This window comes from Spectribacter hydrogenoxidans (genome assembly GCF_031846275.1).
GTDB lineage: Bacteria > Pseudomonadota > Gammaproteobacteria > Nevskiales > Salinisphaeraceae > Spectribacter > Spectribacter hydrogenoxidans.
Genome location: NZ_JAVRIB010000014.1, coordinates 1 through 56,832 on the forward strand (window position 1 = coordinate 1; position 56,832 = coordinate 56,832).

Below are 56,832 nucleotides of genomic sequence, written 5' to 3' on the forward strand. Positions count from 1 at the left end.
TTCTATTATTTCCGCGTGGACTTTCAGGACACCGGTCGCGGTACCGGGGATGCACGGATTGACTGGGGCGTGCTGGGCATCCAGAACCTGCCGTTCGTCCAGAACCTGCTGATCGGTCTGCAGCAACCGGTATATGGCCTGGACCTCTGGGCCGCCTATCCCCGGCACCGTCTGATGCTGGAGCCGTCGCTGGTCAATGCCTTTTATCGCGGGCCGCTGCTGGGCATCACTGCTTTCGATATCGACATGGATCGCCGGATTAGCTGGGCGCTGGGCATTGCCCGCGATACCACCGAGGAGCGGGTTGCCGGCTTCCAGGCCATCGATGTCGATCGCGGCGAGGGCGACGGGCTGATCCACGGCCGGCTTTCCTGGTTTCCCCGCTACCGCGAGCGCGGGCGGCACATGCTGCACTTCGGCCTCTCCGGCGCCTATTTGAAGCCTGATGACGACGTCATCACCTTCGGCTTCTACCCCGAGATCTTCACCGATAATCCCGAACTCTTTCCGCTCATCACCGTCGATGACGTGAGCAAATCGGTGCTCGGAGTGCTCGAGTTCCGGTTCGCGGAAGGGCCTTTCTGGATGCAGTCCGACTACGTCTACAACCAGACCAGTCGTGATCAGGCCCCGGACCTGTCCTTCGACAGCTTCTATGTGGAGGCGGGTTATTTTCTGACCGGGGAACAGTCGGTGTTCTCGCCGTTGGCGCTTAACGGGCCGGTGACGCCGGAACCACGGGTCGATCCCGGCGAGGGCGAATACGGGGCCTTCGAGATCCAGGCGCGCTACTCGCGGCTGGACCTGACGGACGAGGAGTTCCAGGGTGGCGCATTCCCCGGGCTAAACACCCGGGGCGCCGAGGTCACCAATTACACCCTGGGGTTCAACTGGTACCTGAATGCGCACATCAAACTGGGCATCAATTACGTGCATTCGGTCCGCGAGGATCTGGACGACGCCCGCTACGATGCCGTCCAGACTCGCCTAGCCTGGCATCTGTAGCTAATGGTACAAACCCCGGGCCGGGCGGCGCCCCGGAGCCAGGGCAAGGGCTTCCGGGGCACCAGCCCGTCCGGGTGGGCCGTTGGGCGATCCAGTGGCGGCCTCAGTCAGCGGCCTCTCTACCGGCACCCCGCTGCTGTTCCTGTTGGTCAATTACCCCGTCGTCGTCCGCATCCCAGCTGCCATGGATACCGGCCATGACTTCCTTTTCGTTCAGTGAGTCGCTGGAGTCAGCATCCCAGCGCTGGAAGACGGTTTTGGTCTCCAGGCGGCGGGCAAACTCGTCACGGTTGATTCGCTCGTCACCGTCGATATCCCAGTGGCTGAAGCCAACGGGGTAGTCGTCTTCCAGCCAGAAACGGCCGCTGGATTCCCACTCATTGCGTGTGATGACGCCGTCGCGGTCGAGATCGATCAGCGAAAAATGGGCGGTAACGTATTCGTCTTCCTCGATGCGCCCGTTGTCATTGCGATCCCAGTCGTCGAAGAAGCGCTGGGCATCGAAACCCATCTTGAATTCACCGAAATCAATCTTGGTGTCATTGTCGGTGTCCAGTACCGTCATCGGCTGTTGGACGTAGGCCGCATCGCCACCAACGCCAACGTTCTGGGCCGGCGCGGCGACACCCACGGCCAAGCCACAGCCGGCTGCGAGTTTCGCCAGATTGCGTAACATGATGATCCTGTATTCAAGTGTCTATTCACGACACTGGTCGCGGGACGTCCATTTTCAACCGTCAGGAGAACCGGGCGGCGGGCATCGGGTCCTGGTTCGCCGGGCCCAAGACGGCACTGTCGGCGCGGTCCGCGGCAGAAGCCGGCCGCGAGCCCGATGCGCCCGACGGTCGGTGTCACTCTCAAGCCTTTTTGATGGCATCACACTTGGAATACCGTTTCCTCGGACGTTTGCTTCTGGCAATGGCGATCTGCTCGTCCATGGCGGTTGGTTGCGCTTCGGTGCCCGAGGTTCATATTCAGGACCATGCGGTTGAATACACGGCCTATGTGGTCAACCACGGTCGGCACACGGGGCTGGCCGTCACTCGGTCTGCCGTTGTTGATGCGATGCCGCAGCTGGCCGCGAACTTGCCGACCGGCGAGTATCTCGAATTTGGTTGGGGCGATGCGCAATACCAGCAGGTCCGGGGCCCGGGATCCGCATTGGCGCTGCGCGCCGTGCTCTGGCCGACCGACAGCGCCTTGCATCTGATTGCCTTGCCGGAATCACCGTCCAAGTATTACCAGATCAACGAGGTGGTGACGGTAACTTTGAGTGAGACGGGCTACCACGCGCTGCTCGACTTCATGGCCGACAGCTTTGAACGCTCTGTCAATGGAAGGCCGCGGCTTCTGACGCTGCCCGAGTATTCATCGTCAGCCCTGTACGCCGGTCAGGGCAGATTCCACTTGTTTAATACATGCAATACGTGGGTTGCGCGGGGCCTGGAGCGCGCGGGCTACCCGGTATCGTCTCGGTGGGTTGTAACGGCCGACGATCTGATGTCCCAACTCCGCAAGCAGCGATGATGCAGGCAGTAAGCTGAATCGGGGTCGACAAGGAAACCAGTGCCCGCGCCGTCCTCATTCGCCCGGGGCCGTCACCTTAAAAAGAGCGTAACGCTCCAACGGCTTCACGCGAGCGAAGCGAGCCCGAAGGGTGAGCCCCATGGATTGGCCGAACAGCCAACGACCACGGTCGTTGGTGAGACGCAGGGCCGAATTCATTCGGCCTGTCTGATTGCAACGCACCAGCCGAAGGGATCGACCTGGCGGGTTGAAACCCGCCCTACACCGGATTCGGGTTGGCAGGCCCTATTGAATTCGGCTGTTCTGCCTGGAATAAGCGGCGCTCGCGGAGCGAGTCCGGAGGATCCGAACACGAATTTGTTCGGAACAAATTCGGACGTGCTGAAAAGCACGGCCCGCAGGGCGGCTTGCAGGAAAGCAGGCCGCAACCCCGACGCAGTCGGCGGTGAGAGCCGATCGACAGCAACCTTCTGGGGGTGTCTCGAAGCCGGGGGAAGGCTTCGGGAAATAAGGATGGCTCCCCGGGACGGGCTCGACGAATTTGTCCGGAACAAATTCGCGCGAGCGCAGCGAGTCCGGAGGACGCGGCTCAGGAAGAGCCGCGCAACCTCGACGCAGTCGGCGGTGAGAGCCGATCGACAGCGAATTTCTGGGGGTATCTCGAAGCCGGAAGAAAGCTTCGAAAGTAAGGATGGCTCCCCGGGACGGGCTCGAACCGCCGACCTAGTGATTAACAGTCACCCGCTCTACCAACTGAGCTACCGGGGAACACGTTGCCGGGCTGGCCAACAACGGCGCGCATAGTAATTTAACCCCCGGGGGCGTGCAAGCCGCGACCGGCGTGATGGCCGGGGGTGCTCTCGGCGGATTCACCGGTGATCGCGCGCCGGATATGGGCCAGCGGGGCGTCGTCGTCGAGGTCGGTGCGAATCAGACCGCGCTGAATTCCGAGCTGGGTCCACAGCGCGTCGAGGTCCACGGTCACGGGCTGGTCGGCCATGCGATCGTACAGATCGGTCAGAATCGATTCGCCGATGGCCTCGTCGCCAATCCGGAGCGTTTTGCGCAGCGACCAGCGCCGGTCCAGGGTGCCGCCGGCCTCGACAATGGCGCGCAGGGCATCCTGCAGGCCGAAGCGGTTGTTGGTGTGCTGGCGAATGCGTACGTCGGCGACGAAGAAGTAGAGCGCACCGCCCCAGTAGACGCGGCCCCAGGTCGGGGTGTGGTCCAGTCCACGATCGCCACGGCGGGGCTGGCCCTGCGGCAGTTGCTGCGCCAGTTCCGCCCAGACTTCTCGGGCGGCGAGGTCACCGACCCGCGCACGCGCGATCGGCTCGACGTAGGTCGCCAGCCCCTCCTTGAACCACTTGTGCTGGTCGCCCACCTGGGGATGCCCCATATGCAGCATCTCGTGGACCAGCACCCAGTCGTCGGCCAGATCTTCGATGCTGGCGTTGCCGCCCAGGCGGATGTCGATGCCGCGCCGCCAGCCGTAGGCGGTGCCGCCGATGTCACCGCCGATTACGGGTCGAATGCGCAGATCCAGCCGGGAGACCGGAAATCCGCCGTAGTAGGCGCTGGCGGTGTGCGCCGCGCCGCGGACCCATGACAACACCTCGTTTCGGCCGACGGCCAGCCGCCCATCGTCGAACGTCACGCGGATTTCACCGCCGCCCACGCGGACGGTGGTGTCCTGTTCGGCCGTGGAAGCGGTTGCCGTCGTCAGCAGAAGAATGCCGGCAAGGGCGGCAGCGAATTGGCGGGAAGTCGGTCGCATGGTGACGACTGCTTGAGACCGTCGTCACCGGTCGGCGTTCCCGCCGTCGACGTCGTCGGTCTATTTCAGAATGTCGCGAATACGGCTGAGTGCGTTCTCCAGATTCTTCATGCTGGTGGCGAACGACAGCCGCAGATAGCCCGGAGCACCGAAGGCGGACCCGGGCACCAGCGCCACGCCGGCCTTTTCGATCAGCATTTCGGAGAAGGCGAGATCGTCATCCGCGCCGTTGCGGGCGATGGCCTCGGAGAAGTCCGGGAAGCTGTAGAAGGTGCCGTCCGACTCGAGGCAGCGCACGCCGGGCAGGTCGTTGAGCGCGGCGACCACGAAGTCGTGCCGTTCCTTGAAGGCCCTGACCATATCGGCCACGCAGCCCTGATCGCCGTCGAGAGCCACCTGCGCCGCTTCCTGCGACACCGTGGTGGCCCCCGAGGTGGACTGCGACTGGATCTTGCTCATCGCCTTGATCAGATCGGTGGGGCCGCCGGCGTAACCGATGCGCCAGCCGGTCATCGAATAGGCCTTGGACACGCCGTTCATCACGATGGCGTGGTCGAACAGGGCCGGGGTGGCATTGACGATGTTCACGAACGGCGCCTCGGTCCAGAGGATGTGCTCGTACATGTCGTCCGTGGCGACGATTACATCCGGGTGCCGGGCCAGCACCTCGCCCAGTGCGGCCAGTTCGGCGCGGGTATAGGCCTTGCCGGTGGGGTTGGACGGGCTGTTGATCACCACGCAGCGGGTGCGGTCGGTGATGGCCGCGTCGAGCTGATCCGGCGTCATCTTGAAACCGGTGTCGATATCGGTCTTCACGATCACCGGTTCGCCGCCGGCAAGCTGCACCATGTCCGGGTAAGACACCCAGTACGGCGCCGGAATAACCACTTCGTCGCCGTCGTCGATGGTGGCCTGGAACAGGTTGTAGAAGCTCTGCTTGCCGCCGACCGAGACCAGAATCTGATCGGTGCTGTAGGTCAGCTCGTTGTCGCGCGCGAACTTGGCGACGATGGCCTTCTTCAGGCCGGGCGTGCCGGGAACGGGGGCGTACTTGGTGGCCCCGCGGTCCAGTGCTGCCTTGGCGGCATCCTTGATGTGATCGGGCGTGTCGAAGTCCGGCTCGCCGGCGCCAAGTCCGATGATGTCCTGCCCCTGGGCCTTCAGCGCGGCGGCGCGTGCGGTCACCGCGAGAGTGGGGGAGGGCTTGATGCGCTGGACGCGCTGGGAAAGCTTGGTCGCCACGGGGAAATCCTTGTGAGTAGGGCCGGAAAACGCGGTCGAATGATAAGCAATGGCCGTTGCCTTTACCAATGATCGGCCCCAGGATGAGCGCATGCACCAGGATTTTGCACTCAAGGCCGACTGGCCACCGGCCGGAGATCAGCCGGCCGCCATTGACGGCCTGGTGGAAGGCCTCGCCGACGGTCTGGCCCATCAGGTTCTGCTGGGCGTCACCGGTTCCGGCAAGACGTACACCATGGCCAATGTGGCCATGCGCGCGGGCCGGCCCATGCTGGTGATGGCGCCCAACAAGACGCTGGCGGCGCAGCTCTACGGCGAGTTCCGCGAGTTCTTCCCGGACAACGCGGTGGAATACTTCGTTTCCTACTACGACTACTACCAGCCCGAGGCCTACGTGCCTTCGTCGGATACCTTCATCGAGAAGGATTCGTCGATCAACGACCACATCGAGCAGATGCGCCTGTCGGCCACCAAGGCCCTGATGGAGCGTCGCGACACCATCATCGTGGCCTCGGTCTCCGCCATCTACGGTCTGGGCGATCCCAAGGCCTACTTCTCCATGGTCCTGCACCTGGACGAGGGCGACCGCATCGGCCAGCGCGACATCGTCAAGCGGCTGGCCGAGCTGCAGTACACCCGCAACGACATGGCGCTGGAGCGTGGCACCTATCGGGTGCGCGGCGAGGTGATCGACATCTTCCCGGCCGAAGCCGATGAGGAAGCCGTCCGGGTGGAGCTGTTCGACGATGAGGTCGAGCGTCTGTCGTATTTCGACCCGCTCACCGGCACCGTCAACCGCAAGGTACCGCGGCTGACGATCTACCCGAAAACGCATTACGTCACCCCGCGCGAGCGCATGCTTTCCGCGATGGGCGAGATCAAGGAAGAGTTGAAGGTCCGCAAGAAGGAATTCGAGCAGGCCGGCAAGCTGATCGAGGCCCAGCGCATCGAGCAACGCACCCTGTTCGATCTGGAGATGATCCAGGAAATCGGCTTCTGCTCGGGGATCGAGAACTACTCCCGCTACCTTTCCGGTCGTGCCCCCGGCGAGCCGCCGCCCTGTCTGCTGGACTACCTGCCGGACGACGCCATCCTGGTGCTGGACGAATCCCATGTCACCGTTCCCCAGATCGGCGGCATGTACAAGGGCGACCGCGCCCGCAAGGAAACCCTGGTGGAATATGGCTTCCGCCTGCCCTCGGCGCTGGACAACCGCCCGCTGCGTTTCGACGAGTTCGAGCGGATTGCGCCGCAGCGCATCTACGTGTCGGCCACGCCCGGGCCCTACGAACTCGAGCACGGCGACAACACCGTGGAGCAGGTGGTGCGGCCCACCGGCCTGGTGGACCCGGCGGTGGAAATCCGGCCCGCGGAAAACCAGGTGGATGATCTGCTGGGTGAGGTACACGACATCGTCGCCCGCAACGAGCGGGTTCTGGTGACCACGCTCACCAAACGCATGGCCGAGGACCTCACCGAATATCTGCACGAGAACGGCGTGCGGGTGCGTTACCTGCACTCGGATATCGACACCGTCGAGCGCAGCGAGATCATCCGCGACCTGCGCCTGGGTGAATTCGATGTGCTGGTCGGCATCAACCTGCTGCGCGAAGGGCTGGATATCCCCGAGGTCTCGCTGGTTGCCATCCTCGATGCTGACAAGGAAGGCTTCCTGCGCGCCGAACGGTCACTGATTCAGACGATTGGCCGCGCCGCCCGCAACGTCAACGGCCGGGCCATTCTCTACGCCGACGTGCGCACCGGCTCAATGAGCCGGGCAATCGAGGAAACCGAGCGGCGCCGCGCCAAGCAGGTGGCGCACAACGAGGAACACGGCATTACGCCCCAGACCATCCGCAAGGCCGTGGCCGACGTCATGCGCTACGGCTATGAGGAATACGACGACGGCCAGAAGCAGCGCCAGGTGGCGGAGAAGGGCGGCAGTTACGCTCGCATGTCGCCCGCCAAGCTGGCCAAGGAAATCGAGGCGCTGGAAAAGCAGATGTTCAAGGCCGCCGAGAATCTGGAATTCGAGGAAGCCGCCCGCCTGCGCGACCAGATCCACAAGATCCGCAACAGCGCGTTCGAGTTGCCGGCCAAGGTGGGTTAACGAAAGTAATAACGTTCGTTATAATTCGGCAATATTCAGTCAGCCGTGTGAGCAGGATATGGAACTCAAACTACGCAAGACGGGAAATTCGCTGAGCACCATCTGGCCGCGCGAAGTGCTGAACCGCTTGCGGGTTGGTGAAGGCGAGTCGCTTTATCTGACCGAGACGCCCGGCGGCGTCATGGTGACGGCTGCCGATCCGAAGTTCGCGCAGACGATGCAGAGCACCGACGAGGTGATCCGGCGCTACCGCAACGCGTACCGGGAACTGGCGGATAAATGAACAAGGAGCCAATCTGGCTCGAGACCCGCGAGGTCGAATTCATCAATCACCAGCTGGTGTCGGCGTTCGGCGGCCTGGCGGGCGGAGTCCGTGATCACACGCTACTGGAAGCGGCGATTGCGCGTCCGCTCAATCAGTGGGCGTATGACGAGCCCCCTCCGAACCTGTTTGATCTCGCAGCAGCTTATTGTTTCGGGGTCTGCAAGGGCCATGCGTTTCATGACGGCAACAAGCGAACGGCCCATGCTGCCGCCACCGTGTTCCTTTTGAACAATGGGTTTCGGCACGAGACAGAGGAGTCGGATGTTGTGTCGATGGTCGTCGCGCTTGCCGAAGACCAGGTATCCGAATCCGACATGGCGGAATGGTTTCGCCGGACCAGCGTTTCGATATGACCGGTGGGTAGAACCTCCCCGCTTGAGCGGGGCAAGCGCTTGCGGTATTGTCCGCCACCGATAGGCGCGTAGCTCAGTTGGTTAGAGCGCTACCTTGACATGGTAGAGGTCGTTGGTTCGAATCCAATCGCGCCTACCAAATCCGTCTCCCGAGCGGGTTGGCATGACCTACACTGGTTGCTTCCGCTTGACTTCTCACCAACGACCTTGGTCGTTGGTTGCGCGGCTCATCCCTGAGCCGCGTCCTCCGGACTCGCTTTGCTCGCGCCGCTTTGTTCCGGACAAAGCGGTCGAATCCAATCGCGCCTACCAGTTCGAACCTGATGTAGGGCGGGTTTCAACCTGCCGGGTTGATTCCTTCGGCTGGTCCGTTGCAATCAGACAGGCCGAATGAATTCGGGCCTACGCGATATCGGTGTGGGGCGGGTTTCAACCCGCCGGCCCGATAACGGCTAGCTCCGGCCGGGCTTCTCCTCTATCATGCGCGCCGCCGCGCACAACGCGGCTCCACACATTTTTTAAACACGCGGCCCTTCGTATCGGTCGCCACTGACTGGAGGCTTCATGCCCACGATTACCCTGCCTGACGGTTCCACCAAATCCTTCGATCATCCCGTTACCGTCATGCAGGTGGCGGAATCCATCGGCCCCGGGCTGGCAAAGGCGACGCTGGCGGGCCGTGTGGACGGCGAACTGGTCGATGCCTGCGTGGCAATCGATCACGACGCGTCGCTGGAAATCGTTACTCCCCACGATGACGACGGCGTGGATATCATCCGCCACTCCTGTGCCCATCTGCTGGGGCAGGCGCTCAAGACGCTGTATCCGGACGTGAAGATGGCCATCGGTCCCGTGATCGAGGACGGCTTCTACTACGATGTCGCGCTCGATCGCACGCTCACGCCGGAGGATCTGGCGGCCATCGAGGCCCGGATGCTGGAACTGGCGGAACGCGATCACGAGGTGATTCGCGAAGTGGTCAGCCGCGAGCAGGCGCTGGCCGCGTTCGAGCGGCGCAACGAGCCCTACAAGCAGGCCATCGTGCGCGAGATTCCGGACGGCGAGACCATTGCGCTGTACCACCACGAAGACTACACGGACATGTGCAAGGGTCCGCACGTGCCCAATTCCCGGCATCTGCGCGCCTTCAAGCTGACCAGCCTGGCCGGGGCCTACTGGCGGGGTGACTCGAACAACGAGATGCTCACGCGCATCTACGGCACCGCCTGGGCCAACAAGAAGGATCTGAAGGCTTACCTCGAACGCATCGAGGAGGCCAAAAAGCGCGATCACCGCGCCATCGGCCGCCGGCTGGACTACTTCCACCTGCAGGAAGAGGCGCCGGGCATGGTCTTCTGGCACGACCGCGGCTGGAAGATCTACCTGACCATTACTGATTACATTCGTCGCAAGCTGGATGCCCGCGGCTACCGCGAAGTGCATACGCCGAGCATCATCGACCTGTCGCTGTGGAAGAAGTCCGGCCATGCCGACAAGTTCGCGGACGACATGTTTCTGACCGGCTCGGAAGACCGCCAGTACGCGGTCAAGCCGATGAATTGCCCGGCCCACGTGCAGATATTCAACCGCGGGCTGACCAGCTATCGCGACCTGCCCATCCGGCTGGCGGAGTTCGGCTCCTGCCACCGCAACGAGGCCTCCGGCACGCTGCACGGGCTGATGCGGGTGCGCGGCTTCGTCCAGGACGACGCCCATATCTTCTGCACCGAGGAACAGATTGCCGACGAGGTTTCCGCCTTTATCGATCTGGTCTACGAGGTCTACGCCGACTTCGGCTTCGAGGACGTCTCGGTCAAGCTCTCGACCCGGCCGGAACAGCGGGTGGGATCGGACGAGGTCTGGGACAAGGCCGAAGCCGCGCTGGAGGCAAGCCTCAACGTCAAGAAGCTGGACTGGCAGTTGCAACCGGGCGAGGGCGCCTTCTACGGCCCCAAGATCGAATTCGCCCTGCGCGACTGCCTCAACCGTGTCTGGCAGCTGGGCACCGTGCAGCTGGATTTCGCCATGCCCGAGCGCCTTGGCGCCGAATACGTGGACGAACACAGCGAGCGGCGCACCCCGGTGATGATCCACCGCGCCATCCTCGGGTCGCTGGAGCGCTTCATCGGTATTCTCATCGAACACCACGCCGGTTCGTTGCCGCTGTGGCTGGCGCCGGTGCAGGCGGTGGTGCTCAATATCACCGATCGGCAGTTCGATTACGCCGCCGAAGTGGCCGAAACCCTGACCGCCGCGGGATTGCGTGTTGAAAATGACTTGAGAAACGAGAAGATCGGTTATAAAATCCGCGAGCAAACGCTTCAGCGCATTCCCTACCTCCTGGTCCTTGGCGACCGGGAAGTCGAAACCCGTACCGTTGCGGTACGCACCAGGGAAGGCGAGGATCTCGGCGCCATCGAGTTGAATGAACTCACCGATCGGCTGGTTCGGGAAGTCGCCGAGCGCGGGTAGCGACAGGAACCGGCAGCCCGGCACACCGAGCAGCCGGCTTTTTCGTTATTGGAGGATGCGAATATCGCTTCTGGACAAAAGGATCGGCGCAACGAGGACATAACCGCGCCCGAAGTACGGGTGATCGCGCCGGATGGGGAACAGGTCGGCGTACTGAGCCGCGAAGATGCCCTGGCCAAGGCGGCCGAGTACGAACTGGATCTGGTCGAAGTCTCCCCGAACGCGCTGCCACCGGTCGCGCGGATCATGGATTACGGCAAGCACGTCTTCCACAAGAGCAAATCGCAGCAGACCGCGCGCAAGAAGACCAAGCAGACCCAGCTCAAGGAGATGAAGTTCCGCCCCGGCACCGACGTGGGCGACTACAACATCAAGCTGCGCAAGCTGCGCGAATTCCTTGAGGAAGGCGACAAGATCAAGGTGACCCTGCGGTTTCGCGGGCGGGAAATGGCCCACCAGGAACTCGGGCTCGAACTGCTGGACAGGGTTCGGGATGACCTCGAGGACATGGCCTCCGTCGAGCAGAAGCCGGAAATGCAGGGCCGATTGATGACCATGGTGATGGCGCCGCTCAAGACAGCGAAAGGCGCCAGGGCCAAAGCCACCAGCGAATAAGGCGAATAGATAATGCCCAAACTCAAGACCAACCGCGGTGCCGCCAAGCGTTTCAAGCGCGCCGGCAGCGGCAAGTGGCGTCGGCATCATGCCAACGCCAACCACATTCTCACCAAGAAGGCGGCGAAGCGTAAGCGTCGTCTGGCGACGGATGCAGTGGTAGCCGATTCCGATCAGCGGTCGCTCGACCGGCTGATGCCCTACCAGTAACGCTCGCGTTTTTACAGGAATTCGATCATGGCAAGAGTCAGTCGCGGCGTCACCGCCAAGGCGCGCCACAAGAAGGTTCTCAAGCAGGCCAAGGGTTACTACGGCGCCCGTAGCCGCAGCTACCGCGTTGCCCGGCAGGCGGTCTTCAAGTCCGGCCAGTACGCGTACCGTGACCGCCGCCAGCGCAAGCGGCAGTTCCGGGCGCTGTGGATTACCCGCATCAATGCGGCCGCCAAGGAAGCGGGGCTGTCCTACAGCCGTCTGATCCACGGGCTCGACCAGGCCGGTATCGAGCTGGATCGCAAGGTGCTGGCCGACATGGCTGTCCAGGACAAGGCCGCGTTTACCGCGGTGGTGGAAAAGGCCCGGGCCGCGCTGGCCTGACGCGTCCCGGCTGCGCGCTGATTGCGCGGCCGCCGGTTATCGTGCAGGGGAAAGGCCATACGGGTCTTTCCCCTGTTTGTTTTGGTAGACGGAAAATACCCGATGGCTGATCTGGAAGGCCTGCTGCAACAGGCACGATCCGAGGTAGCGGATGCCGCCGATCTGGCGGCGCTGGACAGCGTTCGGGTGGCCTATCTGGGCAAGAAGGGCAGCGTCACCCAGCAGCTCAAGACGCTCGGGGATCTGCCCGCGGATCAGCGCCGCGAGGCCGGGCAGCGCATCAACGAGGTCAAACAGGCGGTAGCCGAGGCCATCGACAGCCGCAAGGCCGACCTGGAAGCGGCCGAGCGCGACCGCCAGCTTGCCGCCGAGGCGGTGGACGTCACCCTGCCGGGCCGCGGCGAACGTCCCGGGGCGTTGCATCCGATTACCCGCACCATGTCCCGCATCGAGGCCATTCTCGGCCGCGCCGGCTTCGCCATTGCCGAAGGCCCGGAGATCGAGGACGACTACCACAACTTCGAAGCCCTCAACGTGCCGCCCGAGCATCCTGCCCGGGCCATGCAGGACACCTTCTACCTTGACGGCGGCTCGCGCCTGCTGCGCACCCACACCTCGCCGGTGCAGATCCGCGTGATGGAGCACCAGCCGCCGCCCATCCGCATCATTGCTCCAGGCCGCGTCTACCGCTGCGATTCCGATCGCACCCACAGCCCCATGTTCCACCAGGTGGAAGGGTTGTACGTGGCCGAGAACGTCTGCTTCGCCGAACTGCGCGCCGACCTGCAGGCGTTTCTCGAAGCCTTCTTCGAGACCGAACTGACCCTGCGTTTCCGGCCTTCCTATTTCCCGTTCACCGAGCCCTCGGCCGAGGTCGACATCGACCGCGCCGGCTTGAATCTCGGCACCGGCTGGATGGAGGTTCTGGGCTGCGGCATGGTCCATCCCAACGTGCTGGCCTCGGTGGGCATCGACGCCGAACGCTATACCGGCTACGCCTTCGGCATGGGGGTCGAGCGCCTGGCCATGCTGCGTTACGGCGTGGACGACCTGCGGCTGTTCTACGACAACGATCTGCGCTTCCTGCGCCAGTTCGCATAGCTGGGGGCTACGTGAAATTCAACGAACAGTGGCTGCGGTCCTGGGTTAACCCGGCAGTAGACACGGAAGAACTCTGCCAGCAGCTCACCATGGCCGGCCTGGAAGTCGATGAAACCGCCCCGGCCGGACCGGCGTTGAACGACGTGGTGGTCGGCCGGATTCAGGCCGTCAGCCCGCACCCCGATGCCGACAAGCTCAGCATCTGCCAGGTCGAGACCGGCGCGGCGGAACCCGCGAGCATCGTCTGCGGCGCGCCCAACGCCGCGGCCGGGCTGGTTGTGCCGGTGGCGTTGCCGGGGGCAACGCTGCCCAACGGCCTGGCGGTCGAAGCCGCGGCAATCCGGGGCGTTGCCTCGGCGGGCATGCTCTGTTCGGCGGCCGAACTGGGATTGAGCGACGATGCCGCGGGCCTGATGGCGCTGGATGCCGATGCCGTCATCGGAACACCGCTGGCCGATCATCTGGCGCTGAACGACACGGTCATCGATATCGACCTGACCCCCAACCGCGGCGATTGCCTCAGCCTGCGCGGCATCGCCCGCGAGGTCGGCGTCTGGAACCGCCTGTCGGTGATTGAACCGGATATCGCCGACGTCGGGGTGGGCACGGACGACACCCGCCCGGTAATCATCGAGGCGGAAGCGGACTGCCGTATCTACGCCGGGCGGGTGATCAAGGGCATCGATGTGGCCGCCCGCACCCCCGACTGGATGCGCGAGCGCCTGCGCCGGGCCGGTATCCGCCCGATCTTCCCGGTGGTGGATGTCACCAACTACGTGCTGCTGGAACTCGGCCAGCCGATGCACGCGTTCGATCAGCACAGGTTGCAGGGCGAGGTCCGGGTTCGCCGGGCGACAAACGGTGAAACGCTGACCCTGCTGGATGATCAGGCAATCACCCTGGATGAGCACACGCTGGTGATTGCCGACACGGACGGACCGGTTGCCATGGCCGGCGTCATGGGCGGCGCCCAAACCGCGGTGGGCGAGGACACGGTCGATGTGTTCCTCGAGAGCGCCTGTTTCACCCCGAGCGCCGTGGCTGGCACCGGCCGGCGCTACAAGCTTCATACCGACTCGCTGCACCGGTTCGAGCGTGGCGTCGATCCGATGCTGGCGCCACAGGCCCTGCAGCGCGCCACCGCGCTGATCCAACAGATCGCCGGCGGCCGGGCTGGTCCGGTCACGCTGGCCGGCGAAGCCCGTTCGAATCCCGCCAGCGTGACGCTGCGTGCCGATCGCCTGGCCCGGCTGCTGGGCACCACCGTACCCGATGCCGAGATCACGGACATCCTGGAACGCCTGGGCATGCGGATCGAGGCCGGCGGCGAGCCGGGCGTCTGGCAGGTCACGCCGCCCAGTCACCGCTACGATATCGCGCTCGAGGCCGATCTGATCGAGGAAGTGGCCCGCATCCATGGCTACGATCACCTGCCGGCCGAACCGCGCCCGGTGCACGCGCCGATCACCACCCAGCCCGAATCCCGGCGGTCGATCAGCCGCATCCGCGATGTGCTGTGTCAGCGTGGCTACGACGAGGCCATTAGCTACAGCTTCGTCGACCGGCAGCTGCAGGGCGCACTGGGCGCCGGGCAGGGCGCCATCGACCTGGACAACCCCATCGCCGCCCAGCATGCCCAGATGCGTACCACTCTCTGGAGCAGTCTGTTGCCCTGCTGGCAGCACAACCGCCGCCGGCAGCAGCACCGCGTACGGCTGTTCGAGATCGGACTGCGCTTCGAGCGCGGCGACGGCGACGACATCCGCCAGACGTCCACGTTGGCCGGCCTGGTCGATGGCCCGGCCACGCCCGAGCACTGGGACGGCGGCACCCGGGCGATCGACTTCTTCGACGCCAAGGGCGACATCGAAGCCCTATTCGGCGGACGGGCCGAACAGCTCGAGTGGACCGCCGATCAGCCCGCCGGCCTGCACCCGGGCCGGAGCGCCACGATCCGGCTGGATGGCAAGCCGGTCGGCCGTCTGGGCCAGTTGCATCCGAGTCTGTCAAAAGATCTTGAAAGCAAGCACTTGCCCTATGTTTTTGAACTGAATTACGAAGCTATCCAGCAGACACGGGTGCCGCGCTTCGAAAGCGTCAGCGAGTACCCGGAAGTCCGGCGAGACCTTGCCCTGACGGTGCCCGATCAACAGGCGGTTGGCGGCCTTCTGGCGACGATCCGGCAACTGGATCAGCCCTGGCTGACCGCTATTCGCGTATTTGATGTCTTCCGAGGCGGCGACCTTGAGACGGGTTTCAAGAGCGTCGCTTTGGGCTTGATTTTTCAGGATAAAACGAGCACATTGAGCCACGAAAGCGTGGACGAAGCGGTGAACCGCATTACCGAAGCGCTCAATCACGACTGCGGTGCGCAGGTCAGGGGGCATTCGTAACGTGGCACTAACAAAAGCAGAACTCGCCGAAGCATTGTTCGAGGAACTCGGGTTCAACAAGCGCGAAGCCAAGGATTTCGTCGACTCGTTCTTCGAGGAAATCCGCACCACGCTGGAAGGCGGGGAATACGTCAAGCTCTCCGGCTTCGGCAATTTTGAATTGCGCGACAAGAACCAGCGCCCCGGACGCAATCCCAAGACTGGCGAAGAGATCCCGATCTCCGCACGCCGCGTCGTGACCTTCCGGCCGGGTCAGAAGTTGCGGGCGCGAGTGGAAACCAGTGTCAGCACTGACAGCTAGAGAGCTTCCCCCCATCCCGGAGAAGCGCTACTTCACCATCGGTGAGGTCAGCGAACTCTGCCTGGTCAAACCCCACGTCCTGCGTTACTGGGAGCAGGAATTCCCCCAGTTGCGCCCGTCCAAGCGCCGCGGCAATCGCCGCTACTACAAGCAGCAGGACATCATGGTGGTCCGCGACATCCGCGAACTGCTCTACGAACAGGGCTTCACCATCAACGGCGCCCGCGCCCAGCTGCGCGAGAAGAACAAGGCCGTGTCCGTGGCCCCGCCCGGCAGCGCCAGCGACTCGCTCGCCAAGATCCGCGCTGAACTGGAAGCCATTATCGCGGGATTGGAGAAGGAGTGACTGCTTCGACGGGCGGAATGAATTCGGTCTTACGGCCAATCGGGCGGGGCCTTTCATCGGCGCCGGACCTGATCTTGGTTGCATCTTTTTACCGCAGACTGCTTCCGGTATCATGCGACTCGTGTCGGGGTATAGCGCAGCCTGGTAGCGCGTCTGCATGGGGTGCAGAAGGTCGTAGGTTCAAATCCTGCTACCCCGACCATTTCCATTTCCTTCCGTTGCCGATTGGCTGCTAAGCCAATGCTGCAACAGACCCCTCGTGTCATATCCGGCAACGCTGGGTAATACTCCGCCTGCGTCGGCCCCATCCGTCATACTGAGGCGCGAAGCGCCGCGGGCTATCTCATTTGGGTAGGCGCATTGTTTGAGCATGACCGGGGCAGGAGGTCGCCGCATCACTCCTACTGACGCCAGACTTCCTCGCCGCAGCGACGGAGAAGTGTGATGTATCGCCTCTGACACGAGCCCCGTTCATGCGAGCGGCCTGAGCGTCATCCACACCGCCCCCGGTTCGCGCTCTACTTCCATCCGGCCGTCGCCCGGATGGAAGCGGTAGGTGAGATGGCAGTAATCCCTGGGGTTGCGTAGGTAATTCGGGCTGAAGATGTCGATATTCATGCCACCTGCACGACGCGCCGAGGGCGCCACTAGGCCAGGGTGGTGGCCTTCGTGAATCGCGCGGCCGACCTGGTGTGTGAAGTCATAGCTGTCGCTGGCTACCAGCGCCGGGAAGTCCCGTTCCTTGTCGCACAGGTCGAACACCAGCGCATCCACATGGGCCGTCTTCACGCAGCGTTCGCGGATGATCGGCCGGTCGTGCCGGTCCTGGCCGCGGCCGGCCAGCTCGCGGGCAAAGTGGTAGGTCGTTTCGGCCACCGTCGTTTCCACGCTCCGTGAGCCGTACCAGACGCCGAAACTGCCGTTGGTATAACGGCTTTGCGCCCAGTTGCGATGATCGAACGGAAAGCCGACCACCCCGTACCAGGGCTCGAACGGGCGATTGATCAGCGGCTGATCCTTGCGACCGCGGGTGCGCATCTCGGCCTTCATCGCGGCCGCCGAATCCTCGTCATTGTCGACAAGCCGGTGAAAGAGATCGCGACTGCGCCGCAGGCTGACGAAGTTGCGGAACGCGTCCTCCCGGATGTGGATCGGATTGTCGAACAGCGCATCCGGCAGGCCTGCTGCCATCATTGTCCCCGCAGATAATCCAGATAGGCCCGCAGATCCCGCAACCCGGCCAGCCCCTCACGCGCCACCACCTGATAGGGCGTCAGACCCTCCAACGCCTGATCGGGCGTGCTCGCCCAGGCTTCGATGAGCTCCGGATTTTCCGGGAACAGAATCTCCAGCGACTTGATGATGCCCATCAGATGCCCGGCGCGATCAAGGATGTCGCGCTGCTCCGGCAGGGGTGTCCCGTTGGCGTAGTTGCGCAGTGTGCTGCGCGTGCGCGGTGACAACCCTAGCATCACCGCCTGCTGGCGCCGATCTAGACCCCACAGATCGAGCAGACGCACGCACATCCTGGCCAGGCTGGCGCGTTCCTTTCGGCTGATGCTATCGGGAGCTTCGTTTGTGGTGGACAGTGCTTCCATGCCACCCTTTTTGTGAGTCATAAATTGTACTTATGAATACATAATAAAAAAATTTCCGTACACTCGCAAGATATCTGGCAAATGATAGGCAGCCAGCGATGCTGACGCCCCGGCGCCACGGTCGCTTCGAAAGACGTTGGGCGTTGCCCCGGTTATTGACCATAAAATTTGTCCAAAAAGTCGCGTTGGTGGGCAGGTACGCGCTATCTTCGCGCCCTGTTTTCTACAGAGCCGGCTTTGGAGGTGGAGGGCCGCGCCCGATCACTGGCGCGCCGGTCCAAGGCGATTGGAGCGTTCGATAATGGCCCCATGGATGCGCTCATGACCAAACGCGCGTTGATTACCGGCGTCACCGGCCAGGACGGCGCCTATCTGTCGGAACTGCTGCTGGGCAAGGGCTACGAGGTCCACGGCATCAAGCGGCGGGCGTCGCTGTTCAATACCGAGCGGGTGGATCATCTTTATCAGGACCCGCACGAGTCGGAGCAACGGTTCGTGCTGCATTACGGGGATCTCACCGACGCCACCAACCTGATCCGCATCGTGCAGGAAGTGCAGCCGGACGAAATCTACAATCTGGCGGCGCAGAGCCACGTGCAGGTGTCGTTCGAAACCGCCGAGTACACCGCCAACAGCGATGCCCTGGGCACACTGCGGCTGCTGGAAGCGCTACGGATTCTGGGTCTGGAGCAACGTACCCGTTTCTACCAGGCTTCCACCTCCGAGCTGTACGGCAAGGTGCAGGCCGTACCACAGGACGAGACCACACCGTTCTACCCGCGCTCGCCCTATGCGGCGGCCAAGCTGTACGCCTACTGGATGACCGTGAACTATCGCGAGGCCTACGGCATGCACGTCTCGAACGGCATCCTGTTCAATCACGAATCGCCGTTGCGTGGGGAAACCTTCGTCACCCGCAAGATCACGCGGGCGCTGGCGCGCATCAAGCTGGGGTTTCAGCAGCGCCTGTACCTGGGCAACCTGGACGCATTGCGGGACTGGGGTCATGCCCGGGACTACGTGGCCGCGATGCACCTGATGCTGCAGCAGGATTCACCGGACGACTTCGTGATTGCCACCGGCGAACAGCACAGCGTGCGCGAGTTCGTGCAGCTGGCCGCCGACCGGCTGGAACTGCCGCTGAGCTGGTCCGGGCAGGGGCGGGACGAGCAGGCACGGCGTGACGATACCGGTGAAGTGGTGGTCAGCGTGGACCCGCGCTACTTCCGGCCCACGGAGGTGGACAGCCTGCTGGGTAATCCGGCCAAGGCGCAGCGTGAGCTGGGGTGGCAGCCGCAGGTAGCCTTTGCCGAACTGGTGGCCGAGATGGCGGACGCCGATCTCGACGCGGCCCAGCGCGAGGCGACGCTGCGGGCAAGCGGCTACGCCGTGACCGCGCCGCAGGAATAGTGGTTTTCGCGACCAGGGTCGATTGATGGAACGGGATGCCAGGATCTACATTGCCGGTCACCGCGGACTGGTGGGCTCGGCTTTGGTGCGGCGGCTGGAACGGGCGGGTTATACGAACCTGATCACCCGTGGCCGGGACGAGGTCGACCTGACCCATCGCGAGGCGGTCAACGCGTTCTTTGCCGAGACCCGCCCGGATTACGTGTTTCTGGCCGCGGCCAGGGTGGGGGGCATTCAGGCCAACAATGCCCAGCCGGTGGATTTCCTGCGTGACAACCTGCTGATCCAGACCCACGTGATCGATGCCGCCGCCGCGCATAATGTTCGCAAGCTGCTGTTCCTGGGCTCGTCCTGCATTTATCCGAAGTTCGCCCCGCAGCCCATGCCGGAGGACTGCCTGCTCACCGGCGAACTGGAACCCACCAACGAGTGGTATGCCATCGCCAAGATTGCCGGCATCAAGCTGTGCCAGGCCTACCGCCGGCAAGCCGGATTCAATGCGGTGAGCGTGATGCCCACCAACCTGTACGGCCCGGGTGATAACTTTGATCTGGAAACCTCGCACGTGCTGCCGGCGCTGATCCGCAAGTTCCACGAAGCCCGGCGTGACGGGCAGGACAGCGTGGTGCTGTGGGGCAGTGGTACGCCGCGCCGCGAGTTCCTGCACGTGGACGACCTGGCGGACGCCTGCGTGTTCGTGATGGAACACTACGAGGACGAGATGCCACTGAACATCGGCGTGGGCGAGGACATCAGCATCCGGGAGCTGGCCGGCCTGATTGCCGAGGTGGTCGGTTTTGAAGGCGAGCTGGAACTGGACCGGACCCGCCCGGACGGAACGCCGCGCAAGCTGCTGGATGTGTCGCGCCTGCATGCGCTGGGCTGGCAGGCGCACACCGGCCTGCGCGACGGCATTGCGGCAACCTACGCCTGGTATCGCGAGCACGGCCCTGTTGCCTGACGCCAAACGCTAAAATGAGAGGAATGCTTTGCCTAGTCTGGCCTACGTCGGCTATCTCATACGGGTAGCACAGCGCCACGAAGGGAACTCGGGCCCGAGATCGCCGCGGTAGTCCCACTGGCGCGGGCCTTCCCCGCGATTGTCTGTTCCCTGTGAGGTATAACAGGGGTGTTCCGAGTGGATCGGAATGCTGGGCCCGGGGCGGCCGCTCCGGGCCCAGCGCGGGCGATGCGACCGTCTCGCGATTGGTTGGACAACCGTCGTCATCCAGGTCCTTCGGCCGCTGTCCCAGTCGCTTGATGAGTTGAATGGGCTGGCGCCCCTCGGGGCGCCACGCCCGCAGACAATCCCAAGCACTGAGGAGCTTACGCCGCCATGGAATCCATCACCAGTCCCCGCGTGTTCGGCTGTGATGTCGGCCAGGACACCCTCGTCGTCTTCGACAGTCAGACCGGCCAGCACACCGAGTTGGCCAATCAGCCAGCGGCGCTGGCCGCCTTCGTCACTACCCTCGGCCCGGACAGTCTGGTCGTGTGTGAAGCCACCGGCGGCCATGAGGCCGCGCTGCTGGCGGCCACGGTCGAGGCGGGCGTGCCCGCCCACCGGGCCGATGCCCGCAAGGTCAAGGCCTTCATCCGCTCGCTCGGGCGCCTGGCCAAGACCGATCGCATCGATGCCCAGGGGCTGGCCCGTTACGGCCGGGAACGCGCCGATCAGTTGGTGCGCTGGCAGCCGCCGGATGCCGATCGGCAGGCCCTGCAGTCGCTGGTGCGGCTGCGCCGGGAACTGGTGGCCCAGCGTACCGCCCATCAGCAGCGCCTCAAGGCGCCGGCCTTGCGCCAACGCTACGACATCATCCAGGCCATTCCCGGTTGTGGGCCGGTGGCGGCCACCGCCCTGGTGGCCCTGCTTCCCGAACTCGGACAGGCCAATCGCCGCGGCATCGCCGCCCTGGCCCCGCATCCGCGCCAGAGCGGCAAGACCAATGGCTATCGCCGCGTGCGCGGCGGGCGCCCCGAGGTCCGCCAGGCGCTGTTCATGGTCGCTCTGGCGGCCAGCCGGCACCACCCGACACTCCAGGCCTTCTACAACCGCCTCGTGGCCAACGGCAAAAAGAAAATCGTCGCCATCACCGCCGTCATGCGAAAACTCATCACCATCATCAATGCCCGGATACGCGACGCCGAACACGCTCGCCTCGACACTGTTGGGGTACTGAGTTGATGACGGCGGGTTAGTAAGGGGAGCGGCGAATCCGACAGGTCGAATGAATTCGGCCCTACCGGCAGCTGGATCAGCCTATCCACCGGCCCATATGGCGCGGTGTCCTGCGCGTGGATGGATTCCGGGCAGACACAACAAAAAAGCCCCGGCGGTGCCGGGGCTTTGAAGCATCTTGCATCCGCTGATGCGAGCGGTTATTCGTCTTCGACGTGCAATTCAACGCGTCGGTTTTCTGCACGGCCATCAGGATTGTCGGAACCATCGGGGTTTGTGTTGGGCGCAACCGGGCGCGTTTCCCCGAACCCGCGGGTGGTCAGGCGATTCGCGTCGATGCCGTATTCGACCAGATAGGCCTTCACGGAATCCGCACGCTCCTGCGAGAGCTCGAGGTTGTATTCGGCACCGCCCACGCTATCAGTATGGCCTTCCACTCGAACGTCGATCTGGTCGGCAGCCTGCAGCGCGTTGACCACGTTATCGAGGCGATTCTCGGCTTGGTCGGTCAGCGTTGCGGAGTTGAACTCGAACGTCACGCCACGCAGGACGATCGGCTCGTCCTTCTCGATCGGGCAGCCGGTGCCGTCGACTTCGGTGCCGGGCGGGGTGCTCGGGCACTCGTCTTTGGCGTCGATCACGCCGTCACCATCGCTGTCCGAGGGGCCGGTTTGCACAGGCGCCGGTGCAGGTGTGGGTTCAGGACGTGGTTCCGGCTTGTTGGGGTTGGGGCCCAGCGGGATCTGAAGGCCGAGCTGCACGATGTGGCCCTCGAACTCGACGTTCCCCGGCACGTCATCCACATCCGACTGGCGGTAGCGATACTCGCCGCGAATGGAGAAGCCGTAATTATCGGGAATGCCCAGCGCGTTGAGCGGCAGAATGAAGCCGAGGCCCAGGTCGAAGAAGTCCCCGTCCTGGTCGCCGTCGAGGGCCGGGTTGCCGGTGAATTCGAACTCGTAATCACCGATGCCTACGCTCGCCAGACCGTAGACGGGTGCGTCGTCAGGGATTGGGAAGTAGAGGCCGCTCAGGCCGTACTCCAGCATTTCGACATCGCCGGTGAACACGTTCGGGCCCTCGAAATCGACATCGCCGAAATAAGAGCCAAACAGTTCGACCGAGAAATATTTATTAATCGGCTTGCCGAAGCTCAGATGAACGCCGCCGGCGTTGTCCGGGTCGAGCTGCTGGTTACCGTCGTCGTCGAGGAACGCCCAGCTCGCCATCGGGGCGAGGTAGAAGCGGTCATCGAAGACTTTCTCGTCTTCTTGAGCCAGGGCTGCGCCGGTCCATGCGCTGGAGATTGCCAGCGCGCCAGCCAGCGCGATGCTGTGTTTGCGATTCATCTTAATCACTCCCCGAGTAGGCAGTTTGTTGGCCTTTCGAGCTTGCTTACCCGCAGCATTAAAAGGCTAACCCCAAGTAATTTTTACCACTGTTCCCGCCTTGCGCGCAATCGCAGGAACGCGACCCCGCAAATATAACACCCCCGGCCGACGTGGGCTCGACCGGGGGTGAAAAAGCTGCGCCGTATTGGGCGATCTAATCGGCTACATGTAGCTCAACACGGCGATTCTCGGCACGCCCGGCGTCGGTCTCGTTCGACGCGACCGGCTTGCTCTCACCGAAGCCTTCCGTGGTCAGACGGCCCGGCTCGATGCCGTGCTCGACCAGGTAGCGCTTCACGGAATCGGCGCGGTCCTGCGACAGGTTCTGGTTGTAGGCTTCGTCGCCGATGCTGTCGGTATGGCCTTCAACGCGAACGTCGATGTCCTCGGCGCCCATCAGCGCGTTGACCACGTTGTCGAGACGGTTCTCGGCGTCGGCGGTGAGACGATCCGAGTTGAACTCGAAGGTCACGCCCTTGAGCACGATGGGCTCGTCCTTCTCGATCGGGCAGCCAGTGGCATCGACTTCAGTGCCCACCGGCGTGCCGGGGCATTCGTCGTTGTCATCATTGACGCCGTCGTCGTCGCTGTCAGCCGGGGGCGGGGGCGGCGGAGCCGGCGTGGGGGCTGGTTCCGGCTCGGGCTCTGCCGGCGGCGCGCCCAGCGGGATGGATAGGCCGACCGAGGCGATCTTGTCGGTGAACGACAGATCGTCGGTGCCGCTGATTTCCACATCAATACTGCGAACGCGGTACTCGGCGCGCAGCGACACGCCATAGCCGAAGTCGAGCAGATCCGGAACCGGCAGAAGGACACCGCCACCGAACTCGTAGAAGTTGCCATCACCGTCATCGGCCGCCATCCCGCCGACCATGCCACCGAACTCGTAATCGCCGGTGCCGGCGCCGCCAAGCAGGAAGAACGGGAAGAAATCCCGGTAGGGGAAGATCAGACCGCTGACACCGTAGGCATCGATGTCCGCTTCGCCGTTGCTGTTGAGGTCTTCCACACCGCTGAAGCCGGAGGCGAATACTTCCAGCGCGAACATCTTGCTCAGCGTCTTGCCGATGGCGATGGTGTAGCCGTCGGTCTCGTCGAAGTCCACCTCGTTGCCATTGTTGAATGAGGCATCGTCGAAGTCGCCGAAGCTGTACATCGGGGCGATATAGAAGCGCTTGTCAACTGTATTGTCTTCGTTCTGGGCGCCTGCGGTGGCGGACACACCGAAAGCCAGCGCCGCCAGCAATGCTGGCCCTGTCGCAAATGTTAGTCGCATCGTCGTTCTCTCCCTGCAAAAGCGGTGGCGGGCTTGTTTGGCCCCCTGACGGATCGCTGCGGCTCGTGCCGTGCGTCGCACCCCGTCGCATTATGGGCCGCTTCCGGAGCGGGGGCAATGGATGGAGTCCGTGTGCGACCACTGAGAGCGGCCGTCAGAACGAATCCCCGGGTTCGCGATGTTGTCGCGCTGCGACGAAACTGCAATCATCTCGCGCCCGCCGCGCCGGGAACCCGGCGTCCGGATTGATACGGCAAGGAAAATTCGTGGAATCAATCGAACCCGCACACCTGGAATCACGCATGGATGCCCTGCGGTCGCGCGTCAGCGACCTGCGGGGCTATCTTTGACTACGCTGAACGCAAGGAACGTCTCGAGGAAATCGAAGGTGAACTGGCGCGCGGGGAAATCTGGGTAGAGGACCCGGATCGCGCGCAGAGCCTGGGCAAGGAAAAGGCCCGGGTCGAGGAGATCATCTGTCCGCTGGAACAGGCCGATCGCAGCCTGACCGAATCCGCCGAACTGCTGGTACTGGCCGCCGACGAGGACGACGCCAGCGTGCTGGCTGACATCGGTCGCGAGCTGGAGAAGGTGGAGGCGTTGGTCAAGCAGCTGGAATTCGCCCGGATGTTTTCCGGCGAAGCCGACGAGCGCAACGCGTTCTTGGACATCCAGGCGGGGTCCGGCGGTACCGAAGCCCAGGACTGGGCAGACATGCTGCTGCGCATGTACCTGCGCTGGTGCGAACGGCGTGGGTTCACCACCGAAATTCTGGAGGCCTCGGCCGGCGATGTGGCGGGGCTCAAGAGTGCCTCCGTGCGGGTTGAAGGCCCGCATGCCTACGGCTGGTTGCGCACCGAAACCGGCGTGCACCGGCTGGTGCGCAAATCGCCGTTCGATTCCGGCGCGAGGCGGCATACCTCGTTTGCCGCGGTATTCGTGTCGCCGGAGATCGACGACGACATCGACATCCAGATTGATCCATCGGACTTGCGGGTGGACGTCTACCGGGCCAGCGGCGCGGGCGGCCAGCACGTCAACCGGACGGAATCGGCGGTGCGCATTACCCATCTGCCCACCAACATTGTGGTGCAGTGCCAGAACAGCCGTTCCCAGCATGCCAACCGGGCCACGGCGATGGCCCAGTTGCAGTCCAAGCTGTACGAGCGCGAACTGGCCGAACGCAAGGAGGTGGCCGAGGCCACCGAGGCCGGCAAGGCCGACATCGGCTGGGGCAGCCAGATCCGCTCCTACGTGCTGGACCAGTCTCGCATCAAGGATCTGCGTACCGGCTACGAGGTGGGTAATACCCAGGCGGTGCTCGACGGTGACCTGGACGGTTTCATCGAGGAAAGCCTGAAGCAGGGCATCTGACACGGTTGACAAGGCAGGAGCATGAGCAGCGATAACGCGAATAATCAGGATCCGGCCGAATCCGGTGACGAACACCGGCTGATTGCGGCCCGGCGGGACAAGCTCACGGCCTGGCGCGAAACCGGCGGGGCATTTCCCAACGATTTCCGGCCCGCGAATCAGGCCGGGCCGCTGGCGGAAGCCTTCGGCGAGGCCGACGACGAGGCGCTGGAAGCCGCCGAACCGGTCACCGTGGCCGGGCGTCTGATGGCCAAACGGGTGATGGGCAAGGCCAGCTTTGCGCAGTTGCAGGATGGCAGCGGCCGGATTCAGTTATTCGTGCAGCGGGATGCCATCGGCGAAGAGGCCTATCGCGCGTTCAAGGCCATGGATGTGGGCGACATCCTGGGCGCGTCCGGTCAGTTGATGCGCACCCGCACCGGCGAGCTGTCGATCCGCGTGGACGAACTGCGGCTGCTGACCAAGTCGCTGCGGCCCCTGCCCGAAAAGTGGCACGGCCTGTCCGATACCGAAGCGCGCTATCGCCAGCGGTATCTGGATCTGATCATGCATCCGGAATCGCGGGCGGTATTCACGCTGCGCAGCCGGCTGATGCGTCAGGTCCGCCGCTACTTCGACGACGCGGGCTTCGCCGAGGTGGAAACGCCCATGTTGCAGGCGATCCCCGGCGGTGCCGCCGCGCGGCCGTTCGTGACGCACTACAACGCCCTGGATCACGATTTCTATCTGCGCATCGCCCCGGAGCTGTTTCTCAAGCGGCTGGTGGTGGGCGGTATGGACCGCGTCTACGAACTCAACCGCAATTTCCGCAACGAGGGGGTGTCCACGCGGCACAATCCCGAGTTCACCATGCTCGAGTTTTACCAGGCCTATGCCGATCACGAGGATCTGATGCGCCTGATCGAGGGGCTGATCGAGCGCCTGGCCGTCGAACTGCTGGGCGGCGCACAGATCGAGTATCAGGGCGAGGCGATCAATCTGGCCGGTCCGTACCGGCGGTTGCCGCTGGCCGAGGCCATTGTCGAGTTCAATCCGGACATTCAGCGCGCGGACCTGGACGACGACGGCCGCCTTGATCATCTGTGCCGTGACCACGGCATTACCCCGGAATCCGGCTGGGGTCGCGGCAAGCGCCAGACCGAGCTGTTCGAGAAGACCGTCGAGCACCGCCTGCACGAGCCCACCTTCATCACCGATTACCCGGCCGAGGTGTCCCCGCTGGCCCGCCGGCGCGACGACGCCCCCGAGCTGACCGAGCGCTTCGAACTGTTCATCGGCGGCCGGGAAGTGGCGAACGGATTTTCCGAGCTCAATGATCCGGAAGATCAGGCCGAACGGCTGCGCGCCCAGGCCGGGGCCAAGGACGCCGGCGATGACGAGGCGATGTATTACGACGCCGATTACGTGGAGGCGCTGGAATACGGCCTGCCACCCACCGCCGGCGCCGGCATCGGCATCGACCGCCTGGTCATGTTCTTGGCCGACCGCGCCGCCATCCGGGACGTGTTGTTATTTCCCCAGTTGCGGCCGCGTCAGTCGACGTAGGTTCCGTCTGGATGGCGCCGCATTGGCCCGACCTGTCACAGCGAGGCGCGTCAGCGCCGCGGCTATCTCATCGCGCTTGGCACCAGAACCGGCCAATGCCATCGAAACCCGACAGGCCGAATGAATTCGCCCCTACGGTGGGTCGGTGGAGTAGGGGAGCTCGTGCAACACCATCGCTTCGCCATTTACCCGCAATGGCTGCTCGGTGACGGAAAGCTTGAGCACTGCCAGCACTTCGTTGCTGCCACCGCCATCGGGCGCGCCGTCGAGGACGGTGCCGGCACTGCCGTCGTCGGCATCGGCGACGGGGTCACCGGGCTCACAGGTTGCGGTGGTGGTACCACGGAACAGCCGACGCTTAAGCTTGCCGCGAAACTGCAATCGCGCGACGACCTCCTGGCCGGGGTAGCAGCCCTTGTCGAAGTCGAGCCCGTTCAGCCAGTGCAGGTTGAGCATTTGCGGCACGAACAGGGCGCGGGTGGCGGTGTGGATCACGGGCAACCCGGCCCGGATGCCGGCCAGCCGCCAGGCGGCCAGATGCTGGGGGTCTTCAACGCCCGTTGGTTCGGTCGCAGCATCGCGGCGGGCGGCCAGCAGACATCGCGCCGGGTCGCCGGGCAGGCGTATAGCCAGCCAGTCGTCGTTGTGGGCGACGGCGTTATCTTTCTCCAGCGCGGGAAGCCCCGCATCGCCCAGTGCCCGGGTCGCGCTTTCGAGCGGAAAACCGCGCCGGTCCCAGTTGTCGGGCAGGGCGGCAAGCGTGACCCGGGCGCGCAGCACGAACATCTGCAGGCGCTTGAGGGTTTCCGCCATCAGATCGGCGGGACATAGCAGCAGGAAGCGGGTGGGCTCGAGCCGTATTACCTGGAACACGATCAGCGCCCGGCCCTGGGCGTCGCACCAGGCGGCCGGACGGCTGCGGCCGGGTTCGATGCGGTCGGTGTCGACCGTGAGCTGCGCGTTCAGGAATGTGTCGGCGTCGTCGCCGGCGACCTCGATGGCGCCGAGATGCGACAGCCGGATCCCGTCATCGGGCCAGTTTTCGGTGCCGGAAGTTGCATCCGCACCGGGGTTCATCTGTTCTCGAATCATGCCCGTATATTGCCATGCAACATCCCGACCGTTTAAGCTCCCGGCGATGACTGAACCGCGCAAGCCGACTCCACCGCCCGCTGATCGCGAGCCCGAAACCATACGGCCCCGCGAACTTGGCGGCCGCAAGGGCCCGGAACCGACTCGCTACGGTGATTGGGAAAAGAACGGGCGCTGCATCGACTTCTAACGCGTTTTTCGGGGACCGACACTCATGGCGAATGCCTCCCAGCGGCCGCTGTCGCCGCATCTTCAGATATACCGGCCACAGCTTACGTCCATCCTGTCCATCAGCCATCGGCTGACGGGCGTGGCACTGGCCGCGGGCACGGCGGTGCTGGCGCTGTGGCTGATCGCCGCGGCCGCCGGGGCCGACTCGTTCGCCCTGATCAACAACCATCTGGCCGCCTGGTACGGGCAGGTGCTGATGGTGTTCTGGAGCTTTGCCCTGTTCTACCACCTGTGCAACGGCATCCGGCACCTCGCCTGGGATGCCGGCTGGGGCCTGGATATCCGCACGGCATACATGACCGGCTACGCGACGGTCGCTGCCGCTGTTTTGCTCACTGCCGGCGCCTGGCTGCTAGCGTGAGCCGCCCGCGGGCCGTGGAGGCGGCCCGCAGGCATCGGAAGACATGACCCGGCGCGTGGGGGCACTGCCGGGCCGCCATCATCGGAGAGGACGCACGAATGGAACAGATTCGCTCACCGCTGGCGCGCGCCCGCGGGCTGGGGTCGGCCAAACACGGGGTCGGCCACTGGCGGGTGCAACGGCTGTCGGCCGTCGCGCTGGTGCCCCTGACCTTCTGGTTCGTGGCCTCGCTGGCCACGCATACCGGTAGCGGCTACGACGCCGCCATCGCCTGGATTGGGTCGCCGCTGGTGGCGGTGCTGTTGAGTCTGTATCTGGCAGTGGCTTTCTATCACTCGCAGCTCGGTCTGCAGGTGATCGTCGAGGATTATGTGCACGGCGAGGGCCTCAAGACGGTCATGCTCACGTTGCTGCAGTTCCTCCATATAGGGCTGGCCGTGGGGTCGATCTTCGCCGTGCTCTGGATTGCCCTGGGAGCCGCCGCATGAGTCAAACCTACGAAGTGATCGAACACCGGCACGATGTGGTGGTGGTCGGCGCCGGCGGCGCCGGTCTGCGCGCCACCCGCGGTTTGGCGCAGGCGGGATTATCCACCGCCTGTGTGACCAAGGTGTTTCCCACCCGCAGCCACACCGTGGCGGCCCAGGGCGGGGTGTCCGCCGCGCTCGGCAACATGGGCGACGACGACTGGCGCTGGCATGCCTACGACACCATCAAGGGGTCGGACTGGCTGGGCGATCAGGATGCCATCGAATACATGTGCCGCGAGGCCATCCCGTCGGTGATCGAGCTGGAGCACGACGGCGTGCCGTTCTCCCGCACCGAGGAAGGCAAGATCTACCAGCGGCCGTTCGGCGGCATGACCACCCATTACGGCGAGGGCACGGCCCAGCGCACCTGCGCGGCCGCCGACCGTACCGGTCACGCCATGCTGCATGCGCTCTACCAGCAGGCGCTGAAGTACAAGGCCGACTTCTTCATCGAGTACTTCGCCATCGACCTGATCATGGACGACGAGGGCGTATGCCGCGGCGTCTGGGCCTGGGATCTGTCCGAGGGCACGCTGCACCGCTTCCGCGCCCATCAGGTGATTCTGGCCACCGGCGGCTACGGCCGGACCTATTTCTCCTGCACCTCGGCGCATACCTGCACCGGTGACGGCGGCGGCATGGTGCTGCGCGCCGGGCTGCCGCTGCAGGACATGGAATTCGTCCAGTTCCATCCCACCGGTATCTACGGCGCCGGCTGCCTGATTACCGAGGGCGTGCGCGGCGAGGGCGGTTATCTGACCAACTCGGAAGGCGAGCGCTTCATGGAGCGTTACGCCCCCAACGCCAAGGATCTGGCCAGCCGCGACGTGGTGTCGCGGTCGATGACCATCGAGATCCGTGAAGGCCGCGGCGTGGGGCCCAAGGCCGATCATATCCATCTGCATCTGGAGCACCTCGGTGCCGAGGTGATCAATGAGCGGCTGCCGGGCATCGCCGAAACCGCCCGCATCTTCTCCGGCGTGGACGTGACCCGCGAGCCGATTCCGGTGCTGCCCACCGTCCACTACAACATGGGTGGTATTCCGGCTAATTATCACGGCGAAGTGCTGACCCTGCGCGACGGCGATCCGGATGCCGTGGTGCCCGGTCTGATGGCGGTGGGCGAGGCGGCCTGCGTGTCGGTGCACGGCGCCAACCGCCTGGGCTCGAATTCGCTGCTCGATCTGGTCGTGTTCGGCCGCGCGGTGGCGCACCGCTGTGTCGAGACGATCAAGCCGGGGGCCTCGCACAAGAGCCTGCCCGCGGACGTGGACGACAAGATGCTGTCGCGCTTCGATGCCCTTAGAAATGCCAGCGGCAGCCGGCCGACCGCCGGTATCCGCGACGACATGCAGCACACCATGCAGAATTTCGCGGCGGTGTTCCGTACCGGCGACACGCTCCAGGAAGGTCTGGACAAGATCAAGGACGTGGTGGGGTCGTTCGACGAGGTCGACGTGTCCGACCGCTCGCTGGTGTGGAACTCCGATCTGGTGGAAACGCTGGAGCTGGACAACATGCTCGGCCAGGCGCTGGTGACCATGCGCTCGGCGCACAATCGCCAGGAAAGCCGCGGCGCCCATGCCCGCGAGGATTTCGCGGACCGCGACGACGAGAACTGGATGAAGCACACCCTGGCCTGGCGTGACGGGCAGGATGTGACCATCGATTACCGGCCGGTCCACATGACCACCATGACCGATGACATGGAAGTGATTCCGCCCAAAAAGCGGACGTACTAGATGCGTCAGGCGCAGGTATGAGGTGTGCAGCGCGATCGTCGCGTTACTGAAACCGCCTCACACCCTGCGCCTCACGCCGCACGGAGAATCCAATGGCTCAATTCCGTCTTCCCAAGAACTCCCGCATCGGCAAGGGCAAGCATTTCCCGGCGCCGGACGGTGCGACCAATGTCCGGACGTTCAAGATCTACCGATGGGATCCGGACGCCGGTGAAACGCCGCGTATGGATACTTACGATCTGGACTTGGATGATTGTGGCCCGATGGTTCTGGATGCCCTGATCAAGATCAAGAACGAGGTGGACCCCACGCTGACCTTCCGGCGTTCCTGCCGCGAGGGCATCTGCGGTTCCTGTGCGTTCAACATCGACGGCACCAACACGCTGGCCTGTATCAAGGGCATCGACGAAGTGAAGGGGGCGGTCAAGATCTATCCGCTGCCGCACATGCCGGTAGTGAAGGATCTGGTGCCGGACCTGACCCATTTCTACGCCCAGTACGCCTCCATCGAGCCCTGGATCAAGACCGACACCCCGGCGCCCACCCGCGAGCGACTGCAGACGCCGGAAGACCGCAAGGAACTGGATGGCCTCTACGAATGCATCCTGTGTGCCTGCTGTTCCACCTCCTGCCCCAGCTACTGGTGGAACCCGGATCGCTACCTGGGTCCGGCCGTATTGCTGCAGGCCTATCGCTGGCTCGCCGATTCGCGTGACGAGGGCATGGGCGAACGCCTCGACCAGCTGGAGGACCCGTTCAAGCTGTATCGCTGCCATACCATCATGAACTGCACCAATACCTGTCCCAAGGGCCTGAATCCGGCCAAGGCCATTGCCGAAACCAAGAAGCTGCTGCTGGAACGCCAGGGATAGCGCCGTTCGTCACCGCATGAATCGGAAAGTGCCAGCGTGAGTGAAACCGGCCGTATCCGCTGGCTCTGCCGTCGTGGCATGAAGGAACTGGATGTCCTGCTCGAGCGGTTCTATCGCGCCGAGTTCGAGGGGCTGAGCCCGGACGAGATCAGCGCGTTCCGCGGCCTGCTGGAGTACGAGGACCCGGACCTCTACGCGCTGCTGCTCGGCAGCCAGCCGCCGACCGATCCGGTATCGGCCGGTCTGGCCGAACGCATCCGGGAATACCGCCGGGTGGTGTGACTCGTCAGCCGGCGCCGCTGGATATCCCCATCCGGCCATCCCGTCGGCTTCGCACCCTGTGTGTGATCGCCCACGTCGCCGCGGCGCTGCTTGTCGTCTGGCTGGCGCTGCGCTGGCCGCTGACCCTGTTGTTGCTGCCGTTGATGGCGTTTTCGTTGCGTCATGAATGGCGGCGGTTGTCGCTGCGGCGGACCGATGCCGTCGTGCATCTGCGTGGCCCTCTCGAAGCGGCTGGGTGGCAGTTGACCCACCAGGACGGCACGGTCACCGAGGCGCCGCTGGCCCCCACCTCCGTGTGTCTGCCCTGGCTGGTAATACTGCATTTCCGGCATCGGCGATGGCGCTTTCCCGTCGCTGTGCCGCTGGCTTCGGATAGCGTCGACGGGGAGATGTTTCGCCGGTTGCGGGTAGTGTTGCGGACGCGGGGTTAGCCCGTGGTTACCGGCCCGGTGTTGGCCGAATGCATTCGGCCCTACACAACGGATGAAACTCTGCCTGGATTCGTCTTACGTAGGGTGCTATTCATGGCGCCTGCCCAATCGGGCTGCAGGCTGAGATAGGCGAAGCGTTCTCGGCGATTCAACAATCTTTAGGACTCGAGGTAACAAGAAGATTCCGCCCCACTATAGCTGGCCGGGTAACTTTCTTGTGCGACAAGAAAGTCACCAAAGAAACGCTTCCGGCGGGCGAGTCCTGCCTCGAACAGGGTTCGAGGCAGGATGCCTTGTGCGCTTCGGTCGGCGAGGGGGTCTTTCGACGGCACATCCTTGTGCCGACGAAAACCGCGCGCCCGTCCTGGGCGCGCCCCTTCGGGCCGGGAACCTCGCCGCCCTGCAGTGCTCAGCTCGTCCCGACGGGAATCAAGAGTTGCCATGGCCGGGTGGGGTCGCCTCTTCCCTCCCGTTAGCGCTTGCCGACCGGCTGGTGGACCATGCGGCCTTGCGCGGCCCAACGGTTGTCGACCGCCTTCTCTGCGGCTCTTAACGCGCCGCCGCCTGCACCGGGTCGGGTCGCGGCGGCGGCACCAGCACGGTGGGCGCGGCCTGGGGCAGTCGGTTGGGATAATCCAGATTGGCGTGCAGCCCGCGACTCTCACGGCGCTGCTGGGCGGACTGCACGATCAGGTCTGCCACCAGCGCAAGGTTGCGCAATTCGATCAGGTCCGCAGTGATGCGGAAACTGCCGTAGTACTCGTGAATCTCGGCTCGCAGCAGTTCTACCCGGTGGCGGGCGCGTTCCAGGCGCTTGTTGGTGCGCACGATGCCGACGTAATCCCACATGAAGCGGCGCAGTTCATGCCAGTTGTGGGCGACCACTACCTCTTCATCGGAATCCGTGACCCGCGATTCATCCCAGGCGGGCAGGGCCTGCGGAGTGATCGTTTCGCCGGGCTCGGCAAGCATGTGATCGGCCGCGGCGGTGGCGAACACGATGCATTCCAGCAGCGAGTTGGAGGCCAGCCGGTTGGCGCCATGCAGCCCGGTGCAGGCGGTCTCGCCGATGGCGTAAAGGCCGGGCAGGTCGGTGCGGCCGGCGAGGTCGGTGACCACGCCGCCGCAGGTGTAATGCGCGGCAGGCACCACCGGCAGCGGCTCGCGCGTCATGTCCAGTCCGAGTTCGAGGCAGCGGCCGTGTATCGCGGGAAAATGGCTGCGGATGAAATCGGCGTCGCGGTGGCTGATATCCAGCCAGACGTGATCGACGCCCAGCCGCTTCATCTCCGCGTCGATCGCCCGGGCCACGATGTCGCGCGGGGCCAGTTCGGCCAGCTCGTGGTGATCGGCCATGAAGGCGTGCCCGTCCGGGCGCAGCAGCCGGGCACCTTCGCCGCGCAGGGCCTCGCTGATCAGGAATGACCTTGCCTGTGGATGGAACAGGCAGGTGGGATGGAACTGCATGAATTCCATGTTCGCTACCCGGCACCCGGCGCGCCAGGCCATGGCGATGCCGTCGCCGCTGGCGGCATGCGGATTGCTGGAGTACAGGTAGGCCAGGTTGGCGCCGCCACAGGCCAGTACGGTATCCCGCGCGGCCAGGGTGCGAACGTGGCCGGTGGCCGTGTCCAGCACGTGAGCGCCCAGGCAGCGGACTCCGCGGCTGTCGCGGATCAGTTCCACCGCCACGTGATGCTCGAATACGGTGATGGCGTCCGATTGCCGGGCCAGCGCCTCCAGCGTGGTTTCCACCGCCCGGCCGGTGGCATCGTCGGCATGGATGATGCGCCGGTGGCTGTGGCCGCCTTCGCGGGCCAGATGATAAGCGTAGCCGGCGTCGTCCTCGGCCCGGGTAAAGCCCACGCCCAGCGCGATCAGCCATTCAATCGACTGGCGGCCGCGTTCCACCGTGAAGCGTACCGCCTGCTCGTCGCACAGACCCGCGCCGGCGGTCAGGGTGTCGGCAACGTGGGATTCCACCGAGTCGCGGTCGTCCAGCACCGCGGAAATGCCGCCCTGGGCGTACAGGGTGCTGCCCTCCGACAAGCGCGATTTCGACAGCACGGCCACGCGGCGACCGGCCTCGGCCAGGCGCAGGGCGAGGGTCAGACCGGCAGCACCGCTACCGATCACCAGGCAATCGAAGAACGCATTGGAATCGTTTGGCATGACGGGAGGACTTGTCGACGCTAAACTGTGCTGCCGGGTTACCGCCGGGATGCCGTTGTCGGCACGGGGTGCAACGCGGGCACGGCAGTCGTCGATGGAATCACCGCGACGGCATCGACATGCACTATACACAGTATCGCGGCGAACTTATCCGGACGGGACTGGTCTACAACTTTGCTGGCGCCTCGTGGCGCGGGATCGGCAAAGCGACGGGCCGCAGCAGCCCGACGGGCCGCCGCAATCCGGTCTTCACACGGGGATTCAGGCCCAGATGGGCGAACAGGCGACTGACGAGCAACTGGTCGAGCAAGCGCGTGCCGGTGACAACCGGGCATTCGATCTGCTGGTGCGAAAGTACCAGCACAAGGTCGTCAAGCTGGTGTCGCGCTATGTGAACCCGGCCGATGCCTCCGACGTGGCCCAGGAAGCCTTCATCAAGGCCTATCGGGCGCTGGCGGGTTTCAAGGGCAACAGTGCGTTCTACACATGGCTTTATCGCATCTCCATCAATACCGCGAAGAATTACCTGGTGGCCCGGTCCCGACGACCGGCGGCCCAGGACATCGACGTGGCGGATGCGGAAGCCTATGGTCATACCGACCGGTTCTCCGAGCAGGACACGCCGGACGCGCTGCTGGAGAGCGAGGAAATTCGCGATACAGTGGTCGCGGCCATTCGGGCCCTGCCGGACGACCTGCGTACCGCGATCATGCTGCGCGAGCTGGACGGCATGTCGTATGAAGAGATCGCCGAGACCATGGCGTGCCCGGTGGGCACGGTGCGGTCACGAATATTCAGGGCCAGGGCAGCAATCGACGAACAGTTGCGGCAGCTGGACGAGGGATAGGACATGATCAACGAAAAAGTGTCGGCATATCTGGACGGCGAGTGCGACGACCGCGAGTCCGCGGAAGTTGCCGACGCGCTGATGCGCGACCCCGAGCAGCGAGCGGCCTGGCAGCGACAGCTGTGGCTGCGTAGTGCGCTGCGTGGCGAAGGGGACGTGCCGCCGCTGGACGCCGGCTTTGCGGATCGGGTGACTGCCGCGATCCAGGACGATGCAGCCGCGCCGGCCGGGAAGGTCGTGTCGCTGCGCTCGCGCCGTCGCCGAACCTGGCGATCGGCCGCGGGGCTGGCCGCCGCGGCATCCGTGGCCGCGGTGGCGGTACTGATAAGCCAGCCCGTGACCAACGTGGATGTGCCCAACGTCGCCGCACCAGTGATGAGTGCCGACGTGACCGAGTCGAATCCCGTTGCCGATATCATGCAGGTGGCGGCGAATCAGCCCCAAGACGATCGCCGTGAGCGTGATGCCGATCACTGGTCGGTGTCCGATCCGGCGGTGGCCGATCAGTTGCACGGTTATCTGATCGAACATAACGGCGTCTCGCGCGGCTATGGGCTGTCCAGCGCTACGCCCAGCTTCCTGCGCGTGGCCACCTACGGGCAGAGCGAGGGCCGGTGACGCGACTTTTCCCGCTGGTACTGCTGCTGGTCGCGGGCGTTGTTTACGCGGACAGCAACTGGCTGAGCCGAGCATCCAAGGCGGTCCGGACCACCGACTACCGGGGGACGCTCGTCTATCTGCGCGACGGCAAGATGGACACCCTGCGGGTGGTCCATCGCTATCGTGAGGGCAGCGAGCGCGAACGGCTGATCTCCCTGACCGGGGAGCCGCGCGAGATCATTCGCCACAACGGCGAGGTCAACTGCATCCTGCCCGAGAAGCAGGTGGTGCTGGTCGCCAAGCATGCGATGCAGAGCCTGCTGTCGAATGTCGCCGACATGTCGGCGGAAACCCTCCAGGACAACTACACCGTGCGTGACCTCGGCGAGCGCCGCCTGGCCGATCGCCAGTGCCGGGCAATCGCGATCGAGCCGCGTGATGAGTACCGCTATGGCTACCGGCTGTTGATCGACGCGAAAACCGATCTGCCGCTCAAGCTCGATCTGTTGCAGGGCGACGAAGTGCTCGAGCAGTTGATGTTCACCGACATCGATTTTGCCGCCGACATCGCCGATTCCGAGCTGCAGCCCACCTTCGATACCGAGGGCTTCCGCTGGGTGCGGCATCAACCCATGCACAGCGCCAAACCCGGCGACAATGATGATGATGCCGAGCTCCCGCCGGCCTGGCGCATCGATGACCTGCCGCCGGGCTTCAGCCTGGCCGAGAGCGGCGTCCGCCAGGTTGATAACAACCTGATGGCGCGCCAGATGCTGTTTACCGACGGCGTGGCTACCGTGTCCGCCTTCATCGCGCCGCTGGCCGAACGCAAGGCATTTTCCGGCGAGACCACGATGGGCGCGGTCAACGCCTTCGGCCGGGAAGTGGACGGTTTCCAGATCACCGTGGTGGGCGAGGTGCCTCATATCACCGCGGAAATGATCGGCAACAATATCCGCCGGGATACCGGCGCTGCCGCGTCCGAGTGATCACGGCATCCGTCGGCGCCCGGCCGGCGTAAGCGACTCAGGCTATGTCACCATCCTGATCCATTGGCCGCCGCCCGGCGGCTTGCGCTAAGGTCGGGATCGTTTTTCACGCAACCCGTCTGGCGATTTATGCGACAACTGCATCGAGGTTTGTGTCTGGCGACCGTGGTTGTCGCGCTCGCCGGCTGTGGCCGGGACGCTTCCGGCCTGCCGGATTTCACCGGCCTGGCGCGGGAGGCGGCCCCGTCGGTGGTCAATATCAGCACCGCGCCGGAGACCCGTCCCGCGCGTCAGGATGACGGCGAGAGTGATGGCGAGGGCAGTGGCCCGGTACCGGAATGGTTTGACCGCTTCTTCGGCAACGGCCCGCCGCAGCGCCAGCCCGACCGCCCGGCGCTGGGCTCCGGCTTCATCATTTCCGAGGACGGCTACATTCTCACCAACCGCCATGTGGTGGATTCGCGCGGCAGCATCCTGGTCAAGCTCACCGATCGGCGGCAGATGGTCGCTCGCGTGGTGGGCAGCGACGAGTACAGCGATATCGCCCTGCTCAAGGTCGATGCCGAGGATCTGCCGGCCGTGACCGTCGGCGAGGTCGAGGACCTCCAGGTGGGCAGTTGGGTGGCGGCCATCGGCTCGCCGTTCGGCTTCGAGACCTCGGTGACCGCGGGCATCGTCTCGGCCAAGCAGCGCAGTCTGGTCGACGATCAGTACGTACCGTTCATCCAGAGCGATGTGGCCATCAACCCGGGCAATTCCGGCGGGCCGCTGTTCAATCTGGCGGGCGAGGTGGTGGGCATCAACGCCCAGATCTACAGCCGCAACGGTGGTTTCCAGGGGGTATCCTTCGCCATTCCCATCGACGTGGCCATGGACGTGGCCGATCAGCTGCGCGAGCACGGCAAGGTGCGCCGCGGCTGGCTGGGGGTGCAGATTCAGGAAGTCGATCTGGCGCTGGCCGAATCCTTCGGCATGACCCGGCCGGAAGGGGCGCTGATCTCGCAGATACTGCCCGGTTCGCCCGCCGAGAAGGCCGGGTTCGAGGCCGGGGATGTGGTGCTGGAATTCGATGGCAAGCCCGTGAGCACTGCCGCTCGCCTGCCGCCGCTGGTCGGGCTGGTGCCGCCGGGCCGCGAGGTCACCGCTACCATCCTCCGTGAAGGCGAGCAGCAGACGCTGGATGTCACCGTCGGCGAGCTGAACGATCAGGCCATGGCCGGAGCCGATGATTCGTCCGCCGAAGAGGCCGTGCCCGAGGAACTGGGCCTGACGCTGCGCAATCTGCGCGATGCGGAAATCGCCGAACTCGGTGTGAGCGGCGGCGTGCGCGTGGAAGAGGTCACCGGCAACGGACCGGGCAAGCGGGCCGGCCTGCAGGCCGGGGACGTGATCGTGGCAGTGGGCGCGCGGCGAATCGCCAGCGTGTCGGATCTGCGCCAGCGCCTGGCCGATACCGACGGCCCGGTGGCGCTGCGTGTGATGCGTGGCGGCGCGGCGCTCTACCTGCCGCTGGCGCCCGAGTAGCGCGAACGCAAATTTCTGCCGCGTCGCGGAGCCGGCCGGGCGGCCGGTCGCGTATACTGCGCGCCTTTGATTCCCGCGGTTTCAACAGGGGGCCTGCGCCCACCCGATGCAATCCCGTATACGCAATTTCTCGATCATCGCCCACATCGATCACGGCAAGTCCACGCTGGCGGACCGCTTCATCCGCGCCTGCGAGGGGCTGACCGAGCGCGAGATGGCCGAGCAGGTACTCGATTCCATGGACCTGGAGCGCGAGCGCGGCATCACTATCAAGGCCCAGGCGGTGACGCTCGACTACCACGCGGCCGACGGCCATACCTACAAGCTGAATTTCATCGACACCCCGGGGCACGTCGATTTCTCCTACGAGGTGTCGCGATCGCTGGCCGCCTGCGAGGGCGCGCTGCTGGTGGTGGATGCCTCCCAGGGGGTGGAAGCCCAGAGCGTGGCCAACACCTACACCGCGATCGAGCAGGATCTGGAAGTGGTCCCGGTGCTCAACAAGATCGATCTGCCGGCAGCCGATCCGGACCGGGTGGCCCAGGAGATCGAGGATGTGATCGGCCTGGAGGCCACCGACCGGCTGCTGGTCTCCGCCAAGTCCGGCGTCGGTGTCACCGAGGTGCTGGAGGCGATCATCCGCCGCATCCCGCCGCCGGGCGGATCGCCGGATGCGCCGCTGCAGGCGCTGATCGTCGATTCCTGGTTCGACAACTACCTGGGCGTGGTGTCGCTGGTCCGCATCGTCAACGGCCGGCTACAGACCAAGGACCGCATCAAGATTCTGGCCACCGCCCGCGAATACGAGGTGGACGAGGTCGGCATCTTCACCCCCCGCAAGACCCCGCGCAAATCGCTGGAGGTGGGAGAGGTCGGCTATGTGATCGCCGGCATCAAGGATATAGACGGTGCGCCGGTGGGGGACACGCTCACCCATGCTCACGCCCCCTGCGACAAACGTCTGCCGGGGTTTCGCCAGATCCAGCCGCGGGTGTTCGCCGGGGTCTACACGGTATCGACCGACGACTACGAGGACTTCCGCGACGCCCTGGCCAAGCTGCGCCTGAACGACTCCTCGCTCAACTACGAGCCGGAGACCTCGGCGGCGCTGGGCTTCGGTTTCCGTATCGGGTTCCTGGGCATGCTGCACATGGAGATCGTGCAGGAACGGCTGGAGCGCGAATACGGACTGGAGCTGATCACCACGGCGCCCACCGTGATCTACGAGGTGTTCACCAATGCCGGTGAAACGCTGTCGGTCAGCAACCCCACGTCGCTGCCGGACGTGGGCAAGATTGCGGAGATCCGCGAGCCGATCATTCGCGCCAACATCCTGATGCCGCAGGAGTTCATCGGACCAGTGCTGCAGTTGTGCATGGAAAAGCGCGGGGTGCAGAAGGACATGCAGTACCTGGGCAAGTCGGTATCGATGAATTTCGAACTGCCGCTGTCCGAGGTGGTGCTGGATTTCTTCGACCGGCTGAAATCGGTATCGCGGGGTTTTGCCTCGTTCGAGTACGACTTTGCCCGCTTCCAGGCCGCCGATCTGGTGCGGCTGGACGTGATGATCAACGGCGAGGCGGTGGATGCACTCGCCCACATCGTCCATCGCGACCGCAGCTACGAGCGCGGCAAGGCGCTGGTGGACAAGCTCAAGGGCATCGTGCCCCGGCAGATGTTCGATGTGGCCATCCAGGCCACCATCGGCACGCGCATCATCGCGCGGTCGACGGTCAAGGCCATGCGCAAGAACGTGACCGCCAAGTGCTACGGCGGCGACATCACCCGCAAGCGCAAGCTGCTGGAAAAGCAGAAGGCGGGCAAGAAACGCATGAAACAGCTCGGCAGCGTGGAGATTCCGCAGGAGGCCTTCCTGGCGGTGCTTTCCACCGGCGATCGGGACTAGGGCAACTCCGCACGGGAGCGGTAGGGAACCTCTGATTCATGCCTGCACGGTCACGCCGGTGTCTTTGCGCGTTCCTGGCAAGGAATGAGGAGAGAGGTTTGCTGATTGCAAATGAACGACGAATGACGCCGTCCAGGGGCGCGCAAAGGCCCGGCCCCGAAGGGGTTTGGCCCAAAAGCGCCGACTGCGGCGTTGCCCGGCTTGACCGTGCCGTACGAGGCGAGGAGCAGGGTTCCCGGCGAAGCCGTGGGATGCGACCGCCGGCGTGCGGCAAAAGACCCGAGGACGGAGCTCGTACGGTCCGACCCGCCGCGGGTCGCATCCCACGGCTTCGCCGCGGGAATCCCTGCTCCGCCGCTCGGGTCGTCCCTACCACGGCGCGGCGCCGGGCGCCTTGCATTCGAAGCTTTTGGGACACAAACGTGATCCGCGCATGCATGAATCAGAGGTTCCTCGATGAACGACCTGCATTTTGATTTCGAGGTGGGCCTGTTGCTGGCCACCGTGGTGACCGGGATCATCTGGGCGCTGGATCGCTGGTGGCTGGCCCGGCGCCGGGCCGAGAACGCCGGCACCGGCATGGTCGTGGAGTTCTCGCGCTCCTTCTTCCCGGTGATCCTCGCGGTGCTGATTCTGCGGTCGTTCGTGGTGGAACCGTTCCGGATTCCCTCGTCGTCCATGGTGCCGACGCTGCTGGAAGGCGACTTCATCGTGGTGAACAAGTTCGGCTACGGGCTGCGGCTGCCGGGCCTGCATACCGAGTTCGTCGATTTCGGCGAACCCGAGCGGGGCGATGTCATCGTGTTCCGCTGGCCCGAGGATCCGAGCAAGGACTTCATCAAGCGCGTGGTAGGGCTGCCCGGGGACCGGGTCGTCTACCGCAACAAGCAGCTCACCATCAACGGTGACCCGGTGCCGATGGAACGGCTGGGCGAGTACGCGGGGCCGGGCATCTCACCGCTGCAGTCCGCTGTGGAGTTCCGCGAAACCCTGGGTGAGCATACCCATGGTCTGCTCAACACCCGCGGCCGCGAACTGCCCGCGTTGCGCTACGAGGTGCCGGCGGGCCATTATTTTGTGATGGGCGACAACCGCGATCACAGTTCGGATTCCCGTGTGTGGGGCTTCGTGCCCGAGCGCATGCTGGTCGGGCGGGCGTTCATGATCTGGATGAGCGTGTCGTTCGACCCCTTCCGCGTGCGCTTCGACCGGCTGGGGAACCTGATCCATTGAAGAACCCTCCGATTCATTCCGCGCGAACGCGCCAGACCGGCATGACCATCTGGGGCTGGCTCTACGTGCTGGGCACCCTGGGGATGATCGCCCTGGTGGGCATCAAGTGCGTGCCCATCTACGTGAACAACTACGAGATCCGCTCCACCCTGGCCTGGGCCGCCGGCCAACCGGAGTTGCGCGACGCGTCGGCCTATGAAATCCAGAACCGTATCCAGCGCCGTTTCGACTCCGGCTATATCGACAACATCAAGGGCAGCGACGTGCGGGTGAAGCGCGTCGAGAACGGTCGCGAACTGACCGTGATCTACGAGCGCGAGGAGCCGCTGTTCGGCGATGTCTCGCTGCTGTTCGATTTCCGGGAGACGGTGTTCCTGCCGGCACCCGGATCTTGAGCGAACAGGCCGACCATCAGCGTGCGGCCCTGAGCCGGCGTCTGGGCCACGAGTTCACCAACGTCGAGCTGCTGAAGGTCGCCCTGACCCATCGCAGCGCCGGCGGTGGCGACAACGAACGGCTGGAATTCCTCGGGGACTCGGTGCTCAACATGGTGATTGCCCACGCATTGTTCGAGGCCCGGCCGCATGCCCCGGAGGGTGATCTGTCGCGGCTGCGGGCCAGCCTGGTGCGCGAGCGTACGCTGGCCGAGGTGGCTACCGAACTCGAGCTCGGCCCCTGTCTGCAGATGGGGCAGGGCGAACGCCGCTCGGGTGGCGCCCGGCGGGCTTCGGTCCAGGCCGATGCGCTGGAGGCGGTGATCGGTGCGGTGTTCCAGGACGCCGGCTTCGAGGCGGCCGCGGCACTGGTCCGGCGCCTGTTCGCCGACCGCCTGAACGACCTGCCCTCGGCCGACAGCCTCAAGGATGCCAAGACCCGGCTGCAGGAATACCTGCAGGGCCGCGGCCGGGAGCTGCCCCGCTACGAGATCGTGTCGACGTCCGGCGTCGACCACGAACGTCACTTCGTCGCCCGCTGCAGCCTGGCGGATGCGCCGCAGACCGCGGACGGCGAGGGCAGCGGCCGCCGCCGGGCGGAGCAGGCTGCCGCCCGCGCGATGCTGACGCAACTGGAGTCCGGCCATGAGTGACAATCCCCGCCATAGCGGACTGGCCGTGATCCTGGGTCGGCCCAATGTGGGCAAATCCACCCTGATCAATGCACTGGTCGGCGAGAAGGTCAGCATCGTTACCCACAAGGCCCAGACCACCCGGCACCGGATTGTCGGGCTGCTCACCCGCGGCAACACCCAGATCGGCCTGGTGGATACCCCCGGGCTGCACCGGGGCGGCGGGCATGCACTCAATCGGGTGATGAACGAAACCGCGACGGGCAGTGTGGACGGTGTGGACCTGGCGCTGCTGGTGGTGGAGGCCGGCCGCTGGCGCGACGAGGATGCGCAGGCGCTGTCGGTGGCGGCCAGCGGCGGGGTGCCGGTGGGGCTGATCGTCAACAAGGTGGACCGCGTGACCCCGCGCGAGGCGCTGCTGCCGTTCATAGAATCGGTCGGCCGCGAGCATGATTTCGCCTTCGTGGTGCCGCTGTCGGCGCGGCGCGAGGACAACCTCGAACCGCTGGTCGAGGAGATCACACGTTTCATGCCGGCCGGTGAGTTCCTGTTCGATGATGATCAGCTCAGCGATCGCGACCTGCGGTTCATGGTGGCCGAGACGGTGCGCGAAAAGCTCACCCTGTTGCTGCACCAGGAGCTGCCGTATTCGCTGGCGGTGAACGTGGATGCCTGGGAGGAAGTGGACGGCCTGCTGCGCATCGGTGCCGTCATCTGGGTGGCGCGCGACAGCCAGAAGGCGATCGTGATCGGCAGCGGTGGGGCCACGCTCAAGGAAGTGGGGCGGCGGGCGCGGCTGGAACTGGCCCGGCGGCTGGATCGGCGTCTGCATCTGTCGCTGTGGGTGAAGGTGCGCGAACACTGGCCGGATGACGAGGCGGCCGTGCGCGGCTTCGGCCATTGACCGTGTCCCGGTCCCATGCGCGTTGACCTGGAACCGGCCTTCATCCTGCACCGGCGCCCCTATCGGGACACCTCCCTGCTGATCGACGCCTTTACCCGGGGCTACGGCCGTATCGGTCTGGTGGCCCGGGGCGCCCGTTCGCCGCGGGCCCGGAGCCGCGGACTGCTCGAGCCGATGCAGCCGCTACGCCTGTCCTGGCGCGGCCGCGGCGAACTGCATACGCTGGCCGGCACCGAGGCCGGCGGCCGTTTCACCTGGCAGGGCGACGGCTTGTACGCGGGATTCTATGCCTGCGAACTGGTACTCCGGGTGCTGGCGCGGGACGACCCCCATGCCGATCTGTTCGACCGTTTTGCCGTGCTGCTCGAAGCGCTGTCCGGGACAGCCGATCCGGGGCCGGCCCTGCGGCTGTTCGAGCGTGATCTGCTGGCTGATCTTGGCTACGCCCTGCCTCTGACCGCGGAATCGGCCACGGGTGAGGCGGTTTTTCCGGCCGGGTCGTACCTGTTCAATCCGCGCGCGGGTCTGCGGGCCAACCAGGGCGACAAACAGCCCGATGACGTAGCCGTGGGTGGTGCCGAACTGCTGGCGCTGGACCGTGGCGAGGTCGACGATCCCGCCGTCGCGCCCGCGCTGCGACGCCTACTCGCGGCTGCCCTGACGCCGCATCTGGGTGGTCGGCCGCTGCAGTCGTCGCGAACGCTTCAGTCACTGCGCCGCTTTCAATCCGAGGAGTCCTGATTTCGCCATGAGTATCCGTCTGGGTGTGAACATCGACCATGTGGCCACGCTGCGTCAGGCGCGGGGCACGCCGTATCCCGATATCGTCCGCGCCGCGAAGGCGGCGCTGGCCGGCGGGGCGCAGGGCATCACCGTGCATCTGCGCGAGGATCGCCGGCACATCCAGGATGCCGACGTCGAGGCGCTGGTGAACTTGCCGGGCGTGGTGCTGAACCTGGAGATGGCGGTGACCGACGCGATGCTGACCATTGCCGAACGCCTGCGCCCGCCTCATGCCTGCCTGGTGCCGGAAAAGCGCGAGGAGCTGACCACGGAGGGCGGCCTCGACGTCGCTGGCCAGCCGGTGGCAGTGGCCGCGGCCTGCCGCCGGCTGGCCGCCGCGGGCATCCGGGTGTCGCTGTTCATTGACCCGGATCGCGCCCAGATCGAGGCCGCCGTGGCGGCCGGCGCCCCGGCGGTGGAACTGCATACCGGCGCCTATGCCGATGCCGGCGATGCCAGCGCCCGCGAGGCCGAACTGGCGCGATTGCGGGAGGCCGCCACCGCGGCGGCCGCGGCCGGTCTGGAAGTGCACGGCGGTCACGGGCTGAATCTCGATAATGTGGCGCCGATTGCCGCCATCCCGGAACTGGTGGAGCTCAACATCGGCCATGCCATTGTTGCCGACGCGGTCTTCATGGGCCTGGAACAGGCCGTGGCCGCGATGGGCCGGGCGATGCAGGCGGCGCGTTAGCCGAACTTAGGGCCGAATTAATCCGGCCGGTTCAATTTGATGTCAATGGCTGGGTGGGCGCCAGGCGCAATGAATTGCGCCCTGCGGTCTGGTGCCGAGGATGGGAACGTCTGCCCACATGGTGGGGCTGGATTCATCCGGCCGGGTAATGCCCGCGCCACGGCTGGCGATGGCGCAGGCGGGATGCATCCCGCGCTACGGGCTGGTTTCGTTCAGTTGATCCATGGCCTCACGAGTGGATTCGATCAGGGCCATGCGTGCCTCGGTGGTGACCGGATCACCGGACTGTAGCGCCCGCTCCACAACATCGGCCGCGGCCTGCAGCGACGTCAAGGCATAGAACGCCGCGGTGCCGTGCAGGGTGTGGATATCGCGGCATGCGGCTTCGTATTCGCCGGCATCCAGGGCCTGTCCCACCGCGGACAACTGGCGGGGAAGTTCCTCGCCGAGTAACCGCGCCAGGGCCGGATCCCGTGCCAGGGCGGGTGCCGCCCGGTTGGCCGGCCGGGGCGCTTCCTCGCCGATCAGGTCGGTTGTGGCCATTGCCCGCTGCAGGGTCGCGGCGTCGAAGGGCTTGACCAGGCAGACGTCCGCGCCGGCCTCGGTCAGGTGCCGGGCGCCGGTGCCGCTGCTGTCCGCGGTCATGCCGACGATGCGGGGCGGATTGGCGGGGTCTGCCAGTGTCCGGATCTGGCGAATCGCGTCACGTCCGTCCTGATCCGGCATCTGATCGTCCATAAGGATCAGCGGAAACCCGCCCTTGCGCCAGGCGCTGACGGCCTCGCGGCCGTTGCCGGCGAGGGCGACGCTGGCGCCGAGTTCCCGCAGTGTCGCCGCCAGCAGCTGTCGGGTGGCTTCGCTGTCGTCGGCCACCAGCACCTGCAGGTTCCGCCAACCGGGGTCCTCATCCGGCGTCCGCCCGAGCAACTCCCGCAGTTCGCGATGCAGGGACAGGCGGGGCAGGGACTTGGCCAGACTCCGGTCCGCGCCCAGGGCCCGGGCGGCGTCGTGATCGGCTTCGTCGATGGAAGTGAGCAGAACGAGACTGGTCGCGCCGGCTGCCCGCGACGCCCGCAGCAGATCGGCGGGTGCGGCTTCCCGCAGATCGGCCCGCCGCAGACCGAATACCAGCAGTGTCGGCGGACCGGGACCCGCCATTGCATCCCGTGCGGCCTGGATGGATTCGGCGCGGCGGACCTGCATGCCCCAGGCCTCGAAACAATGGCTCAGTGCCAGCCCGGCGGTGGTGCCGGTATCGATCAGCAGCACGTCGACGTCTTCCAGTCCGGCCGGGGCGGCGGCGGGCTGGTCGCCGCCGGTTGCCCGCGCCAGGGTCAGGTAGACGTGGAAGGTGGCGCCCTTGCCTGCCTCGCTCTCTACCGTGATCTCGCCGCCCATCATGTCGAGCAGACGCTTGCTGATGGCCAGCCCCAGCCCGGACCCGCCCGGCTGCTGGGGCTGCAGCTGGCTGTACATCCGGAACAGCCGGGTCTGCTGATCCGGGGGGATGCCGGGGCCGGTATCGGTCACACTGAGATGCAGCGCCAGGCCCTGTTCATTCTCGTCCTCGCCCATTACCCGGACCACGATTTCCCCGCGGTCGGTGAACTTGATCGCGTTGGAAACGAGATTGGTCAGAATCTGCTGCAGCCGCAGCGGATCGCCGCGAACCTGATGCGGCACGTCGCTGAACACCAGATGGACCAGGTCCAGGTCCTTCTCGAAGGCCAGGGGTGCGAGCAGGTTGAGGGTTTCCTCGACAATGTCGCGCAGGTTGAAACCGACCTCGTTGAGCGTGGTGCGCCCGGATTCCAGGCCGCTCCACTGGATGACGTCGTCGATCAGGGCGAGCAGGTTGTGGGCCGACTGGCGAACGGTGTGAACATGCTCGCGTTGGCCGCGATCCAGCCTGCCGCGGTCCAGCAGGTCGGCATGCCCGAGGATGGCGGTCAGCGGCGCCCGCAGCTCGTGGCTCATGCCGGCCACCAGGTCCGCCCGCAGGCGGGTGGCGTCACGTTCCTGCCGGCGGGCGCGCTCGAGTTCGCGTTCCCGGGTTTTCAGGGTTTCGGTGGCGGCGCGGGCCTGGTCTTCGCTGCGGCTCAGGCGTTCGCCCAGGGTATCCAGACTGCGCTCGATATCGTCGTCCGCATCCCCGGCCAGTTCCCGCAGCCGGCGCCGCAACCGGGAGACTGGCCGGGCGGTGGTCCAGGCCACCGCCAGCCCGGCGGCCAGCAGCAGGCCGAAGGCAACCAGCCCCTGCAGCGCTGCCCGCTGCAGGGAGGTGGCCAGATAGTGCTGCCAGGCGCGATCGGACAGCGTGAGGTATGCCCGCCCGATATCCGCCCGGGGCGTGCCGAAGGGATCCAGCGCGCTGCCTTCGCCGGCGGGCGGAATGTCGGAGGCGAATTCGGTGGTCAGCGAGGGTTGTGCCACCAGCCGCGCCCAGGCCGCCAGGCGTCGTGTCCCGGAGTCTAGCGTCGGATGGTCGGCGGCCAGGTCAATGCGATTGTTGCCGGGCGTGTCGGCGATGCGGATCCGGCCGAGAAAATCGTTGGCCTCGAACAGGGTCCGGGCGATCTGGCGCAGTTCCGGATCGTCCCCGGCCACCAGCGCGAGGTGGCCGGCCCGCGCCAGCTGGCGGATCTGGCTGGTGGCAAGACGCTGCTGGGTGACGGCGGTATCACGCACCTCGCTGTGCAACAGCCAGGCCGCGGTGGCGGTTGCCACCAGCAAGGCGGTTGCGATCACCGCCATCGTGGCGGCCATGCCGAGGGGCCAGCGCATCATTGATGCAGTTTACGGGGCTGCGCCTCGGGCAGTTAACCCCCGGGCACCCCTGCTAGAATTCGGCTCATGAACTATCCGACTCTGGAACAGTGCGTGGGCAACACGCCGCTGGTGCGGTTGCAGCGCCTGGTCGATGACGAGCGCGGCAATACCGTGCTGGCCAAGCTGGAAGGCGATAACCCCGCCGGTTCGGTCAAGGATCGACCCGCCTACAGCATGATCCGTTACGCCGCCGAGCGCGGGGATATTCGTCCCGGCGACACTCTGATCGAGGCCACCAGTGGCAACACCGGCATCGCGCTGGCGATGGTCGCGGCCATGCAGGGGTTTCGCCTGCGCCTGATCATGCCGGAGAACATGAGCGAGGAACGCCGCGCGGTGATGCGGGCGTTCGGCGCGGAAATCGTGTCGGTATCCGAATCCGAGGGCATGGAAGGCGCCCGCGATCTGGCCGATGCCATGGCCGAGCGGGGTGAGGGCATGGTGCTCAACCAGTTTGCCAACCCCGACAATCCGCGGGCCCATTACGAGGGCACCGGTCCCGAGATCTGGCGCGATACCGATGGCGCGATCACCCATTTCGTCGCCTCGATGGGCACCACCGGCACCATCATGGGCGTGTCGCGCTTTCTCAAGGAAAAGAATTCGGGCGTGCGCATCGTCGGCGTGCAGCCGGCCGGGGAATCGCGTATCCCCGGCATCCGCCGCTGGCCGCAGGAATATCTGCCGCGCATCTTCGAGCCCGAGCGGGTGGATGAGGTGATCGACGTCGAGGCCACGGATGCGGAGAACACCATGCGCGATCTGGCCGCGCGGGAGGGCATCTTCGCCGGGCCGTCGTCGGGCGGGGCGGTCTGGGCCGCGCTGCAGCTGGCGCGGCAGACCGAGAACGCCGTGATTGCCGTCATCGTCTGCGATCGTGGCGATCGTTACCTGTCCACCGGGGTCTACGCTTGACCCAGGGGGCGGTGGTTGCCCTGGCTCTGGCCACCACCCTCGATGCCGATGCGGCAAGGCGCCTGCATGATTTCGACGGCCTCGACGAGGCCGGGATCGAACGGGCGGTTACCACCCTGTGGCAGCAGCGCCAAGGCAACCGCGAATTGCCCTGGCATCTGCAACGGCTCGATGCCGCGGCCTGGGTCACCATTGCACCTGATCGGGCACGGATCCATGCCCTTGCGGCCGCGGACGAGCAAGAGGAAGCCGAGCTTCTGGATCGGCTGCATTCGGTGCTGAGTGACGCCGCCCTTGTTGCAGCCTGGGATGGCGATCGGACCTGGCCGCTCCTGCGTGCCCGCGCCGCCCGGCATGGACGTGCCTTGCCCTGGCTCTGGCCGGCTGCCGACAGCCACTCGTCCCTCATGGGTGTGACCGCGGCCATCTGCCCGGCCGGGAGCAGTCCGGCGTCACCGCCCCTGCGGGAATGGGCGGCATTGCTCGGCGCACCCATGTTGTCGGCACGGGCGTCGGCAGACTGTCAGCAGGAAGCGCTGGATACGGCCCATGCACTGCTGGCGCTGCAGGTCGCCCGCGCCAATTGCAGCCCGACCGAGGCGCAGGCCTGCCGGTCGGCGCTGGCTCGGGCATGAGCCGGAAATCGGCGCGCCGGGTCCCGGTTGGCCCGTTCGAGATGACCGTGGCCGATCTGGCGGCGGATGGCCGCGGGGTGGGCCGCGACGACACGGGCAAGACTGTGTTCGTGCCCGATTGCCTACCCGGCGAACGCGTCACCTACCTGCGCAAACGGCAGCACCGCCAGCACGATGAGGGTCTGCTCGAGTCGGTGCTCGAGGCCGCGCCCGAAAGGGTCACACCGCGTTGCCCGTACTTCGGCCTGTGCGGCGGCTGCGCCCTGCAGCATCTGGATGCCGAGGCGCAGGTGGCGTTCAAGCAGCAGCAGGTGCTGACCACGCTGGCCCGGGTGGGCGGGGTGATACCCGACCGTACCCTGCCGCCCGTCACCGGGGCCCGCTGGGGGTATCGCCGGCGGGCGCGACTCGGCGCGAAGTACGTGGCCAAGAAGGGCGGCACCCTGGTCGGGTTTCGCGAGCGCGGATCGCCTTTCGTGGCCATGCTGGATGAGTGCCACGTGCTGGTCCCGGCGGTGGGCCACCGTCTGACCGAACTGCAGACGCTGATCGATGGCCTGTCCATCCGCGAGCAACTGCCGCAGATCGAGGTGGCTGCCGGCGACGATGTGACGGCTCTGGTCCTGCGGGTGCTGGCCACGCCCTCCGCCGCGGACCGCGAACAGCTTGCCGCCTTTGCCCGGGCAAACGATTTCGTCATCTATCTGCAGACCGGCGGGCTGGATACCGTCGAGCCGCTGCAGCCCCCGGCGCCGGCGCTGACCTACGATCTGCCCGAGTTCGATGTCCGGGTGACTTTCGAGCCCACCGATTTCGTTCAGATCCACGCCGAGGTCAACCGGGGCATGGTGTCGCAGGCGGTGCAGTTGCTCGAAGCCGGGCCGTCGGACACCGTGCTCGAGCTGTTTGCCGGCCTAGGCAACTTCAGCCTGCCCCTGGCACGGCGAGCGGGGCAGGTTATCGCGGTGGAGGGCGAGGCCGGTCTGGTGGCCCGGGCTCGCGCGAACGCGGCCGCCAATGGGCTCAATAACGTGGAAGCCCATGTGGCCGATCTGTTCGAACCCGCCGACGGGGCGGTCTGGCTCCACCCGCCGGCCGACCGGCTGCTGCTGGACCCGCCGCGGTCCGGGGCCCGGGAAATCCTGCCGGCGGCGGTGGCCAGCCGGCCCGGGCGCATCGTCTACTGTTCCTGTCACCCGGCCACGCTGGCCCGGGACGCCGCCACGCTGGTGAATGATTTCGGCTATCGGCTGGCCGCGGCCGGAGCGGTGGACATGTTTCCCCATACGGCGCACGTCGAGGCGATGGCGCTGTTTACCCGGGACTGAGCACAGCGATGGCGACCGAGATCGAACGCAAGTTCCTGACCGCGGACGAGTCCTGGCGTAACCAGGCGGAGAGCTCACGGATGCTCTGCCAAGGCTATCTCAACGATCCCGGCCGGGCGTCGGTACGGGTTCGGATCGACGGTGAGCAGGCCAACCTGAACATCAAGGCGGCAGTGAAGGGGGCCGCACGAGCCGAATACGAATACCCCATCCCGCTCGCCGACGCCCGGGCGATGCTGGCCGAGCTGTGCATGCATCCGCCGGTGGAAAAGCGACGGCACCTGCTGCGGCACGGCGCGCATCTCTGGGAAATCGACGAGTTCGCCGGTGCCAATGCCGGTCTGGTGGTGGCCGAGGTGGAGCTGGGCGCGGTGGACGAGCCATTCGAAAAGCCGGCCTGGCTAGGGTCGGAGGTCACCGAGCTGCGGCGCTATTACAATCATGCACTGGCAATCACGCCCTATCGCGACTGGCCGGCCGATGAGCGCTGAACACATCGACATCGATCTGACCGAGCAATCCCTGAGACTGCTCAACGGCGACGGCCGGATGCTGGCGCGCTATGCGGTATCCACCTCGAAAAACGGGGCGGGCGAGCGGGAGGGCAGCTTCCGCACGCCGCGCGGCCGGCATCGCATCCGGGCCAAGATCGGCGCCGGCGCGACGCCCGGCACGGTATTCCGCGGCCGCCGGCCCACCGGCGAGATATACTCCGAGGCACTGGCCACCGCCGAGCCCGGGCGCGACTGGATTCTCACCCGCATCCTCTGGCTCTGTGGCGAGGAAATCGGCCGCAATCGCCTGGGCGCGGTGGACACCATGCGCCGCTACGTCTACATCCACGGGTCGCCGGACAGTGTCCAGATGGGTCGGCCGGGGTCGATCGGCTGCGTGCGCATGCACAACAGCGACATCATCGAGCTGTTCGACCGGATTCCGGCCGGCATCCCGGTGAACATCCACGAGGGCAGCGCATGACCGCCCCCGGTCCGCTGATGATCGACGTGGCCGGCGTCCGGCTGGATGCGTCGGATCGGGCCCTGCTGGCGGAACCTCTGGTGGGCGGGGTGCTCCTGTTTTCTCGCAACTTTGTTTCCGTGGAACAGCTAGGCGAACTGTGCGCCGCCATTCGCGAACTGCGCCCCGAGTTGCTGATTGCTGCGGACTACGAGGGTGGCCGCGTGCAGCGCTTCCGCGAGGGGATGACGCGCATTCCGTCCATGGGGACGATCGGCGCCCACCATGATGCGGATCCGCATGCGGCACGTGCCCTGGCGGCCGACTGCGGCCGGGTGATCGGCGCTGAACTGGCGGCGCTAGATATCGACCTGGCGTTCGCGCCCGTGCTGGACCGCGACTACGGCTGCTCCACGGTGATCGGTGATCGCGCCTTTCATGCGGACGGCGGGGTTGTCGCGGCACTCGGCGGCGCCCTGCGCACCGGCATGGCGGAAGCCGGCCTGGCGGCTACCGGCAAGCATTTTCCCGGCCACGGCGCGGTGGTGGCCGATTCGCACGAGACGCTACCGGTGGACGAGCGGCCGCTGGCCGATCTCCAGGCCGATATGGCGCCGTTCGCGGCGCTGATCGAGACGGGGCTGGAGTCGGTGATGATGGCGCATGTGCGCTATCCGGCGGTCTGCGAAGAGGTGGCCAGCCTGTCTTCCACCTGGATTGGCAAGCGGCTGCGCGGCGAACTGGGCTTTACCGGCGTGGTGTTCTGCGACGATCTGAGCATGGGCGGCGCCGCGGTAGTCGGCGACTACCTTACCCGCGCCCACAAGGCGCTCGCCGCCGGCTGCCAGATGCTGCCGGTCTGCAACAACCGCGAGGCCGTTCGCTCGCTGGTCGAGCAGTTGCCGCGGCCCTCGGATTTCGATCCGACCCCGTTGATGCGCCTGCGGCGTCGTCACGACATGACCATCGATAACCCCACGCTGGCGGCGGCGCGATCGCGCGTCACGGCGCTGGCCCGACCGGCAGACGGCCAATGTTAGAGACCCTCAGCAACGGGTGGATTGCCCTGGAAGATTTCCGGACCCGCTGGGGCGAGATCGCGGATATCTTCCTGATCGTGCTGGCCGTGGTGGTGATCAATCTGATCCTGCGGCTGGCCTTCCGGCAGCTGGCAAAACGGGTGGAACACACCCGCAGCGTCTGGGATGACGCCATCTACGAAAGCCTGAGCGGGCCGCTGCGCGGCGCCGTCTGGGTGGGCGGGCTGTCGCTGGCGGCAAGCATCGGCAGCCCCGATCCGGAGTCGATCATCGGTACCTGGCTGCCGGACGCGCGGGTGGTGGCGTATGCGGGCATCGTCATCTGGTTCATCCTGAGCCTGATCACGGCGGTGGAAAAGAACATGCTGGTGCACGCCGCGCGCCGCGGCGACCCGCTGGACGAAACCACCGCCGACGCCATCGCCAAGCTGCTGCGGCTGGCGGTGATGATCACCGGGGCGCTGGTGGTGCTGCAGACCCTGGGGGTATCCATTTCCGGCTTGCTGGCCTTCGGTGGCGTCGGGGGCATCGCGATCGGTTTCGCCGCCAAGGATGTCATCGCCAATCTGCTGGGCGGGCTGACCATCTACCTCAACCGGCCGTTCTCGGTGGGGGACTGGATCCGTTCGCCGGACCGGGACATCGAGGGCGTGGTCGAGGCGGTTGGCTGGCGAGCGACCTCGGTGCGCCGCTTCGACAAGCGGGCGCTATACGTGCCCAATGCTGCATTCACCACGATCTCGCTGGAAAATCCCTCGCGCATGACGCATCGGCAGATCAACGAGACCGTGGGCCTGCGCTACGAAGACTCGGCGTTGGTGGGGCCGGTGGTGTCCGATATCCGCGAGATGATCGAATCCCATCCCGACATCGACACCTCGCAGACGATTCTGGTCTACTTCAACCGCTTTGCCCCGTCCAGCCTGGAACTGTTCATCTACTGCTTCACCGTGACCACCGGCTGGGGTGATTTCCTGGCGGTCAAGCAGGACGTGCTGACGCGCTGCCATGACATCATCAGCGGACACGGTGCCGAGGTGGCGTTTCCGACCACCACGGTGCATCTTGCTCGCAACGATGATGATGACGCCGACGGAAAGATGGCGCGTGGCCGGCCGGGCACCGGCGCACCCAAGAATCCGGAACAGCAGGGAAGTACCGATGACGATGCATGACGAACGGCGCCGGGACGCCATGATGGTGCGTGAGCGGGCCGACTGCGTTTGCGACGCGGCGCAACTGGCCGACATCTACGACCGCATGGCCCGCGACATTACCGAAGCGCTGGCCGAGGCCAATCCGGTGATTCTCTGCGTGATGCTCGGCGGCCTGGTGCCGACCGCCGAAATCACCCGACGGCTGGATTTCCCCTTCGAATTCGACTATCTCCACGCCACCCGCTATCACGGCGAGACGCAGGGCGGGGAACTGGTGTGGAAGGTCAGCCCGGGCATCGACCTGGCCGATCGTGACGTGCTGGTGATCGACGACATTCTCGACGAGGGCACCACGCTGGAGGCCATTCTCGGGGCCCTGGCCGCCCAGGGCGCCCGCCGCGTGCGCACCGCGATTCTGCTGGAGAAATCGCATGCTCGGCGTGACCCGGCGCTGACGGTCGACTTCGTCGGCACCACCGTGCCGGATCGTTACGTATTCGGCGCGGGCATGGACTACAAGGGCTATTTCCGGCAGCTGCCGGCGGTCTACGCCGTCGCCGACACGTGAGCGCGCCGGTCGGGATCATCGGCGGCACCGCGCTGGCGGAGCTGACCGATCTGGAGGATGCTCGCGACCTGGATGCGCACACGCCCTACGGGCCGCCCTCCGGTCCGCTTCGGCGCGGCCGCCTGGCCGGGCGCGAGGTGGTGTTCCTGTTCCGGCATGGTCCGGGCCATCGCCTGCCGCCGCATGCTATCAACTACCGCGCCAACATCCGGGCACTGGCCGATGCCGGGGTACGGACGGTGGTGGCCGCCGCCGCGGTGGGCGGCATCAGCGATGCCGCCGAGCCCGGCCGGCTGGTGATTCCCGATCAGATCATCGATTACACCTGGGGCCGGGCTCACAGCTTCTCGGCCGACGGCGAGACGCCGCTGCAGCACGTGGATTTCACCGACCCCTATGACGGTCCGGCATGCGACGAACTGCGCCAGGCCGCCGCCGGCGCGGGACTGAACGTGCTGGGTAAGGGTGTGCACGGCGTCACCCAGGGCCCGCGGCTGGAGACTGCCGCCGAGATTCGCCGCATGCAGCGCGACGGCTGCGACATCGTTGGCATGACCGGCATGCCCGAAGCCGGTCTCGCGCGCGAAGCCGGATTGGCCTACGCTTGTTGCGCGGTAGTGGTCAACCGGGCGGCCGGGCGCGGCGACAGCGCCATCCATGCCGAGATCGAACGCTACCTCGAGCAGGGCATGACGGCGCTGGGCGGGCTGCTGACCGCCGCCGTGCCCCGGCTGGCGTGAATCAGGATCGTTCCGACACCCCGGCGGACGCGCGCCGGGCGATTGCCGCGTACTACCGCCAAACCCAGTGGCAGTACTACGGCCTGTGGAGCGGCCGCGGCACACTTGCACTGCATTACGGCTACTGGGACGACGGCGTGCGCAGCCACGCCCAGTCGCTGGCCCGGCTCAACGCCGTGCTGGCGGAACGGGCCGACATCGGCCGGGGCGACCGGGTGCTGGATGCGGGCTCCGGTTGGGGTGGCTCCTCGATCTGGCTGGCCCGCGATCGTGGCGCCCGTTGCACCGGGGTCACCCTGGAACCGCATCAGGTCCGCATCGCGCGCATGATGGCGGCACGCCGGGGCGTGTCGGATCTCACCGAGTTCGCCCTGGGCGATTACACTCGTCTGCCGTTCGCCGATGCCAGTTTCGACGTGGTCTGGGCGGTGGAAAGCGTCTGCCACGCCACGGACAAGTCGGCGTTCCTGCGCGAGGCCGCGCGCGTGCTGCGGCCGAGCGGGCGCCTGATCGTGTCGGATTTCTTCCGCGCCGAGGCCGCCATGGGCGCCGATCGCGAGGCTTTGCTGCGGGCCTGGGTCAGCCAGTGGGTGGTACCGGATCTGGCCAGTCTGGACGGCTTTGGCGCAGACGCCCGCCGGGCCGGCTTCGACGAAGTGGTGACCGACGACGTCACCGACCGCATACGCCCCGCCGCACGGCGCCTCTATCGCACCGGCCTGTTGACGGCGCCGCTGGCCGGACTGTTCCGGCTGCTGCGGCTGCACAATGACTATCATCACGCCAACTGGTTGTCGTCGCTGCGCCAGTACCGCGCCCTGCAGGCCGGGGCCTGGCGTTATGGCATCGTCACGGCCCGGCGAAGCGATGCGTGACTGACGCCGGGCGGCCAAGCACGGCGTGCTGGTATTTGCCGACCATAACGCCTGACATCTCACTGGACCAGAGCCTGCTTGACGGCAGCTCTTACCGTCGGTGCGCTCGGATGTCGAGGTATCGGTCGACGTTCCGATTCCAACGCCATTGCCGGCGAGACGCCGCCCGCTGTTTCTCTGACCTTAAGGCGCCGATAAGGGTCCGCTGCGCATGATTCCCGCGCAACTCATAGTCAGGGCCATGCTAAAAAGTGGGACATTACCGGCGGGCGGACCATGAGAAGGGCTTCAGACGCTTGATACGGCAGTCGCGGCGCAAGCTTCGCGCGACGCTAGTAAATCTGCTCATTCGGCAACACGCAACCCGCTGGCCCGTGCGGGGGGCGATTCCCATGCCCCGGCGCATTCTGGTGTGTCGCGTGAATCGGCGCCTGGGTAATACCGTCTTGCTGACGCCCCTTCTGCAATCGCTGGCTGCCACCTTTCCCAGCGCTCGCGTGGATGTGCTTATCCAGGGTCAGTACAACGGTCGTCTCCTGTGTGGCTTGCCCGGCGTTGATAAAATCATTGAATTGCCGACTTCGCCCGGGATCCTGTT

General features: G+C 65.5%; 57 protein-coding genes and 3 tRNA genes (1 of these 60 only partly in view). 49 read left to right on the forward strand and 11 right to left on the reverse strand.

Features of this window, described 5'->3' with window-relative positions; all coding sequences use genetic code 11:
• Positions 1-1,005, forward strand: a 1,005-nt coding sequence (locus tag RM532_RS12745; RefSeq protein WP_311653719.1) for a porin, incomplete at its 5' end; no start/stop codon positions are given.
• Positions 1,006-1,108: 103 nt separating this feature from the next.
• On the opposite strand, the gene RM532_RS12750 is transcribed toward RM532_RS12745, so the two are convergent.
• Complete coding sequence (locus tag RM532_RS12750; protein ID WP_311653720.1) at positions 1,109-1,681, reverse strand: EF-hand domain-containing protein; 573 nt, start codon at positions 1,679-1,681, stop codon at positions 1,109-1,111.
• 17 nt (positions 1,682-1,698) lie between these two features.
• On the opposite strand from RM532_RS12750, the gene RM532_RS12755 reads away from it, so the two are divergent.
• Positions 1,699-2,532: a DUF2459 domain-containing protein gene (locus RM532_RS12755; protein ID WP_311653721.1), complete on the forward strand. Its 834-nt coding sequence runs from the start codon at positions 1,699-1,701 to the stop codon at positions 2,530-2,532.
• A gap of 692 nt (positions 2,533-3,224) precedes the next feature.
• On the opposite strand, the gene RM532_RS12760 is transcribed toward RM532_RS12755, so the two are convergent.
• The 3 genes from RM532_RS12760 to RM532_RS12770 form a co-directional block, all read right to left on the reverse strand.
• A tRNA-Asn gene (locus RM532_RS12760) sits at positions 3,225-3,300 on the reverse strand.
• 40 nt (positions 3,301-3,340) lie between these two features.
• The gene (locus tag RM532_RS12765; protein WP_311653722.1) at positions 3,341-4,309 is read right to left on the reverse strand and encodes a gluzincin family metallopeptidase; all 969 of its coding nucleotides are present in this window, start codon (positions 4,307-4,309) and stop codon (positions 3,341-3,343) included.
• A 60-nt stretch (positions 4,310-4,369) separates the two neighbouring features.
• Positions 4,370-5,551 carry a pyridoxal phosphate-dependent aminotransferase gene (locus RM532_RS12770; RefSeq protein WP_311653723.1) on the reverse strand — a complete coding sequence of 394 codons (1,182 nt, stop codon included), beginning with the start codon at positions 5,549-5,551 and terminating at the stop codon, positions 4,370-4,372.
• A 91-nt stretch (positions 5,552-5,642) separates the two neighbouring features.
• Here RM532_RS12770 and uvrB point away from each other — a divergent pair, with 91 nt between their 5' ends.
• From uvrB to RM532_RS12835, 13 genes are all read left to right on the forward strand, one after another.
• On the forward strand, positions 5,643-7,661 hold the full coding sequence (uvrB, locus tag RM532_RS12775) for an excinuclease ABC subunit UvrB (protein WP_311653724.1): 2,019 nt from the start codon (positions 5,643-5,645) through the stop codon (positions 7,659-7,661).
• A 58-nt stretch (positions 7,662-7,719) separates the two neighbouring features.
• Positions 7,720-7,944: an AbrB/MazE/SpoVT family DNA-binding domain-containing protein gene (locus tag RM532_RS12780; protein ID WP_311653725.1), complete on the forward strand. Its 225-nt coding sequence runs from the start codon at positions 7,720-7,722 to the stop codon at positions 7,942-7,944.
• Positions 7,941-8,339 carry a type II toxin-antitoxin system death-on-curing family toxin gene (locus RM532_RS12785; RefSeq protein WP_311653726.1) on the forward strand — a complete coding sequence of 133 codons (399 nt, stop codon included), beginning with the start codon at positions 7,941-7,943 and terminating at the stop codon, positions 8,337-8,339. Before RM532_RS12780 ends, RM532_RS12785 begins: the two co-directional genes overlap by 4 nt.
• 62 nt (positions 8,340-8,401) lie before the next feature.
• Positions 8,402-8,478, forward strand: a tRNA-Val gene (locus RM532_RS12790).
• Positions 8,479-8,903: 425 nt separating this feature from the next.
• On the forward strand, positions 8,904-10,811 hold the full coding sequence (gene thrS, locus RM532_RS12795; RefSeq protein WP_311653727.1) for a threonine--tRNA ligase: 1,908 nt from the start codon (positions 8,904-8,906) through the stop codon (positions 10,809-10,811).
• A gap of 48 nt (positions 10,812-10,859) precedes the next feature.
• Complete coding sequence (gene infC / locus RM532_RS12800) at positions 10,860-11,426, forward strand: translation initiation factor IF-3 (RefSeq protein WP_349255321.1); 567 nt, start codon at positions 10,860-10,862, stop codon at positions 11,424-11,426.
• Positions 11,427-11,438: 12 nt separating this feature from the next.
• On the forward strand, positions 11,439-11,636 hold the full coding sequence (gene rpmI, locus RM532_RS12805) for a 50S ribosomal protein L35 (RefSeq protein WP_311653728.1): 198 nt from the start codon (positions 11,439-11,441) through the stop codon (positions 11,634-11,636).
• 27 nt (positions 11,637-11,663) lie between these two features.
• Positions 11,664-12,020, forward strand: a complete 357-nt coding sequence (gene rplT, locus RM532_RS12810; RefSeq protein ID WP_311653729.1) for a 50S ribosomal protein L20 — start codon at positions 11,664-11,666, stop codon at positions 12,018-12,020.
• Between the two features lie 102 nt (positions 12,021-12,122).
• Positions 12,123-13,121, forward strand: a complete 999-nt coding sequence (pheS, locus tag RM532_RS12815) for a phenylalanine--tRNA ligase subunit alpha (protein ID WP_311653730.1) — start codon at positions 12,123-12,125, stop codon at positions 13,119-13,121.
• Positions 13,122-13,132: 11 nt separating this feature from the next.
• The gene (gene pheT, locus RM532_RS12820) at positions 13,133-15,514 is read left to right on the forward strand and encodes a phenylalanine--tRNA ligase subunit beta (protein ID WP_311653731.1); all 2,382 of its coding nucleotides are present in this window, start codon (positions 13,133-13,135) and stop codon (positions 15,512-15,514) included.
• Between the two features lies 1 nt (position 15,515).
• A complete protein-coding gene (locus tag RM532_RS12825) occupies positions 15,516-15,815 on the forward strand; it encodes an integration host factor subunit alpha (RefSeq protein ID WP_311653732.1) in 300 nt (99 codons plus the stop codon).
• Positions 15,796-16,161 (forward strand): MerR family transcriptional regulator, encoded by a 366-nt coding sequence (locus tag RM532_RS12830; protein ID WP_311653733.1) that lies wholly within the window; start codon positions 15,796-15,798, stop codon positions 16,159-16,161. The genes RM532_RS12825 and RM532_RS12830 overlap by 20 nt, the downstream gene beginning before the upstream one ends.
• A gap of 125 nt (positions 16,162-16,286) precedes the next feature.
• A tRNA-Pro gene (locus tag RM532_RS12835) sits at positions 16,287-16,363 on the forward strand.
• Between the two features lie 269 nt (positions 16,364-16,632).
• On the opposite strand, the gene RM532_RS12840 is transcribed toward RM532_RS12835, so the two are convergent.
• Together RM532_RS12840 and RM532_RS12845 are read right to left on the reverse strand one after the other, a co-directional pair.
• A complete protein-coding gene (locus tag RM532_RS12840) occupies positions 16,633-17,352 on the reverse strand; it encodes an RES family NAD+ phosphorylase (protein WP_311653734.1) in 720 nt (239 codons plus the stop codon).
• Positions 17,352-17,780, reverse strand: a complete 429-nt coding sequence (locus RM532_RS12845; RefSeq protein ID WP_311653735.1) for an antitoxin Xre/MbcA/ParS toxin-binding domain-containing protein — start codon at positions 17,778-17,780, stop codon at positions 17,352-17,354. The genes RM532_RS12840 and RM532_RS12845 overlap by 1 nt, the downstream gene beginning before the upstream one ends.
• A 300-nt stretch (positions 17,781-18,080) precedes the next feature.
• Here RM532_RS12845 and gmd point away from each other — a divergent pair, with 300 nt between their 5' ends.
• The 3 genes from gmd (at position 18,081) to RM532_RS12860 (ending at position 21,354) form a co-directional block, all read left to right on the forward strand.
• Entirely contained in the window at positions 18,081-19,169 is a 1,089-nt protein-coding gene (gene gmd / locus RM532_RS12850) for a GDP-mannose 4,6-dehydratase (RefSeq protein ID WP_311653736.1), read from the forward strand.
• Positions 19,170-19,194: 25 nt separating this feature from the next.
• Positions 19,195-20,130, forward strand: coding sequence for a GDP-L-fucose synthase (fcl, locus tag RM532_RS12855; RefSeq protein ID WP_311653737.1), 936 nt, complete (start codon positions 19,195-19,197; stop codon positions 20,128-20,130).
• A 375-nt stretch (positions 20,131-20,505) separates the two neighbouring features.
• Positions 20,506-21,354, forward strand: coding sequence for a transposase (locus RM532_RS12860; protein ID WP_311653738.1), 849 nt, complete (start codon positions 20,506-20,508; stop codon positions 21,352-21,354).
• Between the two features lie 194 nt (positions 21,355-21,548).
• On the opposite strand, the gene RM532_RS12865 is transcribed toward RM532_RS12860, so the two are convergent.
• Both RM532_RS12865 and RM532_RS12870 read right to left on the reverse strand, forming a co-directional pair.
• Positions 21,549-22,697: an OmpA family protein gene (locus RM532_RS12865; RefSeq protein WP_311653739.1), complete on the reverse strand. Its 1,149-nt coding sequence runs from the start codon at positions 22,695-22,697 to the stop codon at positions 21,549-21,551.
• Between the two features lie 196 nt (positions 22,698-22,893).
• A complete protein-coding gene (locus RM532_RS12870) occupies positions 22,894-24,015 on the reverse strand; it encodes an OmpA family protein (protein ID WP_311653740.1) in 1,122 nt (373 codons plus the stop codon).
• A gap of 302 nt (positions 24,016-24,317) precedes the next feature.
• Between RM532_RS12870 and prfB the strand changes: the two genes are divergently transcribed.
• A protein-coding gene (prfB, locus tag RM532_RS12875; protein WP_349255322.1) for a peptide chain release factor 2 occupies positions 24,318-25,389 on the forward strand; the annotation gives its coding sequence in 2 pieces (ribosomal slippage) (positions 24,318-24,362 and positions 24,364-25,389; 1,071 coding nt in all).
• 21 nt (positions 25,390-25,410) lie between these two features.
• Positions 25,411-26,934: a lysine--tRNA ligase gene (gene lysS, locus RM532_RS12880; RefSeq protein ID WP_311653741.1), complete on the forward strand. Its 1,524-nt coding sequence runs from the start codon at positions 25,411-25,413 to the stop codon at positions 26,932-26,934.
• A 132-nt stretch (positions 26,935-27,066) separates the two neighbouring features.
• Here the strand turns inward: lysS and ygfZ are convergent, their stop codons facing one another.
• Positions 27,067-28,026 carry a CAF17-like 4Fe-4S cluster assembly/insertion protein YgfZ gene (ygfZ, locus tag RM532_RS12885; protein WP_311653742.1) on the reverse strand — a complete coding sequence of 320 codons (960 nt, stop codon included), beginning with the start codon at positions 28,024-28,026 and terminating at the stop codon, positions 27,067-27,069.
• 46 nt (positions 28,027-28,072) lie between these two features.
• Between ygfZ and RM532_RS16075 the strand changes: the two genes are divergently transcribed.
• From RM532_RS16075 to RM532_RS12920, 7 genes are all read left to right on the forward strand, one after another.
• Positions 28,073-28,216: a DUF1674 domain-containing protein gene (locus RM532_RS16075; RefSeq protein ID WP_311653743.1), complete on the forward strand. Its 144-nt coding sequence runs from the start codon at positions 28,073-28,075 to the stop codon at positions 28,214-28,216.
• A gap of 24 nt (positions 28,217-28,240) precedes the next feature.
• Positions 28,241-28,618, forward strand: a complete 378-nt coding sequence (gene sdhC / locus RM532_RS12895; protein ID WP_311653744.1) for a succinate dehydrogenase, cytochrome b556 subunit — start codon at positions 28,241-28,243, stop codon at positions 28,616-28,618.
• Positions 28,619-28,716: 98 nt separating this feature from the next.
• On the forward strand, positions 28,717-29,106 hold the full coding sequence (gene sdhD, locus RM532_RS12900; protein WP_311653745.1) for a succinate dehydrogenase, hydrophobic membrane anchor protein: 390 nt from the start codon (positions 28,717-28,719) through the stop codon (positions 29,104-29,106).
• On the forward strand, positions 29,103-30,890 hold the full coding sequence (gene sdhA, locus RM532_RS12905) for a succinate dehydrogenase flavoprotein subunit (protein WP_311653746.1): 1,788 nt from the start codon (positions 29,103-29,105) through the stop codon (positions 30,888-30,890). The genes sdhD and sdhA overlap by 4 nt, the downstream gene beginning before the upstream one ends.
• A 92-nt stretch (positions 30,891-30,982) precedes the next feature.
• Positions 30,983-31,762 carry a succinate dehydrogenase iron-sulfur subunit gene (locus RM532_RS12910; RefSeq protein ID WP_311653747.1) on the forward strand — a complete coding sequence of 260 codons (780 nt, stop codon included), beginning with the start codon at positions 30,983-30,985 and terminating at the stop codon, positions 31,760-31,762.
• A gap of 36 nt (positions 31,763-31,798) precedes the next feature.
• Entirely contained in the window at positions 31,799-32,044 is a 246-nt protein-coding gene (locus tag RM532_RS12915) for an FAD assembly factor SdhE (RefSeq protein ID WP_311653748.1), read from the forward strand.
• Positions 32,041-32,475, forward strand: coding sequence for a protein YgfX (locus RM532_RS12920; protein WP_311653749.1), 435 nt, complete (start codon positions 32,041-32,043; stop codon positions 32,473-32,475). Before RM532_RS12915 ends, RM532_RS12920 begins: the two co-directional genes overlap by 4 nt.
• A 549-nt stretch (positions 32,476-33,024) precedes the next feature.
• Here the strand turns inward: RM532_RS12920 and nadB are convergent.
• Positions 33,025-34,647 carry an L-aspartate oxidase gene (gene nadB, locus RM532_RS12925; protein WP_311653750.1) on the reverse strand — a complete coding sequence of 541 codons (1,623 nt, stop codon included), beginning with the start codon at positions 34,645-34,647 and terminating at the stop codon, positions 33,025-33,027.
• Positions 34,648-34,918: 271 nt separating this feature from the next.
• Between nadB and rpoE the strand changes: the two genes are divergently transcribed.
• From rpoE to pdxJ, 11 genes are all read left to right on the forward strand, one after another.
• A complete protein-coding gene (rpoE, locus tag RM532_RS12930) occupies positions 34,919-35,494 on the forward strand; it encodes an RNA polymerase sigma factor RpoE (protein ID WP_311653751.1) in 576 nt (191 codons plus the stop codon).
• A 3-nt stretch (positions 35,495-35,497) separates the two neighbouring features.
• Positions 35,498-36,112, forward strand: a complete 615-nt coding sequence (locus RM532_RS12935; RefSeq protein ID WP_311653752.1) for a sigma-E factor negative regulatory protein — start codon at positions 35,498-35,500, stop codon at positions 36,110-36,112.
• Positions 36,109-37,083, forward strand: coding sequence for a MucB/RseB C-terminal domain-containing protein (locus tag RM532_RS12940; RefSeq protein WP_311653753.1), 975 nt, complete (start codon positions 36,109-36,111; stop codon positions 37,081-37,083). The genes RM532_RS12935 and RM532_RS12940 overlap by 4 nt, the downstream gene beginning before the upstream one ends.
• Before the next feature lie 129 nt (positions 37,084-37,212).
• Positions 37,213-38,607, forward strand: coding sequence for a DegQ family serine endoprotease (locus RM532_RS12945; protein WP_311653754.1), 1,395 nt, complete (start codon positions 37,213-37,215; stop codon positions 38,605-38,607).
• A gap of 106 nt (positions 38,608-38,713) precedes the next feature.
• Positions 38,714-40,513 carry a translation elongation factor 4 gene (gene lepA / locus RM532_RS12950; RefSeq protein WP_311653755.1) on the forward strand — a complete coding sequence of 600 codons (1,800 nt, stop codon included), beginning with the start codon at positions 38,714-38,716 and terminating at the stop codon, positions 40,511-40,513.
• 456 nt (positions 40,514-40,969) lie between these two features.
• The gene (gene lepB, locus RM532_RS12955) at positions 40,970-41,746 is read left to right on the forward strand and encodes a signal peptidase I (protein WP_311653756.1); all 777 of its coding nucleotides are present in this window, start codon (positions 40,970-40,972) and stop codon (positions 41,744-41,746) included.
• Between the two features lie 41 nt (positions 41,747-41,787).
• Positions 41,788-42,141 carry a DUF4845 domain-containing protein gene (locus RM532_RS12960; RefSeq protein ID WP_311653757.1) on the forward strand — a complete coding sequence of 118 codons (354 nt, stop codon included), beginning with the start codon at positions 41,788-41,790 and terminating at the stop codon, positions 42,139-42,141.
• Positions 42,135-42,833 (forward strand): ribonuclease III, encoded by a 699-nt coding sequence (gene rnc / locus RM532_RS12965; RefSeq protein ID WP_349255323.1) that lies wholly within the window; start codon positions 42,135-42,137, stop codon positions 42,831-42,833. The genes RM532_RS12960 and rnc overlap by 7 nt, the downstream gene beginning before the upstream one ends.
• Positions 42,826-43,716, forward strand: coding sequence for a GTPase Era (gene era, locus RM532_RS12970; RefSeq protein ID WP_311653759.1), 891 nt, complete (start codon positions 42,826-42,828; stop codon positions 43,714-43,716). Before rnc ends, era begins: the two co-directional genes overlap by 8 nt.
• Before the next feature lie 15 nt (positions 43,717-43,731).
• Positions 43,732-44,457 (forward strand): DNA repair protein RecO, encoded by a 726-nt coding sequence (gene recO / locus RM532_RS12975; protein ID WP_311653760.1) that lies wholly within the window; start codon positions 43,732-43,734, stop codon positions 44,455-44,457.
• Between the two features lie 7 nt (positions 44,458-44,464).
• Positions 44,465-45,190 carry a pyridoxine 5'-phosphate synthase gene (gene pdxJ, locus RM532_RS12980; RefSeq protein WP_311653761.1) on the forward strand — a complete coding sequence of 242 codons (726 nt, stop codon included), beginning with the start codon at positions 44,465-44,467 and terminating at the stop codon, positions 45,188-45,190.
• A gap of 195 nt (positions 45,191-45,385) precedes the next feature.
• Here the strand turns inward: pdxJ and RM532_RS12985 are convergent, their stop codons facing one another.
• The gene (locus tag RM532_RS12985; RefSeq protein WP_311653762.1) at positions 45,386-47,977 is read right to left on the reverse strand and encodes a hybrid sensor histidine kinase/response regulator; all 2,592 of its coding nucleotides are present in this window, start codon (positions 47,975-47,977) and stop codon (positions 45,386-45,388) included.
• Positions 47,978-48,043: 66 nt separating this feature from the next.
• Between RM532_RS12985 and cysM the strand changes: the two genes are divergently transcribed.
• The 11 genes from cysM to RM532_RS13040 all read left to right on the forward strand — a co-directional run.
• A complete protein-coding gene (cysM, locus tag RM532_RS12990) occupies positions 48,044-48,934 on the forward strand; it encodes a cysteine synthase CysM (RefSeq protein ID WP_311653763.1) in 891 nt (296 codons plus the stop codon).
• The gene (locus tag RM532_RS12995; protein WP_311653764.1) at positions 48,931-49,569 is read left to right on the forward strand and encodes a hypothetical protein; all 639 of its coding nucleotides are present in this window, start codon (positions 48,931-48,933) and stop codon (positions 49,567-49,569) included. Before cysM ends, RM532_RS12995 begins: the two co-directional genes overlap by 4 nt.
• Positions 49,566-50,897 (forward strand): 23S rRNA (uracil(1939)-C(5))-methyltransferase RlmD, encoded by a 1,332-nt coding sequence (gene rlmD, locus RM532_RS13000; protein WP_311653765.1) that lies wholly within the window; start codon positions 49,566-49,568, stop codon positions 50,895-50,897. The genes RM532_RS12995 and rlmD overlap by 4 nt, the downstream gene beginning before the upstream one ends.
• 8 nt (positions 50,898-50,905) lie before the next feature.
• A complete protein-coding gene (locus tag RM532_RS13005) occupies positions 50,906-51,388 on the forward strand; it encodes a CYTH domain-containing protein (RefSeq protein ID WP_311653766.1) in 483 nt (160 codons plus the stop codon).
• On the forward strand, positions 51,378-51,875 hold the full coding sequence (locus RM532_RS13010) for a L,D-transpeptidase family protein (protein ID WP_311653767.1): 498 nt from the start codon (positions 51,378-51,380) through the stop codon (positions 51,873-51,875). The genes RM532_RS13005 and RM532_RS13010 overlap by 11 nt, the downstream gene beginning before the upstream one ends.
• Positions 51,872-52,894: a beta-N-acetylhexosaminidase gene (gene nagZ, locus RM532_RS13015; protein ID WP_311653768.1), complete on the forward strand. Its 1,023-nt coding sequence runs from the start codon at positions 51,872-51,874 to the stop codon at positions 52,892-52,894. The genes RM532_RS13010 and nagZ overlap by 4 nt, the downstream gene beginning before the upstream one ends.
• A complete protein-coding gene (locus RM532_RS13020) occupies positions 52,888-54,069 on the forward strand; it encodes a mechanosensitive ion channel family protein (RefSeq protein ID WP_311653769.1) in 1,182 nt (393 codons plus the stop codon). Before nagZ ends, RM532_RS13020 begins: the two co-directional genes overlap by 7 nt.
• On the forward strand, positions 54,056-54,619 hold the full coding sequence (locus RM532_RS13025; RefSeq protein ID WP_311653770.1) for a hypoxanthine-guanine phosphoribosyltransferase: 564 nt from the start codon (positions 54,056-54,058) through the stop codon (positions 54,617-54,619). The genes RM532_RS13020 and RM532_RS13025 overlap by 14 nt, the downstream gene beginning before the upstream one ends.
• Positions 54,616-55,359, forward strand: coding sequence for an S-methyl-5'-thioinosine phosphorylase (locus tag RM532_RS13030; protein ID WP_311653771.1), 744 nt, complete (start codon positions 54,616-54,618; stop codon positions 55,357-55,359). The genes RM532_RS13025 and RM532_RS13030 overlap by 4 nt, the downstream gene beginning before the upstream one ends.
• Positions 55,356-56,234, forward strand: a complete 879-nt coding sequence (locus tag RM532_RS13035; RefSeq protein WP_311653772.1) for an SAM-dependent methyltransferase — start codon at positions 55,356-55,358, stop codon at positions 56,232-56,234. The genes RM532_RS13030 and RM532_RS13035 overlap by 4 nt, the downstream gene beginning before the upstream one ends.
• Before the next feature lie 392 nt (positions 56,235-56,626).
• Positions 56,627-56,832: the beginning of a glycosyltransferase family 9 protein gene (locus tag RM532_RS13040; RefSeq protein WP_311653773.1), read on the forward strand. Its footprint extends 808 nt past the window's final position; the window shows 206 of its 1,014 coding nt (coding positions 1-206); its start codon is at positions 56,627-56,629; its stop codon lies off the right edge, out of view.

Coding starts and splice junctions, on each gene's coding strand:
- RM532_RS12750 (WP_311653720.1), bottom strand. CDS start 1,681: ATGTTACGCAATCTGGCGAAACTCGCAGCCGGCTGTGGCTTGGCCGTG.
- RM532_RS12765 (WP_311653722.1), bottom strand. CDS start 4,309: ATGCGACCGACTTCCCGCCAATTCGCTGCCGCCCTTGCCGGCATTCTT.
- uvrB (WP_311653724.1), top strand. CDS start 5,643: ATGCACCAGGATTTTGCACTCAAGGCCGACTGGCCACCGGCCGGAGAT.
- RM532_RS12780 (WP_311653725.1), top strand. CDS start 7,720: ATGGAACTCAAACTACGCAAGACGGGAAATTCGCTGAGCACCATCTGG.
- RM532_RS12785 (WP_311653726.1), top strand. CDS start 7,941: ATGAACAAGGAGCCAATCTGGCTCGAGACCCGCGAGGTCGAATTCATC.
- thrS (WP_311653727.1), top strand. CDS start 8,904: ATGCCCACGATTACCCTGCCTGACGGTTCCACCAAATCCTTCGATCAT.
- rpmI (WP_311653728.1), top strand. CDS start 11,439: ATGCCCAAACTCAAGACCAACCGCGGTGCCGCCAAGCGTTTCAAGCGC.
- rplT (WP_311653729.1), top strand. CDS start 11,664: ATGGCAAGAGTCAGTCGCGGCGTCACCGCCAAGGCGCGCCACAAGAAG.
- pheS (WP_311653730.1), top strand. CDS start 12,123: ATGGCTGATCTGGAAGGCCTGCTGCAACAGGCACGATCCGAGGTAGCG.
- RM532_RS12840 (WP_311653734.1), bottom strand. CDS start 17,352: ATGGCAGCAGGCCTGCCGGATGCGCTGTTCGACAATCCGATCCACATC.
- RM532_RS12845 (WP_311653735.1), bottom strand. CDS start 17,780: ATGACTCACAAAAAGGGTGGCATGGAAGCACTGTCCACCACAAACGAA.
- gmd (WP_311653736.1), top strand. CDS start 18,081: ATGACCAAACGCGCGTTGATTACCGGCGTCACCGGCCAGGACGGCGCC.
- fcl (WP_311653737.1), top strand. CDS start 19,195: ATGGAACGGGATGCCAGGATCTACATTGCCGGTCACCGCGGACTGGTG.
- RM532_RS12860 (WP_311653738.1), top strand. CDS start 20,506: ATGGAATCCATCACCAGTCCCCGCGTGTTCGGCTGTGATGTCGGCCAG.
- RM532_RS12865 (WP_311653739.1), bottom strand. CDS start 22,697: ATGAATCGCAAACACAGCATCGCGCTGGCTGGCGCGCTGGCAATCTCC.
- RM532_RS12870 (WP_311653740.1), bottom strand. CDS start 24,015: ATGCGACTAACATTTGCGACAGGGCCAGCATTGCTGGCGGCGCTGGCT.
- lysS (WP_311653741.1), top strand. CDS start 25,411: ATGAGCAGCGATAACGCGAATAATCAGGATCCGGCCGAATCCGGTGAC.
- ygfZ (WP_311653742.1), bottom strand. CDS start 28,026: ATGATTCGAGAACAGATGAACCCCGGTGCGGATGCAACTTCCGGCACC.
- RM532_RS16075 (WP_311653743.1), top strand. CDS start 28,073: ATGACTGAACCGCGCAAGCCGACTCCACCGCCCGCTGATCGCGAGCCC.
- sdhC (WP_311653744.1), top strand. CDS start 28,241: ATGGCGAATGCCTCCCAGCGGCCGCTGTCGCCGCATCTTCAGATATAC.
- sdhD (WP_311653745.1), top strand. CDS start 28,717: ATGGAACAGATTCGCTCACCGCTGGCGCGCGCCCGCGGGCTGGGGTCG.
- sdhA (WP_311653746.1), top strand. CDS start 29,103: ATGAGTCAAACCTACGAAGTGATCGAACACCGGCACGATGTGGTGGTG.
- RM532_RS12910 (WP_311653747.1), top strand. CDS start 30,983: ATGGCTCAATTCCGTCTTCCCAAGAACTCCCGCATCGGCAAGGGCAAG.
- nadB (WP_311653750.1), bottom strand. CDS start 34,647: ATGCCAAACGATTCCAATGCGTTCTTCGATTGCCTGGTGATCGGTAGC.
- rpoE (WP_311653751.1), top strand. CDS start 34,919: ATGGGCGAACAGGCGACTGACGAGCAACTGGTCGAGCAAGCGCGTGCC.
- RM532_RS12935 (WP_311653752.1), top strand. CDS start 35,498: ATGATCAACGAAAAAGTGTCGGCATATCTGGACGGCGAGTGCGACGAC.
- RM532_RS12945 (WP_311653754.1), top strand. CDS start 37,213: ATGCGACAACTGCATCGAGGTTTGTGTCTGGCGACCGTGGTTGTCGCG.
- lepA (WP_311653755.1), top strand. CDS start 38,714: ATGCAATCCCGTATACGCAATTTCTCGATCATCGCCCACATCGATCAC.
- lepB (WP_311653756.1), top strand. CDS start 40,970: ATGAACGACCTGCATTTTGATTTCGAGGTGGGCCTGTTGCTGGCCACC.
- RM532_RS12960 (WP_311653757.1), top strand. CDS start 41,788: ATGACCATCTGGGGCTGGCTCTACGTGCTGGGCACCCTGGGGATGATC.
- era (WP_311653759.1), top strand. CDS start 42,826: ATGAGTGACAATCCCCGCCATAGCGGACTGGCCGTGATCCTGGGTCGG.
- recO (WP_311653760.1), top strand. CDS start 43,732: ATGCGCGTTGACCTGGAACCGGCCTTCATCCTGCACCGGCGCCCCTAT.
- pdxJ (WP_311653761.1), top strand. CDS start 44,465: ATGAGTATCCGTCTGGGTGTGAACATCGACCATGTGGCCACGCTGCGT.
- RM532_RS12985 (WP_311653762.1), bottom strand. CDS start 47,977: ATGATGCGCTGGCCCCTCGGCATGGCCGCCACGATGGCGGTGATCGCA.
- cysM (WP_311653763.1), top strand. CDS start 48,044: ATGAACTATCCGACTCTGGAACAGTGCGTGGGCAACACGCCGCTGGTG.
- rlmD (WP_311653765.1), top strand. CDS start 49,566: ATGAGCCGGAAATCGGCGCGCCGGGTCCCGGTTGGCCCGTTCGAGATG.
- RM532_RS13005 (WP_311653766.1), top strand. CDS start 50,906: ATGGCGACCGAGATCGAACGCAAGTTCCTGACCGCGGACGAGTCCTGG.
- RM532_RS13010 (WP_311653767.1), top strand. CDS start 51,378: ATGAGCGCTGAACACATCGACATCGATCTGACCGAGCAATCCCTGAGA.
- nagZ (WP_311653768.1), top strand. CDS start 51,872: ATGACCGCCCCCGGTCCGCTGATGATCGACGTGGCCGGCGTCCGGCTG.
- RM532_RS13020 (WP_311653769.1), top strand. CDS start 52,888: ATGTTAGAGACCCTCAGCAACGGGTGGATTGCCCTGGAAGATTTCCGG.
- RM532_RS13025 (WP_311653770.1), top strand. CDS start 54,056: ATGACGATGCATGACGAACGGCGCCGGGACGCCATGATGGTGCGTGAG.